General features: G+C 73.7%; 53 protein-coding genes and 3 tRNA genes (1 of these 56 cut by a window edge). 17 read left to right on the forward strand and 39 right to left on the reverse strand.

The genetic code is table 11. The annotated features are described in order from the left end of the window. Positions 1 to 74: 74 nt before the first annotated feature. The gene (gene ndk, locus JT721_RS18940) at positions 75 to 482 is read right to left on the reverse strand and encodes a nucleoside-diphosphate kinase (RefSeq protein ID WP_205474933.1); all 408 of its coding nucleotides are present in this window, start codon (positions 480 to 482) and stop codon (positions 75 to 77) included. Between the two features lie 23 nt (positions 483 to 505). Next, positions 506 to 1183 carry a pyridoxamine 5'-phosphate oxidase family protein gene (locus JT721_RS18945; RefSeq protein ID WP_205474935.1) on the reverse strand — a complete coding sequence of 226 codons (678 nt, stop codon included), beginning with the start codon at positions 1181 to 1183 and terminating at the stop codon, positions 506 to 508. Positions 1184 to 1257: 74 nt separating this feature from the next. Here JT721_RS18945 and JT721_RS18950 point away from each other — a divergent pair, with 74 nt between their 5' ends. After that, the gene (locus JT721_RS18950) at positions 1258 to 2610 is read left to right on the forward strand and encodes a PLP-dependent aminotransferase family protein (RefSeq protein ID WP_307828145.1); all 1353 of its coding nucleotides are present in this window, start codon (positions 1258 to 1260) and stop codon (positions 2608 to 2610) included. A 7-nt stretch (positions 2611 to 2617) separates the two neighbouring features. On the opposite strand, the gene JT721_RS18955 is transcribed toward JT721_RS18950, so the two are convergent. Continuing rightward, positions 2618 to 2998 (reverse strand): DUF4233 domain-containing protein, encoded by a 381-nt coding sequence (locus JT721_RS18955; protein ID WP_240341093.1) that lies wholly within the window; start codon positions 2996 to 2998, stop codon positions 2618 to 2620. Further along, positions 2995 to 4392, reverse strand: coding sequence for a folylpolyglutamate synthase/dihydrofolate synthase family protein (locus JT721_RS18960; RefSeq protein WP_205474938.1), 1398 nt, complete (start codon positions 4390 to 4392; stop codon positions 2995 to 2997). Before JT721_RS18960 ends, JT721_RS18955 begins: the two co-directional genes overlap by 4 nt. 169 nt (positions 4393 to 4561) lie before the next feature. On the opposite strand from JT721_RS18960, the gene JT721_RS18965 reads away from it, so the two are divergent. Further along, a complete protein-coding gene (locus JT721_RS18965) occupies positions 4562 to 5653 on the forward strand; it encodes an NAD(P)-dependent alcohol dehydrogenase (RefSeq protein WP_205474940.1) in 1092 nt (363 codons plus the stop codon). Here JT721_RS18965 and JT721_RS18970 read toward each other — a convergent pair. From JT721_RS18970 to JT721_RS19000, 7 genes are read right to left on the reverse strand one after another with little or no spacing between them, the layout of a single operon-like run. After that, positions 5631 to 7640, reverse strand: coding sequence for a hypothetical protein (locus tag JT721_RS18970; RefSeq protein ID WP_205474942.1), 2010 nt, complete (start codon positions 7638 to 7640; stop codon positions 5631 to 5633). The genes JT721_RS18965 and JT721_RS18970 overlap by 23 nt on opposite strands. Before the next feature lie 2 nt (positions 7641 to 7642). Then, positions 7643 to 8587, reverse strand: a complete 945-nt coding sequence (locus tag JT721_RS18975) for a DUF1839 family protein (protein ID WP_205474951.1) — start codon at positions 8585 to 8587, stop codon at positions 7643 to 7645. Then, positions 8584 to 10353 (reverse strand): hypothetical protein, encoded by a 1770-nt coding sequence (locus JT721_RS18980; RefSeq protein WP_205474953.1) that lies wholly within the window; start codon positions 10351 to 10353, stop codon positions 8584 to 8586. The genes JT721_RS18975 and JT721_RS18980 overlap by 4 nt, the downstream gene beginning before the upstream one ends. Then, the gene (locus JT721_RS18985) at positions 10317 to 11261 is read right to left on the reverse strand and encodes an amino acid--[acyl-carrier-protein] ligase (RefSeq protein ID WP_205474956.1); all 945 of its coding nucleotides are present in this window, start codon (positions 11259 to 11261) and stop codon (positions 10317 to 10319) included. The genes JT721_RS18980 and JT721_RS18985 overlap by 37 nt, the downstream gene beginning before the upstream one ends. After that, positions 11258 to 12442: an acyl-CoA dehydrogenase family protein gene (locus tag JT721_RS18990; protein WP_205474958.1), complete on the reverse strand. Its 1185-nt coding sequence runs from the start codon at positions 12440 to 12442 to the stop codon at positions 11258 to 11260. Before JT721_RS18990 ends, JT721_RS18985 begins: the two co-directional genes overlap by 4 nt. Continuing rightward, positions 12439 to 12708: an acyl carrier protein gene (locus JT721_RS18995; RefSeq protein WP_205474960.1), complete on the reverse strand. Its 270-nt coding sequence runs from the start codon at positions 12706 to 12708 to the stop codon at positions 12439 to 12441. The genes JT721_RS18990 and JT721_RS18995 overlap by 4 nt, the downstream gene beginning before the upstream one ends. Next, on the reverse strand, positions 12705 to 13148 hold the full coding sequence (locus tag JT721_RS19000; protein ID WP_205474962.1) for a 4'-phosphopantetheinyl transferase superfamily protein: 444 nt from the start codon (positions 13146 to 13148) through the stop codon (positions 12705 to 12707). The genes JT721_RS18995 and JT721_RS19000 overlap by 4 nt, the downstream gene beginning before the upstream one ends. Positions 13149 to 13280: 132 nt before the next feature. Here JT721_RS19000 and valS point away from each other — a divergent pair, with 132 nt between their 5' ends. Together valS and JT721_RS19010 are read left to right on the forward strand one after the other, a co-directional pair. Further along, complete coding sequence (valS, locus tag JT721_RS19005) at positions 13281 to 15896, forward strand: valine--tRNA ligase (RefSeq protein WP_205474964.1); 2616 nt, start codon at positions 13281 to 13283, stop codon at positions 15894 to 15896. Between the two features lie 150 nt (positions 15897 to 16046). Next, entirely contained in the window at positions 16047 to 16220 is a 174-nt protein-coding gene (locus JT721_RS19010; protein ID WP_205474966.1) for a hypothetical protein, read from the forward strand. 399 nt (positions 16221 to 16619) lie between these two features. On the opposite strand, the gene clpX is transcribed toward JT721_RS19010, so the two are convergent. The 4 genes from clpX to JT721_RS19030 form a co-directional block, all read right to left on the reverse strand. Continuing rightward, entirely contained in the window at positions 16620 to 17903 is a 1284-nt protein-coding gene (gene clpX, locus JT721_RS19015; RefSeq protein WP_205474969.1) for an ATP-dependent Clp protease ATP-binding subunit ClpX, read from the reverse strand. 112 nt (positions 17904 to 18015) lie between these two features. Next, positions 18016 to 18627: an ATP-dependent Clp protease proteolytic subunit gene (locus JT721_RS19020; protein ID WP_205475042.1), complete on the reverse strand. Its 612-nt coding sequence runs from the start codon at positions 18625 to 18627 to the stop codon at positions 18016 to 18018. Positions 18628 to 18684: 57 nt separating this feature from the next. Next, positions 18685 to 19335, reverse strand: a complete 651-nt coding sequence (locus tag JT721_RS19025; protein WP_374220896.1) for an ATP-dependent Clp protease proteolytic subunit — start codon at positions 19333 to 19335, stop codon at positions 18685 to 18687. Positions 19336 to 19542: 207 nt separating this feature from the next. Next, complete coding sequence (locus JT721_RS19030; protein WP_205474971.1) at positions 19543 to 20718, reverse strand: alpha/beta hydrolase; 1176 nt, start codon at positions 20716 to 20718, stop codon at positions 19543 to 19545. Positions 20719 to 20840: 122 nt separating this feature from the next. Between JT721_RS19030 and JT721_RS19035 the strand changes: the two genes are divergently transcribed. Then, entirely contained in the window at positions 20841 to 22040 is a 1200-nt protein-coding gene (locus JT721_RS19035; RefSeq protein ID WP_205474973.1) for a glycosyltransferase, read from the forward strand. A gap of 31 nt (positions 22041 to 22071) precedes the next feature. Here JT721_RS19035 and tig read toward each other — a convergent pair whose 3' ends face one another. The 9 genes from tig to JT721_RS19080 all read right to left on the reverse strand — a co-directional run bounded on the left by tig (position 22072) and on the right by JT721_RS19080 (position 28509). After that, positions 22072 to 23481: a trigger factor gene (tig, locus tag JT721_RS19040; RefSeq protein ID WP_205474976.1), complete on the reverse strand. Its 1410-nt coding sequence runs from the start codon at positions 23479 to 23481 to the stop codon at positions 22072 to 22074. Positions 23482 to 23620: 139 nt separating this feature from the next. Beyond that, a tRNA-Pro gene (locus JT721_RS19045) sits at positions 23621 to 23693 on the reverse strand. A 36-nt stretch (positions 23694 to 23729) separates the two neighbouring features. After that, positions 23730 to 23800: transfer RNA gene (locus JT721_RS19050), tRNA-Gly, on the reverse strand. A gap of 82 nt (positions 23801 to 23882) precedes the next feature. Beyond that, the gene (locus tag JT721_RS19055; RefSeq protein WP_205474978.1) at positions 23883 to 25016 is read right to left on the reverse strand and encodes a PP2C family protein-serine/threonine phosphatase; all 1134 of its coding nucleotides are present in this window, start codon (positions 25014 to 25016) and stop codon (positions 23883 to 23885) included. A gap of 34 nt (positions 25017 to 25050) precedes the next feature. After that, entirely contained in the window at positions 25051 to 25899 is an 849-nt protein-coding gene (locus JT721_RS19060; protein WP_205474981.1) for an Fpg/Nei family DNA glycosylase, read from the reverse strand. Continuing rightward, positions 25892 to 26401, reverse strand: coding sequence for a ribose-5-phosphate isomerase (locus tag JT721_RS19065; RefSeq protein WP_205474983.1), 510 nt, complete (start codon positions 26399 to 26401; stop codon positions 25892 to 25894). The genes JT721_RS19060 and JT721_RS19065 overlap by 8 nt, the downstream gene beginning before the upstream one ends. Before the next feature lie 13 nt (positions 26402 to 26414). Then, positions 26415 to 27305 (reverse strand): alpha/beta hydrolase, encoded by an 891-nt coding sequence (locus JT721_RS19070; protein ID WP_205474985.1) that lies wholly within the window; start codon positions 27303 to 27305, stop codon positions 26415 to 26417. After that, positions 27305 to 27874, reverse strand: a complete 570-nt coding sequence (locus JT721_RS19075; protein ID WP_240341094.1) for a hypothetical protein — start codon at positions 27872 to 27874, stop codon at positions 27305 to 27307. The genes JT721_RS19070 and JT721_RS19075 overlap by 1 nt, the downstream gene beginning before the upstream one ends. Positions 27875 to 27897: 23 nt before the next feature. Beyond that, complete coding sequence (locus tag JT721_RS19080; RefSeq protein ID WP_205474988.1) at positions 27898 to 28509, reverse strand: LysE family translocator; 612 nt, start codon at positions 28507 to 28509, stop codon at positions 27898 to 27900. Positions 28510 to 28580: 71 nt separating this feature from the next. Between JT721_RS19080 and JT721_RS19085 the strand changes: the two genes are divergently transcribed. Both JT721_RS19085 and JT721_RS19090 read left to right on the forward strand, forming a co-directional pair. Further along, the gene (locus JT721_RS19085) at positions 28581 to 28859 is read left to right on the forward strand and encodes a putative quinol monooxygenase (RefSeq protein WP_205474991.1); all 279 of its coding nucleotides are present in this window, start codon (positions 28581 to 28583) and stop codon (positions 28857 to 28859) included. Between the two features lie 67 nt (positions 28860 to 28926). Continuing rightward, on the forward strand, positions 28927 to 31050 hold the full coding sequence (locus JT721_RS19090; protein WP_205474993.1) for a collagen binding domain-containing protein: 2124 nt from the start codon (positions 28927 to 28929) through the stop codon (positions 31048 to 31050). 28 nt (positions 31051 to 31078) lie between these two features. Here JT721_RS19090 and metG read toward each other — a convergent pair whose 3' ends face one another. The 3 genes from metG to JT721_RS19105 form a co-directional block, all read right to left on the reverse strand. Further along, positions 31079 to 32872 carry a methionine--tRNA ligase gene (gene metG, locus JT721_RS19095; protein WP_205474996.1) on the reverse strand — a complete coding sequence of 598 codons (1794 nt, stop codon included), beginning with the start codon at positions 32870 to 32872 and terminating at the stop codon, positions 31079 to 31081. 176 nt (positions 32873 to 33048) lie between these two features. Next, entirely contained in the window at positions 33049 to 34206 is a 1158-nt protein-coding gene (locus JT721_RS19100) for a peptidoglycan recognition protein (RefSeq protein WP_205474999.1), read from the reverse strand. Between the two features lie 41 nt (positions 34207 to 34247). Then, on the reverse strand, positions 34248 to 34850 hold the full coding sequence (locus tag JT721_RS19105) for a DsbA family protein (RefSeq protein ID WP_205475002.1): 603 nt from the start codon (positions 34848 to 34850) through the stop codon (positions 34248 to 34250). A gap of 146 nt (positions 34851 to 34996) precedes the next feature. Between JT721_RS19105 and pepN the strand changes: the two genes are divergently transcribed. Continuing rightward, positions 34997 to 37543 (forward strand): aminopeptidase N, encoded by a 2547-nt coding sequence (pepN, locus tag JT721_RS19110; RefSeq protein ID WP_205475003.1) that lies wholly within the window; start codon positions 34997 to 34999, stop codon positions 37541 to 37543. A gap of 17 nt (positions 37544 to 37560) precedes the next feature. On the opposite strand, the gene JT721_RS19115 is transcribed toward pepN, so the two are convergent. Beyond that, a complete protein-coding gene (locus JT721_RS19115; RefSeq protein WP_205475005.1) occupies positions 37561 to 37950 on the reverse strand; it encodes a DUF5130 family protein in 390 nt (129 codons plus the stop codon). After that, a complete protein-coding gene (locus JT721_RS19120) occupies positions 37937 to 38293 on the reverse strand; it encodes a hypothetical protein (RefSeq protein WP_205475006.1) in 357 nt (118 codons plus the stop codon). The genes JT721_RS19115 and JT721_RS19120 overlap by 14 nt, the downstream gene beginning before the upstream one ends. 43 nt (positions 38294 to 38336) lie before the next feature. On the opposite strand from JT721_RS19120, the gene JT721_RS19125 reads away from it, so the two are divergent. After that, positions 38337 to 39344 (forward strand): mechanosensitive ion channel family protein, encoded by a 1008-nt coding sequence (locus tag JT721_RS19125; protein ID WP_205475008.1) that lies wholly within the window; start codon positions 38337 to 38339, stop codon positions 39342 to 39344. A gap of 78 nt (positions 39345 to 39422) precedes the next feature. Here the strand turns inward: JT721_RS19125 and JT721_RS19130 are convergent, their stop codons facing one another. Then, on the reverse strand, positions 39423 to 39848 hold the full coding sequence (locus JT721_RS19130) for an OsmC family peroxiredoxin (protein ID WP_205475010.1): 426 nt from the start codon (positions 39846 to 39848) through the stop codon (positions 39423 to 39425). Between the two features lie 121 nt (positions 39849 to 39969). On the opposite strand from JT721_RS19130, the gene JT721_RS19135 reads away from it, so the two are divergent. Further along, on the forward strand, positions 39970 to 40344 hold the full coding sequence (locus JT721_RS19135; protein ID WP_307828148.1) for a globin: 375 nt from the start codon (positions 39970 to 39972) through the stop codon (positions 40342 to 40344). A 4-nt stretch (positions 40345 to 40348) separates the two neighbouring features. Here JT721_RS19135 and JT721_RS19140 read toward each other — a convergent pair whose 3' ends face one another. Further along, entirely contained in the window at positions 40349 to 41215 is an 867-nt protein-coding gene (locus JT721_RS19140; RefSeq protein WP_205475014.1) for a thioesterase family protein, read from the reverse strand. Between the two features lie 89 nt (positions 41216 to 41304). Here JT721_RS19140 and JT721_RS19145 point away from each other — a divergent pair, with 89 nt between their 5' ends. Continuing rightward, positions 41305 to 42519: an acetyl-CoA C-acetyltransferase gene (locus JT721_RS19145; protein WP_205475015.1), complete on the forward strand. Its 1215-nt coding sequence runs from the start codon at positions 41305 to 41307 to the stop codon at positions 42517 to 42519. A gap of 3 nt (positions 42520 to 42522) precedes the next feature. Here the strand turns inward: JT721_RS19145 and JT721_RS19150 are convergent, their stop codons facing one another. Further along, positions 42523 to 43626, reverse strand: coding sequence for a DNA glycosylase AlkZ-like family protein (locus JT721_RS19150; protein WP_205475017.1), 1104 nt, complete (start codon positions 43624 to 43626; stop codon positions 42523 to 42525). A 48-nt stretch (positions 43627 to 43674) separates the two neighbouring features. Here JT721_RS19150 and JT721_RS19155 point away from each other — a divergent pair, with 48 nt between their 5' ends. After that, a complete protein-coding gene (locus JT721_RS19155) occupies positions 43675 to 44172 on the forward strand; it encodes a MarR family winged helix-turn-helix transcriptional regulator (RefSeq protein WP_205475019.1) in 498 nt (165 codons plus the stop codon). A 24-nt stretch (positions 44173 to 44196) separates the two neighbouring features. Here the strand turns inward: JT721_RS19155 and ettA are convergent, their stop codons facing one another. Beyond that, entirely contained in the window at positions 44197 to 45879 is a 1683-nt protein-coding gene (gene ettA, locus JT721_RS19160) for an energy-dependent translational throttle protein EttA (RefSeq protein WP_205475021.1), read from the reverse strand. 106 nt (positions 45880 to 45985) lie between these two features. Here ettA and JT721_RS19165 point away from each other — a divergent pair, with 106 nt between their 5' ends. Further along, positions 45986 to 46549, forward strand: coding sequence for a SigE family RNA polymerase sigma factor (locus JT721_RS19165; protein ID WP_307828149.1), 564 nt, complete (start codon positions 45986 to 45988; stop codon positions 46547 to 46549). Beyond that, positions 46546 to 47559, forward strand: coding sequence for a hypothetical protein (locus tag JT721_RS19170; RefSeq protein ID WP_205475025.1), 1014 nt, complete (start codon positions 46546 to 46548; stop codon positions 47557 to 47559). Before JT721_RS19165 ends, JT721_RS19170 begins: the two co-directional genes overlap by 4 nt. Before the next feature lie 8 nt (positions 47560 to 47567). On the opposite strand, the gene JT721_RS19175 is transcribed toward JT721_RS19170, so the two are convergent. From JT721_RS19175 to JT721_RS19190, 4 genes are all read right to left on the reverse strand, one after another. Next, positions 47568 to 48002 carry a single-stranded DNA-binding protein gene (locus JT721_RS19175; protein ID WP_205475026.1) on the reverse strand — a complete coding sequence of 145 codons (435 nt, stop codon included), beginning with the start codon at positions 48000 to 48002 and terminating at the stop codon, positions 47568 to 47570. Between the two features lie 251 nt (positions 48003 to 48253). Continuing rightward, the gene (locus JT721_RS19180) at positions 48254 to 49903 is read right to left on the reverse strand and encodes a GTPase (protein WP_205475028.1); all 1650 of its coding nucleotides are present in this window, start codon (positions 49901 to 49903) and stop codon (positions 48254 to 48256) included. 54 nt (positions 49904 to 49957) lie between these two features. Beyond that, entirely contained in the window at positions 49958 to 51721 is a 1764-nt protein-coding gene (locus JT721_RS19185) for a dynamin family protein (protein WP_240341096.1), read from the reverse strand. Continuing rightward, positions 51718 to 52875: a PrsW family intramembrane metalloprotease gene (locus JT721_RS19190; RefSeq protein WP_205475030.1), complete on the reverse strand. Its 1158-nt coding sequence runs from the start codon at positions 52873 to 52875 to the stop codon at positions 51718 to 51720. Before JT721_RS19190 ends, JT721_RS19185 begins: the two co-directional genes overlap by 4 nt. A gap of 94 nt (positions 52876 to 52969) precedes the next feature. Here JT721_RS19190 and JT721_RS19195 point away from each other — a divergent pair, with 94 nt between their 5' ends. Continuing rightward, on the forward strand, positions 52970 to 54409 hold the full coding sequence (locus JT721_RS19195; RefSeq protein ID WP_307828150.1) for an aminopeptidase P family protein: 1440 nt from the start codon (positions 52970 to 52972) through the stop codon (positions 54407 to 54409). A 142-nt stretch (positions 54410 to 54551) separates the two neighbouring features. Here JT721_RS19195 and JT721_RS19200 read toward each other — a convergent pair whose 3' ends face one another. Both JT721_RS19200 and JT721_RS21130 read right to left on the reverse strand, forming a co-directional pair. Then, positions 54552 to 55547: an alpha/beta fold hydrolase gene (locus JT721_RS19200; RefSeq protein ID WP_307828151.1), complete on the reverse strand. Its 996-nt coding sequence runs from the start codon at positions 55545 to 55547 to the stop codon at positions 54552 to 54554. A gap of 63 nt (positions 55548 to 55610) precedes the next feature. Beyond that, positions 55611 to 56021, reverse strand: coding sequence for a hypothetical protein (locus tag JT721_RS21130; RefSeq protein ID WP_240341097.1), 411 nt, complete (start codon positions 56019 to 56021; stop codon positions 55611 to 55613). Positions 56022 to 56110: 89 nt separating this feature from the next. On the opposite strand from JT721_RS21130, the gene JT721_RS19205 reads away from it, so the two are divergent. Both JT721_RS19205 and JT721_RS19210 read left to right on the forward strand, forming a co-directional pair. Beyond that, positions 56111 to 56184 (forward strand) — tRNA-Arg (locus JT721_RS19205). 315 nt (positions 56185 to 56499) lie between these two features. Beyond that, on the forward strand, positions 56500 to 56536 hold the beginning of the coding sequence (locus tag JT721_RS19210; protein WP_240341098.1) for a ZIP family metal transporter. Its footprint extends 722 nt past the window's final position; only the first 37 of its 759 coding nucleotides appear in the window; its start codon is at positions 56500 to 56502; its stop codon lies beyond the right edge, outside the window.

Below are 56536 nucleotides of genomic sequence, written 5' to 3' on the forward strand. Positions count from 1 at the left end.
CCCCCCCCCCCCCCCTCCCGCCGCGTCGGCGCGACTCTCCATCCGCCCAACCCCCACGACTCGGCGTAGCTGGGTCAGAGGCCGGGGAACCAGAGGGCGATCTCGCGGGCGGCGGACTCCTCGGAGTCGGAGCCGTGCACGAGGTTCTCGCGGTTGGAGAGGGAGAGGTCGCCGCGGATGGTGCCGGGGGCGGCCTTGCGGCCGTCGGTGGCGCCGTTGAGGGCGCGGACCACCTCGATCGCCTCGTCGCCCTCGAGCACCAGCGCGACCATGGGGCCGCTGGTGACGAACGCTCGCAGCGGCGGGTAGAAGTCGCGGTCGACGTGCTCGGCGTAGTGCTGGTCGGCCAGCGCCGCGTCGACCGCCCGCTGCTTGAGCGCGACGATCGTCAGGCCCTTGGCCTCGTAGCGGGAGAGCACCTCCCCCACCAGGCCGCGGCGGACCGCGTCGGGCTTGATCAGGACCAGGGTGCGCTGGGTCATGGCCCGCACCCTATCGAGCGCCCTCAGGCCAGCTGCGCGGCCCGGCGCCTGACGTCCTCGGGCACCCGGTCGTGGGAGTCGGCGCCGCTGACCGGCGGCAGCGCCACCCGGCGCACCGGGATGGTGCCTCCCCACACGCCGGCCTCGATGTCCTCGGGGTCGTCGACCGGGTCGCCGTCGCGCTGCTTCATCGAGGCCTCGACCAGCGGCACGGCCAGCACGGCGGTGGCCGCCAGCTCCTTGCGGGTGCTGGGCCGCAGCGTCGCCGACCGGCCGGGCACCATGTGGTCGACGATGAGGTCGAGGGCGTGCACCCGCTCGGCCTCGTCGGTCACCAGCCGCGCGGGTCCGATCACCACGGCGGAGCGGTAGTTCATCGAGTGGTGGAACGACGACCGCCCGGCCACCAGGCCGTCGAGCTCGGTGATGCTCACGCAGACGGTGGCCCCCGGGGCCCGGCGCAGCCAGCCGGCCGCCACCGAGCCGTGCACGTAGAGGCTGCCGCCCTCGTCGGGGCCGTCGAGGTCGACGGCGTACGCCGTGGGCAGCACCAACGGGTGGTCGCCCACCGTGATGCCGAGGTGGGCGACCAGCCCGTCGGCCAGCAGGGCGTGCAGCCGCTCGCGGTCGTCGACGCCGCGGTGGCGGCCGCGGTTGAGGGTGGTGCGCGGGGTGGGCGACAGCGGCGCAGCGGTGGTCATGGCACTAGTCTGGTCGTCAAGTGGCCTGTGATTGAGGGCCAATCCGCGGCTAGATGGACAGGACACTTCCGGTGGTGCTCGACCAGGCCCTCGCCCTGACGCTCGACCGGCGCGACCCGCGACCGCTCGGCACCCAGCTCGCCGACCACGTCCGCGCCCGGGTGACCGCCGGCGGGCTCCAGGTCGGCGAGCGGCTGCCGAGCAGCCGGGCCCTGGCCGCCGAGCTCGGGGTGGCCCGGTCCGTGACCGAGCAGGCCTACGCCCAGCTCGTCGCCGAGGGGTGGCTGGAGGGTCGGCACGGGTCGGGCACCTTCGTCGCCGCCGCCGCGGTCAGCGCCACCCGCGGCCGGCGGCCCGGCCGGCGTCCGGCCGGGGGGCCACCCCTGTTCCGGTTCGACGCCGGCTCGCCCTGGATCGACCCGCGCCACGACGCCCTGTGGCGCCGGGCCTGGCGCGAGGTCTCCGCCGCCCGGCCGCCCCGCAGCTACACCGACCCCCGCGGCCTGCCCGAGCTCCGCGAGGAGCTCGCCGCCCGGCTGGGCCGCTCGCGGGGCCTCGACGTCTCGGCCGACGACGTGCTGGTCACCGCCGGCACCACCGACGGGCTGCGCCACGTGCTCGGGGCGCTGCCGCCGGGTCCGGTGGGGCTCGAGGACCCCGGCTACCGCGCGGCCGCCGGCACCGTGCGCGCCGCCGGCCGCACCGTCGTCGACCTCCCGGCGCTGCAGCCGGTCACCGACCTGGCCGGCCTGGCGGCGGCGTACGTCACCCCGGCCCACCAGCACCCGCTCGGCCCGACGATGCCCGGCGCGGCCCGGCAGTCGCTGCTGGCCGCCGCGACCGCGGCGGGGGCGCTGGTGGTCGAGGACGACTACGACTCCGAGTTCCGCTACGACGTCGCGCCGGTGCCGGCGCTGGCCAGCCTCGACCGCGACCGGGTCGCCTACCTCGGCACGGCCAGCAAGACCGTCGACCCGACGATGCGGCTGGGCTGGCTGGTGGCGCCGCCCGCCCTGCAGGCCCGCATCGACGAGGCGCGGTGGCTCACCCACGACGCCGCGGCCTGGCCGGTGCAGCGTGCCTTCGTGGTGCTGCTGCGCGACGGCTACGTCGACCGCGTGGTGCGCTCGGCCCGGCGGGTCTACGCCGAGCGGGCGGGCCTGGTGGCCGACGCCCTCGGCCCGTGGGGGCGGGTGCACGGCCCGGTGGCGGGCATGTACGCGACCCTGGAGATGTCGCCCGAGGACACCGCGACCGCCTCCACCGCCGCCCGCCGGGCCGGGTTCGAGGTGCCGCTGCTGGCCGACTACTGCCGCAGCGTCGTGCGCCACGGGCTGATCCTCGGCTTCGGCGGCTGCACGGACGACCAGCTCGACCGGGTGCTCACCGCGATGGTGGGCGCGCTGGAGGGGTCGGGTCGCGGCTAGGTCGCGGCTAGGCCGGCGGGGTCTGCTGTGCGTCGAACGCGGCGTACGCCGCGGCCCGCTCGCGCTCGATCCGGCGCCCCAGGAAGTAGGCGGTGCCCCACAGCAGCGCGAAGATCGCGCCGAGCACGAACATCAGGCCGATCACGAACCCCAGGCCCACCGCTGCGACCTGCACGGCCCAGCCCGCGGCGTAGGCCCACTCGCGGCGCAGCATCCCGGCGAGCAGCAGGCAGACCAGGGCCAACCCCAGGCCGGTGCCGAGCGCCACCCCGGTCCGTACGTCGGCGACCGCGATCATCACCGGTGTCGTCAGTCCGAGCGTGATCGCCTCGAGCGAGAGCACGGCGGCGCACATCCCGCGCCGCGGCGACCGTTCGCGCTCGCTCATCGCGGTCCGCCCGCGCCGGGCCCGCCCCGGCCCGCGCGCTCGCGCGGCCTGAGCATGGCCCGGGCCTCGCCAGCGGTGACGACCGACCCGGTGACGAGCACGGCGCCGGCGCCGATCGAGGAGCCGAGCCCCTCCCCCGCCTCGGCGAGCGCGGCCGCCTGGTCGATGGCGTCGGCGAGCCGCGGCGCGACCGTGACCCGGTCGGTGCCGAAGACCTCGGTGGCGACCTCGGCCAGCCGCGCCGCCGGCATCGCGCGGTCGGTGGCGGCCTGGGTGCACACGACGTGGGCGAGGTGGGGCTCGAGGGCCTGCAGCAGTCCCTCGGCATCCTTGTCGCCCATCAGGCCGACCACGCCGATGAGCGGGTCGAAGGTGAAGGAGTCCTCGAGCGCGGCCGCGGTGGCCTGGGCGCCGGCGGGGTTGTGGGCGGCGTCGAGCACGATCGTCGGGCTGCGCCGGATGATCTCGAGCCGGGCCGGCGAGGTCACCTCGGCGAACGCCGCGGCGACGGCCTCGGCGTCGAGCGGCTGGTCGCCGACGAACGACTCGACCGCGGCGAGCGCGACGGCGGCGTTCTGGGCCTGGTGGGCGCCGTAGAGCGGCAGGAACACGTCGTCGTAGCGCGCCCGGAGTCCCTGCAGCGAGAGCACCTGCCCGCCGACGGCCGGCACCCGCGAGACCACCCCGAAGTCGACGCCCTCGCGGACCACGCTCGCGCCGACCTCGGCCGCGTGGCCGAGCACCACCTCCGCGACGTCGGGCTCCTGGAGGGCGACGACGGCGACCGAGCCGGGCTTGATAATCCCGGACTTCTCCACCGCGATGGCGGCCGGGCTGTCGCCGAGGTAGCGGGCGTGGTCGACCGCGACCGGCAGCACCACGGCGACGTCGGCGTCGGCGACGTTGGTGGCGTCCCACGACCCGCCCATGCCGACCTCGACCACCGCCACGTCGACCGGCGCCTCGGCGAACTTGGCGTAGGCCATGCCGACCACGGTCTCGAAGAACGACAGCGGGTGCGCCTCGGACTCGTCGACGAGGTGGGTGTAGGCGGCGACCTCGTTGAAGGCGCGCACGAACTCCTCGTCGTCCAGCGGTTCGCCGTCGACCGAGATCCGCTCCGACATCCGCTCGACGTGGGGGCTGGTGAAGCGGCCGGTGCGCAGGCCCAGGCCGCGCAGCAGCGCGTCGACCATCCGGGACGTCGAGGTCTTGCCGTTGGTGCCCGTGAGGTGGATGACCCGGAACGCCCGCTGCGGGTCGCCGAGCAGCTCGGTGAAGGCCCGGATCCGGTCGAGCGACGGCTCCAGCCTGGTCTCGGGCCACCGCGACAGCAAGGCGTCCTCGACCTCCTCGAAGGTCTCGGCCGGTCGGGCGTCGGGGGTCTCGGTCATCGCCCCCCGAGTCTAGGGCCGGCCCCTGCCGGCCGACCCGCCAGCCGCCCGACCCCGCGGTAGTCCGTGACGTTCGGGCCCCGATCGGGCCCCGGGAGGGGCCGAAACGTCACGGACTATCGACCCCGAGGTGGAACACGTTCTAGTCTCCGGCCATGGAGCGGAACCCGTGAGGACCACCGTCGCCGTCGTCAACGAGCCGGACGGGCCGTTCACCTTCGAGGAGGTCGAGCTCGACGGGCCGCGGGCCGACGAGGTGCTGGTGCGGATCGTGGCCACCGGCGTCTGCCACACCGACATCACCATGCGCGGCTTCCTGCCGGCGGAGATGTTCCCCAACGTGTTCGGGCACGAGGGGGCCGGCGTGGTCGAGGCGGTCGGACCCGACGTGGACGGCGTCGCGGTGGGCGACCACGTGGTGCTGAGCTTCCGGTCGTGCCGCACCTGCTCGCGGTGCACCGCGGGGCTGGTCGGCTACTGCGAGTCGACGCTGCTGCTCAACTACATGGGCATGCGGATGGACGGCTCGACCACCATGTCGAGAGCGTCCGGCCCGGTCTTCGGCTCCTTCTTCGGCCAGTCCAGCTTCGCCCGCCACGCGATCGCCTACGCCGACAACTGCGTGGTGGTCGACCCCTCGCTCGACCTCACCCTGCTCGCGCCCTACGGCTGCGGGTTCCAGACCGGCGCCGGCACCGTGCTCAACGTGCTCCGCCCCACCGCCGCCGACTCGCTCGCCGTCTTCGGCTGTGGCGCCGTCGGCCTCGCCGCGATCGCCGCGGCCTCCGCCAGCGGCACCGGCACGGTCGTCGCCGTCGACGTGCTGCCCGAGCGCCTGGCGCTCGCCGAGGCGTACGGCGCGGTGGCGGTCGACGGACGCGAGGCCGACACCGTCGTCGAGCGGGTCAAGGAGCTCACCGGCGGCGGCGCGACGTACGCGATCGACGCGACCGCGATCCCCGCGGTGGTCAAGCAGGCCCAGCAGGCGCTCGCCGTGCGCGGCACCCTGGTCGCGCTCGGGCTCGGCGCGGAGGAGTACCAGCTCGACGCCATCGACCTGCTCCAGAACGGCAAGACCGTCACCTCGTCGATCGAGGGCGACTCCGACCCGCAGGAGATGGTGCCGCGGCTGCTGGCGATGCGCGAGCGCGGCGAGTTCGACCTCGACGGCCTGGTGACGACCTACCCGTTCACCGAGCTGGAGCGGGCGATCGCCGACGCCGCGGCCGGCCGGGTGCTCAAGCCCGTGCTGGTGTGGTGACCCGCCAGGTCGCCTCGCGCACCGTGCCGTCGGCGCCGGTCAGGGTGGCCCGCACCGCGGCGTGCTGGGGCGACCCGAACCGGTAGGCGTAGGCCGAGTCGGCCCACCGGCCCAGCATCGTGTCGACGGTGCGCCGCAGGTGCCCGTGCGGAGGTACGACGACCGCCTCGCTCGCCGAGTCGGCGGCGCTGCCGTCGGCGCGCAGCAGCTCGACGGCCAGGGTGGCGACCACCGCCTCCGGGCGGTCGTTGGCGACGTGGACGTCGACGCCGTTGAGGCCCTCGTCGACCAGCCAGACCGCGGTCGGCTGCAGCACCGGCGCCAGGGCCAGCGCGGCCGGCTTGGGTCGGCCGGTGTGGTCGAGCAGGCCCCAGCCCGCCCCCGGCTCGAGGTCGCGCAGCCACAGCACGATGCCGCCGGCGCACGGCGACGCCGGCCGCCGCCACTCGCCCAGCACGTCGGCCATGACCTCGCCGGTCACCCGCTGCCGCTGCTCGAGCGTGGCGTCCGGCCCGTAGCGCCGGCGGGCGTAGTGCTCGCGGACGTCGGCGAAGTCCCAGTCGGCGCCGGAGTCGCGCGGCACGCCCACGTCCTCGCCGCCCGGCGGCAGCGGGTCGGGCAGCGAGGCGAAGGCCAGGCACTCCGCGGCGAACCGGACGCCGGAGTGCCGCGCGTCGGGCAGGTCGCGCCGGTAGGCGCCGACGCCGAAGTACTGCGCCACCCCGGTGTCGACCCGCACCGGCAGGTCTCCCCCGCTCGGCGAGGAGTCGACCCAGACCGCGTCGAGGCCGCTCGCGGCCACCACCGGCCGGGTCAGCGCCGCCAGCTCCGCGGCGGCGCCGGTGTCGGGGCGGACGCCGAACAGCGCCGCCTGCTGCTCGTGCTCGGCCGAGCCGCACACCACCGCGGTCGAGGGGTGCCCGACCAGGCGCCCGCACTGGTCGGCGGCCTCGGCGCGCACCGTCGCGGCGAACCCCTCGTCGGCCAGCGGGTAGTCGAAGGTCGTGAACATCAGGTCCTGCCAGACCAGCAGCCCCAACTCGTCGCAGCGGGCGTGGAAGGCATCGCTCTCGTAGGCCGAGATCCCGCTCACCCGCACCAGGTTGAGCCCGAGCGCGACCGCCTCGTCGAGCGCCGCGAGGTCGCCGGGGGTCCACACCGCTCCGCGCACGAAGACCGGCACGTCGTTGACCACCAGCGCCAGCGCCGACGGCGCGGCGTTCGCCAGGGTCCGGAAGCCGACCCGGCGCTCGGCCGCGGCCCGGTCGCCGGGCAGGCTCAGCGGCCGGCCGCCGTGCAGCACGCGGACGGCGTAGGTGTGCGGCTCGCCGTGGGTGTGCGGCCACCAGCGCCGCACGTCCGGCAGCTCCAGCCGAGCCCGGCCGTCCACGACCGGCGCCGACACCGGCGCCGACCCCGATGCCGACCCTGGTGCCGACCCGGGCGTCGGCCCTGGGCTGACCTCGACTACCAGCTCCGGCACGTTCGCCTCGACCTCGACGTCGAGCACGCCGGTGCTGCCGCGCAGCGACGGCACCAGCCGCAGCGAGGTCACCCGCGGGCCGGTGGCGAGCACGACCGGGAGGTGCGGCCCCACCCGGGGCGGGCGGGGCGCGAAGCCGGGCGCCCGGCCGAGCACCGACGTGCGCACCCAGCGCAGCCGGGGCTCGTCGGTGAGCATCGTGCGCCACCGGGCCCGCGGCCGGCGCGGCTGCTCGCCGAGGAGGTCGGTGAGCGGGTGCACCCGGACGACGACCTCGTTGCTGCCCGGTCGCAGCGCGCCGGAGACGTCGACGACGTGGCGCTCGAACATCGACCGACCGGTCAGCACGACGCCGCCGTTGACCAGCACGTCGTAGGAGGTGGCGACGCCGTGCACCTCGAGCGCCGCGCCGGCCGGGTCGTCGACGTCGACCCGCGCGACCTGCTCGTGGCCGGCGTCGTCGGCGCCCGTGGTGGGGCCGTCGAAGGCCAGGACCCGGCGCACGGTCAGCCGGCCAGGGCGTCGAGGTGGTCGATCGCCGCCTGCCAGCGCTCGGCCATCGGTCCCACGACCCCGGCCACGTCGAAGGCGCGGCGCCGGGCCAGTCGGAACAGCAGCATCTTGGTGCCGCCCACCACGTCGTCGAGCGCCGCCGCCGCGGGCTCGCCGTCGCCCCCGGCGAGCCAGCGCACGTGGCTGGCCAGCAGCTCGAACGACGCGCCCGCCATCCGGGCGTTGGCGAAGGCGTAGGCGTGGTAGTCGGCGAGGTCGCCCTCGAGCAGGCCGGGCAGGTCGGCCTCGAGCCGGGCGCGGAACGCCTCGAACGGGTTGCCCCGGGACCGGCGGCCGAGGTGCTCGCGCAGCAGCGCCAGCGCCTCCGCGCGGGCGGCCTCCCCCACCAGCGGCGCACCGGCGTCGAAGCGCACCAGGTCGACGTACGGCGGCATCGCGGCGCTGGTCGCGGCCGCGAAGACGCCGTCGAAGTCCTCGCCGGAGAGCTCGTGGTAGCCGGCGTTGTGGAAGTAGCGGAACACCTTGGCGTCGAGATCGATGGCCTCCGCGACCACCGAGGTCTTGACGTGCTCGGTGCGGTAGCTGGTCGCGGCGGTGTCGGGCAGCCACCACGAGTCGAGCTCGGGCAGCAGGGTCTGCCCGGCGGCGAGCCGCTCCGCGACCTGGTGGGGAAGCGAGCGGTACGGCTGCATCTCGTGGGTCTCGATGCCGTACAGGCGACGCAGGTCGTCGGCCGGGGGCTTGAAGAACGTCCACTGGTCGAGCTCGTAGTCGACCTCGACCGCCCCGGCGAACATCGCCTCGGGCTCCCAGCCGGACGCCGCGACCAGCTCGATCATGCAGTCGGCGTAGCAGTTGGTCTCGGTGTAGGTGCGCTCGTCGTCGTGGAGCGGGTGCGGCCGGTACGTCGCGGGGTCGAGCCCCAGCAGGCTGATCACGGCGTCCCCCCGGGGCGCGACGGCGGGGCCACCCGGTCGAGGAAGTCGGTGGCGCGCTCGAGGGCGGCCCGCTGGCCGGCGGCGGTGAGCAGGGAGTGGTCGAAGACGTCGTCGACCTCGAGGTCGAAGCGCGGGTCGCGGCGCAGCCGGGCCAGTGCCGGCCGCCACGCCAGCACCTCCAGGAAGTGCCGCGCGTCCTCGCGGCAGGCCAGCAGCCGGACGGCGGTGCCGCGGCGGCGGACCAGCCGGTGCAGCACGCGGTAGGGCGCGTGCCACACCGCGAGCTGGCGGTAGATGCGCCACAGCCCACCGGCCAGCACCCGGTGCCGCTCGGCCAGCCGGGCGAGCGGCCGGTGCGGCACGATCGCCGCCCGACGCCGCGAGGTGTGCAGCGCGGTGCCCTTCGCCGCGCCGTAGAGCGTGAGCCGGGGGTTGATCGCGAGCACCCCGGCCACGGGGTCGTGGAGGGCGGACTCGAAGGCGCTGTAGGCGCCCGAGCACAGGCCCACGAAGACCACCGGCGCACCGCCGGCGGAGAGCTCGGCGACCAGGTCGGAGGTGTCGTCGAGCCACTGGGGCGCGAACGGCTCGTCCTCGGTCTGCCCGGGGTGGGCCGGACTGTCGCCGATGCCGCTCAGGTCGACCCGGAGCGTACGGCGGCCCCCGCCGGCCCAGGCGCGGGCCCACTCGACCCACTGCCGCCCGGGCCCGAGGTAGTGCTCGGCGGCCACGTTGAGCAGCACGACCCACGGCTCGTCGTCGGCGACGTCGCCGACCGGCTCGGTGACCATGCCGACCAGGCCGACCCGGCCGATCCGGACCAGCCGCTCGCGCACCGGCGCCGACCCAGGCCCGCCGGAGCCGACCAGGGCCGGCCGGGGCCCGTCGGGCACCTTGACCGGCACGGGTGGCTGGTCGGCGACCCCAGCGGCGAGCCAGTCGGCCACCCGGGCCAGCGCGCGCTCCGGCACCAGGCAGTCGCTGGGCGGCAGGTCGAGCAGCCGGTCCTGGTCGAGGGCGACGTCGGTGGCGAGCCGGCCGCCCTCGTGCTCGAGGCGGGTCAGCACCGCCTCGGGCCGGGGCCGGTCGTCGCGGCTGAGCAGCAGCACCCGGTCGGCGAGCGGCCGCTCGGGCAGCCTGGCGAAGTCGACGGGTCGCAGGCCGCGCGAGGTCCCGGCGTCGTACTGGAAGCCGGGGGTGTGGATGCGGCCGTCGTCGGGGACGGCGAGGTGGTCGCCGAAGGAGTGCAGCGCCTGGCCCTCGCGCAGAAAGGTGCGCCCGCTCAGGCATGGGTCCCACAGCACCAGCGACCCGAACGCCGTGCCGGCGCCCTCCCAGTGCGCCGCCCGGTGGGCGGCCAGGGTCGCGCCGAGCCGCATGCCGACCGCGGCGACGGTGGGGACGCCGAGGTCGAGCAGGTGGTCTCGGGCGGCGTCGATGCTGCCCAGCCAGGCCGGCACCCGGTCGGGTTCGTCGCCGCGGCCGGCGGAGTCGCCGGTGCCGTCGTAGTCGAGGCGCAGCGCCACCAGCCCCAGCCCGGCGAGGGTCTCGGCGAGCCGCCGGTAGGTGCGGTGGACCGCCCGGCCCTCCTCCCCCATCGGCGGGCAGAGCACCACGCCGCCGCGCGCCTGCCCACCGGCGGGCACCGAGACCCAGCCCGCGAGCGGACGCGCCGCGGGGCCGAACCACACCTGGGTGTGGACGGCCCCGTCGACGTCGGAGGCGGCGTTCAGCACGACAGCGTCGACCGCACCTCGTCGGGCCACGCGGAGACGGCGAGACCGTGGGTGGCGAACAGCCCGAGGGTGATCCGCTCCAGGCCGTAGCCGAAGCAGGAGCTGTGGGCGACGCCGCCGTCGGGCGTGGTCAGCCCGAAGGGCAGGCCGAAGTGGTCCTCGTGGTAGTTGGCCGAGGAGATCGCGGTGGGCCTGGCGTCGGTGACGTCGAGCACCACCTCGTACTTGAGCTCCGCGGTGAGCTGGTTGGCGGCCAGCATCCGGCCGACCCGGCCGAAGAACGGGTCGTTGGCGGCCTCGACCCGCACCGGCAGGCCGAGCGCGGCCAACGAGTCGCGGCCCCGCCGCAGCCAGGCGTCGCGGTGGGCGACGGCCTGGTCGGGGGTGCCGACCAGCACGAACTCGTACATCCGGAACGACTGCATCCGCGCCGGGTCGAGGCTGGGCTCGTGGCGGAAGGCGAAGCCGCAGCACTCGGTGAGCAGGCCGGCGGCGGGCACGTCGGTGGGGAGGGTGCCGTAGAGGCTGTGGCAGATCGAGGAGCTGAGCACCACCTCGGCGGGGGTCAGGTGGGTGGTCCAGTCGCCGCCGTCCTCGAGCTCGGCGAGCAGCGCCCGGTGCTCCTTGTCGCCGCCGCTGAACACGTCGAGCGAGCCCACCAGGTCGGGGAAGGAGCGGAGGTAGTCGGTGCGCAGGAAGTCCTCGCGCGCCATCACCGGCGGGAACCAGCGGCGCGGGGCGGTGGCGTCCTCGCGCTGGTCGGCGGCGTAGCGCTCGACGGCCTGGAGCACCCCCTCGAACTCGCCGGAGCGGTGGTAGACGCCGTCGGTGCGGGTCGCGACCAGCAGCCCGGCGTCGAGCAGCGCCGCGCGCAGCTCCTCCGGGGAGCCGTACGGCGCCGGGTGGCGCTCGGTCTGCACCTCGATCGTGCCGGTCACCGGGCCTCCCGCTGCACCAGGGCGAGCTGGGCGGTGTTGCCGGCGATCCGGTCGTTGTTGACCATCACCGCCGCGCCGTGCGCGTCGCGCAGCAGCCGGCCCAGGCTGAACTCGGAGTCCTCGCGGTAGCCCTGGATGCCGCAGATCAGCATCGCCTGGTTGACGACGTCGACGACCAGGGTGGAGGCCGAGACCTTGAGCGCGTTGATCGCGACCATGAAGTCGATGGCCGAGGTCTCCTCGGGGTCGTCGGCGATCTCGAGGTAGCGGCTCAACACCGCCTCGACCGACGAGGCGAACTGCTGGCGGGTGATCATCAGCGCCGCCAGCCGCGGCGCGCCGGGCGGGGTGGCCGTGAGGTCCTTGCGGGCCGCCTTCTGCACGAACCGCTGGGCGCGCCACGACGCCTCCTCGGCCAGGCCGAGCCACAGCGACGACCACAGCAGGTGGGAGGTCGGCAGCATGGTCGCCGAGGAGATGTCGCCGAACGGCGTGGCGCAGACCAGGTCGGCCGGGCCGGTGGCCTCGAGGGTGAACCCGAGCGAGCAGGTGCCGCGGAAGCCGAGGGTGTCCCAGCCCGAGAGCGGGGTGAGCGTGACGCCGTGCTGCTCGCAGACGACCAGCACCTGGTCGCTGGCGGGGCTGTCCGCCGCCCGACGCGCGGTGGCGACGAACGCGTCGGCGTACTGGCCGTAGGAGATCACCGGCGCCTGCTTGGTGAGCCGGAAGACCTCGCCGTCGGGGCCCGGGACGCGCTCGACGTGGCAGGACGAGGTGCGGGTGTTGCCGCCGATGCCGATCTCGGTGGTGGCCGAGGCGAGCAGCAGCTGCTCGGCCGCTACCCGCCGGACGAACTCCGTGAGCGCCGGGGTCGAGCCGTGCCGCACCAGCGAGGCCACCTGGATGTGGTGCATCGCGAGCACCATCGCCGAGCTCGCGCAGGAGCGGGCCACCTCGCGCACGACGGCCGCGGCCTGCCGCAGGTCGTGGCCCAGGCCGCCGAGCTCGGCGGGCACCAGCGCGCCGAGCAGGCCCTCGGCGCGGAACGCGTCGATGGTCTCCTTGGGGAACCGGGCCCGGTCGTCGACGTCGGCGGCGTGGACGGCGGCGGTCTCGACGCCGATCCGGCGGCCGAGCGCGACGACGTCGGCCAGCGCGGCGCGCGCCGCGACGTCGCTCATGCGCTGGCCTGCTCGCCCACGCCCAGCTCGGCGAGGGCGGCGGCGATCGCCGCCACGGAGGCGAAGGTGCTCTTCTTGAGCATCTGCTGGGGGAACTCGATGTCCCACTCGTCCTCGCACGCCAGCATCACCGTCACCGACGCGTGGCTGGTCATCCCCGCGGCGTAGAGGTCGTCGGTGTCCGACAGCGCGGAGACGTCGGTGCCGAGCCGCGCGTGCTCCGCCAGGATGGTGCGGATCGTCGCGGTCACGGTGCTGCTGCTCATGGTTCCTCGGTTTCGCTGGACGGGCGGGTGGGCTGGCTGACGGCGACGGCGGTCGCCATCGCCAGGTCGGTGGTGTGGCTCAGGCTGATGTCGACCGGGCCGAGCCCGGCGCGGCGGGCGGCCTCGGCGGCGGCGCCGCTCAGCACGACACCCGGGCGGCCGTGCGGGCCGCGGACCACCTCGACGCTGCGCGGGTCGACGGCGTCGGGGCGGCCGACCAGCTTGAGGACCGCCTCCTTGGCGGCCCAGCGGGCGGCCAGGGACGCCGCCCCGCCGGTGCGCCAGGCGTCCTGCTCGGCGGGGGTGTAGACCCGGTCGAGGTAGCGGCTCCCGAAGCGGCGTACGGCGTCGGCGACCTCCGCGACCGGCTGGAGGTCGCAGCCGGTGCGGACCGTGACGGGACCGGTCCGGGGAGGTGTGCTGGGCGCAGCGCTGTGCACGGCCACCGCCTCCTTGTCGGGTCGTCTCGGCCCCCACGGACCCCGGTCTGGACACCCACGAGGCTAGCCACGGGTGGAGGCCCTCGGTGGGCTTTTCACCAAGCCCAACGAGCCCGCCTAGGATTCGTCACCATGACCCAGGACACCCAGCCCCCGGCCCCGGAACCGACCCGCCCCGCCGGTGCGGTCGCCGTACCGGACAAGCCTGCGCTGGAGGGTCTGGAGGAGACCTGGGCCGCGCGCTGGAAGGCGGAGGGCACCTACGCCTTCGACCGGACCCAGCCGCGCGAGAACGTCTACTCCATCGACACCCCGCCGCCCACGGTCAGCGGCAGCCTCCACGTCGGCCACGTGTTCTCCTACACCCACACCGACCTGATCGCGCGCTACCAGCGGATGCAGGGCAAGTCGGTGTTCTACCCCATGGGCTGGGACGACAACGGCCTGCCGACCGAGCGCCGGGTGCAGAACTACTTCGGCGTCCGCTGCGACCCCTCGCTCCCCTACGACCCCGACTTCACCCCACCGGAGAAGCCGGACCCCAAGCGGCAGCTGCCGATCAGCCGGCCCAACTTCATCGAGCTGTGCGAGCGGCTGGTCGAGGAGGACGAGAAGGCGTTCGAGGCGCTCTGGCGCCACCTCGGCCTCTCCGTCGACTGGAGCCAGACCTACACGACCGTCGGGCCCGCGGCGCAGACCGCCTCGCAGCGCGCCTTCCTGCGCAACTTCGCCCGCGGCGAGGCCTACCTGCAGGAGGCGCCGACCCTCTGGGACGTCACCTTCCAGACCGCCGTGGCCCAGGCCGAGCTCGAGGCGAGGGAGTACGCCGGCGCCTACCACCGGGTCTCCTTCCACCGGCCCGACGGCGAGCCGGTGGTCATCGAGACCACCCGGCCCGAGCTGATCCCCTCGGTGGTGGCACTGATCGCCCACCCCGACGACGAGCGCTACGCAGGCCTGTTCGGCACCTCGGTCACCTCGCCGGTCTTCGGCGTCGAGGTGCCGGTGGTGCCCCACCCAGCCGCCGAGATCGACAAGGGCTCCGGCCTGGTCATGTGCTGCACCTTCGGCGACCTCACCGACGTCACCTGGTGGCGCGAGCTGCAGCTGCCGGTGCGCACGGTGGTCGGACGTGACGGACGGCTGCTGCGCGAGACCCCGGAGTGGCTGGCCGCCCCGGACGCTGCGGCGTCGTACGAGCGGCTCGCGGGCAAGACGATCTTCTCCGCCCGCGAGGAGATGGTCACGATGCTGCGCGAGACCGGCGACCTGCTGGGTGACCCCACCCCGACCACCCGGATGGCGAACTTCTTCGAGAAGGGCGACAAGCCGCTCGAGATCGTCGCCACCCGCCAGTGGTACATCCGCAACGGCGGCCGCGACACCGACCTGCGGGCCGAGCTGGTCGAGCGCGGCGCCGAGGTGGAGTGGGTGCCCGCCCACATGCGGCACCGCTACGACAACTGGGTCAACGGCCTCAACGGCGACTGGCTGATCTCGCGCCAGCGGTTCTTCGGGATCCCGTTCCCGGTCTGGTACCCGCTCGACGACGAGGGCGAGCCCGACTACGCCCACCCGCTGGTCGCGCGCGAGGACGAGCTGCCGGTCGACCCGTCGACCCAGGCGCCGCAGGGCTACGACGAGGACCAGCGCGGCAAGCCGGGCGGGTTTCTCGGCGACCCCGATGTCATGGACACCTGGGCGACCTCCTCGCTCACCCCCCAGATCGTGTGCGGCTGGGAGCGCGACCCCGACCTGTTCGAGCGCACCTTCCCGATGGACCTGCGCCCGCAGGCCCACGAGATCATCCGCACCTGGCTCTTCGCCACCGTCGTGCGGGCCCACCACGAGAACGGCGTGGTGCCGTGGTCGCACGCCGCGATCTCCGGCTTCGTGGTCGACCCCGACCGCAAGAAGATGTCGAAGTCCAAGGGCAACGTCGTCGTCCCCGACGAGATCCTGCGCAAGTTCGGCACCGACGCGGTGCGCTGGCGCGCCGCGATGGCCCGGCCGGGCATGGACTCGCCGTTCGACGAGACCCAGATGAAGGTCGGGCGCCGGCTGGCGATGAAGGTGCTCAACGCCTCCAAGTTCGTGCTCGGCGGGGTGGGCGCGACCGCCACCTCGGCCGATGCCGTCACCGAGCCCGTCGACGTCGCCCTGCTGGCCCGCCTCGCCGGCGTGATCGAGCGGGCCACCGAGGCGTTCGAGGCCTACGACTACACCACCGCGCTGGAGGTGTCGGAGAAGTTCTTCTGGGAGTTCTGCGACGACTACCTCGAGCTGGTCAAGGAGCGCGCCTACGACGAGACCGGCGGCGCGGCCACCGGGTCGGCCCGCACCGCGCTCGCGCTGGCCCTCCACGTGCAGCTGCGCCTGCTCGCGCCGTTCCTCCCCTACGTGACGGAGGAGGTCTGGTCGTGGTGGCAGGAGGGCTCGATCCACCGCTCCACGTGGCCGACGGTCGACGAGCTCGGCGCCGCCGCCGGCGGTGATGCCGACACCCTCGACGCCGTCGCCGCCGCCCTGATCGGCATCCGTGGCGCCAAGTCGCAGGCCAAGGTCTCGATGCGCGCCGAGCTGGCCCGGGTCGAGGTCTCCGGCCCCGCCGCGCTGGTCGAGGCCGCCGAGCGCGCCGCCACCGACCTGCGCCGCACCGGCCGGATCACCGGCGACCTGGTCTTCACCCCCACCGACGCCTCCGAGATCTCCGTCGTCGCCGAGCTGGCGCCGGTCGCCGAGGGCTGAGCGGGGCTGGCCGGGGGTGGTGGTTTCCCCGGTGAACCGGGGAAACCCGCACTGGTCGGCCAGAACTTCGGCCGAGAAGTCGAGGTTCTGGCCGAGAGGTCAAGGAAGTCGTCCGGTATCGCTCACGCCGGCGCGGGCAACCGGCGGGCCATGAGGAGCTCGTCGACCCCGCTGGCGCTGGTGCTGTTCGTGGCCGCGGTCGCGCTCGTGGTGCTCGCCCTGGTGCGCGACGGGGTCAACACCTGGCTGGCGCTGGCCGGCCTGGCCTGTGCCTTCGGGGGCGCGCTCGTCGGCTCGCGGGGCCGCAGGACGCCGCGGCACTGACGTCCTGGGTGCCGGTCGGTCGGACGGCCGCGGACGCACCCGTAGCCGCACCAACCGCGCAAAGGCGCCGTTCGGACAGCCGGGACCCATCGCATCGCCGCACCAACCACGCAAAGGCGCCGTTCGGGCGCCCCGGACCACCGGTCAGCTCGCACCTACCACGCAAAGGCGCAGTTCGGGCAACCCGGACCACCGTGGAGCCGCACCAACCGCGCAAAGGCGCCGTCTGGGCGGCCCGGGTCCCCCACCAGCCCGCATCAACAGCGCAAAGGCGCGGTTCGGGCCCACTGCGGCCCGAGCCCGGTCTCGACGCACGCCGTCGCGACTTCGTCCCTCGGTCGCGGGCGCTTGCTCGACCACAGACGATCTGCTTGCTCCTCGTTCCTCGGAGCAACCAGGTCAGGCCGACTTCTTCTTCTTCGTCTCGGCCTCGCGGGGCACCAGGGTCGGGGCGACGTCGCCGTCGACGACCTCGCGGCTGATGACGACCTTCGCGATGTCGCCGCGCGACGGCACGTCGTACATCACGTGGAGGAGGACCTCCTCGATGATCGCGCGGAGGCCGCGGGCACCGGTCTTGCGCTCCATCGCCTTGTCGGCGATGGCGGCGATGGCGTCGTCGGTGAACTCCAGCTCGACGCCGTCGAGCTCGAAGAGCTTCTGGTACTGCTTGATCAGAGCGTTGCGGGGCTCGGTGAGGATCTGGACCAGGGCCTCCTGGTCGAGCTTCGTCACACTCGCGATCAGCGGGAGGCGGCCGATGAACTCGGGGATCAGGCCGAACTTGGTGAGGTCCTCGGGCCGCACCAGCTGGAGCAGGTCGTCGGCGTCGCGCTCGGCGTTGCCGCGCACCTCCGCGGTGAAGCCCAGGGTCTTCTTGCCGACCCGCTGCTCGATGATGTTCTCGAGCCCGGCGAAGGCGCCGCCGACGACGAACAGGATGTTCGTGGTGTCGATCTGGATGAACTCCTGGTGCGGGTGCTTGCGCCCGCCCTGCGGCGGCACCGAGGCGGTGGTGCCCTCGATGATCTTCAGCAGCGCCTGCTGCACACCCTCGCCGGAGACGTCACGGGTGATCGACGGGTTCTCGGCCTTGCGGGCCACCTTGTCGATCTCGTCGATGTAGATGATGCCGGTCTCGGCCTTCTTGACGTCGTAGTCGGCGGCCTGGATCAGCTTGAGCAGGATGTTCTCGACGTCCTCACCGACGTAGCCGGCCTCGGTGAGGGCGGTGGCGTCGGCGATGGCGAACGGCACGTTGAGCATCCGCGCGAGGGTCTGGGCGAGGTAGGTCTTGCCGCACCCGGTGGGTCCGATCACCAGGATGTTGGACTTGGCGACCTCGACGACCTCTTCCTTGGAGTGCTTGCCCGCCACCGGCTGGAGGCCGGCCTGCACCCGCTTGTAGTGGTTGTAGACCGCGACCGCGAGGGACTTCTTCGCCTGCTCCTGCCCGATGACGTAGGAGTTGAGGAACTCGAAGATCTCCTTGGGCTTGGGCAGCTCCTCGAGGCTGACCTCGCTGCCCTCGCTGAGCTCCTCCTCGATGATCTCGTTGCAGAGGTCGATGCACTCGTCGCAGATGTAGACGCCGGGGCCGGCGATGAGCTTCTTGACCTGCTTCTGCGACTTCCCGCAGAAGGAACACTTCAGCAGGTCGCCTCCGTCACCGATGCGTGCCACGGTGGTCAGCCTCCTCGTTGCGGACGAAACTCCGACGACGGTACCCCGTGCCGGGCCGGTTCAGCTGCTCGGACACGGGCCCGCCCCGACAAGTTCGCACGTCGGTGATGGGTCAGGACGCCGAGAGCGCGGGCGTCTTGAGCGACTCGAGGATCGCGTCGATGAGGCCGTACTCGACGGCACCCTGCGCGGTGAGGATCTTGTCGCGCTCGATGTCGCGGCTGACGTCGTCGATGGAGCGACCGCTGTGGTCGCTGATCATCTTCTCGAGCAGCTCGCGCATCCGCAGGATCTCGTTGGCCTGGATCTCGATGTCGGAGGTCTGGCCGAAGGTGCCCTCGGTGTAGGGCTGGTGGATCAGGATCCGGCTGTTGGGCAGCGCCAGCCGCTTGCCGGCGGTGCCGGCGGCGAGCAGGATCGCGGCGGCCGAGGCGGCTTGGCCGATGCACACGGTCTGCACGTCGGGCTTGATGAACTTCATCGTGTCGTAGATGGCCGTCAGCGCCGTGAACGAGCCGCCCGGGCTGTTGATGTAGATGCTGATGTCCTGGTCGGGGTTCATCGACTGCAGGCAGAGCAGCTGGGCGATGACCGCGTTGGCGACGTCGTCGGAGATCGGCGTGCCGAGGTAGATGATGCGGTCCTCGAACAGCTTGGCGTAGGGGTCGATGCGGCGGAAGCCGTAGGACGTCCGCTCCTCCCACTGGGGGATGTAGTAGTTCATCGACGGGCTGAGGTCGGGGGTCTGGTCGGGGGTCTGGTCGGGGGTGTGGTTCATGGGTCAGTCCTTCTGGTGGGCCGGCCGGCCGTCGTCGGCGGCTTCGCGGGCGCTCTTGATGACCTGGTCGACGAGGCCGTACTCGAGCGCCTCCTGGGCGGTGAACCAGCGGTCGCGGTCGGCGTCGGCGGTCACCTGGTCGACCGACTGACCGGTGTGCTCGCTGATCAGCTCGAGCAGCACCTTCTTGATGTGCAGCGACTGCTGGGCCTGGATCTTGATGTCGGAGGCCGAGCCGCCCATGCCGGACGACGGCTGGTGCATCATGATCCGCGCGTGCGGCAGGGCGTAGCGCTTGCCGCGGGTGCCGGCGCAGAGCAGGAACTGGCCCATCGACGCGGCCAGGCCCATGCCCACGGTCGCCACGTCGTTGGGGATGTAGTTCATGGTGTCGTAGATCGCCATGCCGGCGTCGACGGAGCCACCGGGGCTGTTGATGTGGAGGAAGATGTCCGCCTCGGGGTCCTCGGCCGAGAGCAGGAGCAGCTGGGCGCAGATCGCGTTGGCGTTCTGGTCGCGGACCTCGGAGCCGAGGAACACGATGCGCTCGCGCAGCAGCCGCTGGTAGATGTGGTCGTCGAGGACGTTGAGCCCGGCCGCACCCATCCGGTGCTCGTGCGGCCCGAGCGAGTCGTGGCTGGAGTTGTGGTTCACGTGCTCGACCCTAGCCGTCCCGACCCCCACAACCACGGCTCATCCACCGTTGTTCGCGGACAGCGGATTTCACCGGTACGGCGGGGCGTCGGTCCCGCGGTGGCCGGGTAGTCCCGGACGTTTCCGGGGTCGACACGCCGGGCGGGCCCCGGAAACGTCAGGGACTATCCCGGCGGGGCGCCTCGAGAACGGCGGGCACGGGCGGCGTCAGGCGAGCCACTCGGCGAGGGCGTCGTGGACCCGGGGGTGGTTGAGCAGGCCGAAGTGGTCGGTGCGGCCCACGTGGAGCAGGGTGGCGTCGGGGAACAGGGTGCGGCCCCGACGGTCGCGACCCACCGCGGAGCGGGGTCGGACGAGCAGGTCGCCGACGACGTGGCCCACGGGGTGGCGGGCGGAGCGGGTCAGGGTGGCCGCGACGAGGCGGTAGCGGGCGCCCGGGAGCGGGGGCACGTCCTCGGCGAGCCCGGCGACGAGGTCGTGCACGCCGCGCGAGCGCCAGTCGAGCACCCGCCCGAACGCCGCGGTCTCCGGCAGCCACGACAGCCCCCGGCTGCCGTGCCCGATCCCCCACGCGATCGGCGCGCCCAGGTGGGGGCTGCCGAGGGTCACGACGTCGCTGACCAGGCCGGTCCAGGGCCGCTCGGCCGGCGTGGCGACGGCCGACGCCGCGCGCACCACCAGACCCCCCAGCGAGTGGCCCACCAGCGCGACCCGGGCCACCGGCACGGGCCAGGCGTCGACGAGCCGCTGCACCAGGGCCGAGAGCGCGGCGCCGTTCTCGCGCAGCGGCAGACCGGTGTTGGCGCGCAGCAGCAGCGGGGTCCAGCCCCGCCCCGCCAGCGCCTCGGCGTACGTCGTGCCGGTGCGGTCGCGGTGCAGGCTCCAGTAGTCCTCGTTCTCGCACAGGCCGTGCAGGAACAGCACGATCCGCTCCCCTGCCGCCGGGAACGCCGCCGCGAGGGCCTCGGCCTCGAGGTCGACGTCACGGCCGTCGAGGCGCACCGCCATGGGGATCGCCAGCTGCGGCCGCTCCGCCAGCAACCGGTCGCCGATCAGCCCGTTGACCGCCGAGGACACGAACCGCCCGCGCGGCCCGTCCTCGAGCCGCGGGCCGGCGCCGGTGGCCGCCGCCCGGTCGAGGCCGGTCGAGGCGGCGCGCAGCCCGGCGCCGAGGCCGGCGTAGACCGCGGTGGCGATGCTGCGGTGGGCGACCTCGGGGAGCGTGGACGTGCCCCCGGTCGCGCGGCGCACCAGCCCGTGCACCCGGTCGGCGACCGCGAGGTGGGTGTCGCGCGCGCTGCGCACGACCAGCTCCTCGGAGACCTCCGCCAGCAGCGACAGGGCGTCGAGGTACGTCGGGCCGGGGGCCGCGGTCGTGCGCATGGCGCGCAGCCTACGCCGTCAGTGAACGACTGTGCACTCAACCCGCCTCACGGCCCCTACCGATCGGCGGCTAGCCTGCGAGCGGCGACCCACCACCCCCACCCGACGACAGGGGCCGACCCGTGCTGATCGACCGCTTCCGCGGCCACGACCCGGAGCTCGCCGTGCCGGACGCCGTCGCGGAGCTGGCCGCGCTCGACCTGCCGGCCGACCCGACGCCGCTGCTGCTGCCGGTGGTGCCGGTGCTGCGCGCCAATCCCTTCCAGCAGCTGCTCTACTCCGGCCTCGCGGCACGCAACATCCGTCCGCTGGCGGCGTTCACCCTGCAACGGGTGCTGGAGCTGCGCGCCGCACTCCCCCCCGACGCGCCGCGGATGCTCGTGCACCTGCACTGGCTGAGCAACGTGATGTCGGCTGCCGAGGGCCCCGGGCAGGCGGCCCGCCGATCAGAGCGGTTCCTCTCCCGGCTCGCCGAGCTCCGGGAGCAGGGGGCAGCGGTGCTCTGGACCGTGCACAACGTGCTCCCCCACGACGCCCGCTTCCCCGAGCTCGAGACCGAGCTGCACCGCCGCGTCGCCGAGCAGGTCGACCTGGTGCACGTGATGAGCCCCCGCACCCGCGAGCTCATGGCGCCGCTGGCCGAGCTGCCCGCCGAGCACACCTTCCGGGTGCCGCACCCCAGCTACGTGGGCGTCTACCCCCAGTACGTCTCCCGCGCCCAGGCCCGCGCCGAGCTGGGCCTGCCCGAGGACGCGGTGGTCTTCCTCCAGCTGGGCCGGGTGGCGCCGTACAAGGGCACCTCCGAGCTGGTCGCGGCCGCCGGGACCCTCGCCGCGGAGCGATCCGGCCGGGTCCACCTGGTCATCGCCGGCGACCCGGTGCCGGGCGAGGCCACCGACGCCGTGCGTGCCGCCGCGGCCGACCACCCCAGCCTGCACGGCTTCCTGGGCCGGGTGCCCGACCCGCAGCTGCAGGTGTTCCTGGCCGCCGCCGACGTGATGGCGCTGCCCTACCGCGCCTCCCTCAACTCCGGCGCGCTGCACCTCGCGCTGGGCGCCGGCCTGCCCGTCGTGCTGCCCCGCTCCAGCGGCGAGGCGGCCGGGGCCGATCCCGCGTGGGCGGAGGTCTACGACGACGCCGACCCCGCCGGGCTGCTGGGCGCGCTGCGGAGCGCGGCCGACCGGCTGGTGGGGCCGGCGCCCGCGGCGGCCGCCCGGGCCGCGGTCGCCGACGTCGCGCCTCCACTGGTCGCGGCGGCGTTCGCCGACGTGCTGCGGCACTGGGCCGACACCGGCACGGTGCCGGCCGACCGGCGCGCCTGACCCTCAGGCCGGGCGCCCCGCGGCCCTGCGGTCAGTCCTCGTCGGGGCCGTCGGCGGCGTCGGCGCCAGCGTCGGCGTCATCCGCAGCGAGCACCTCGTCCTCGGGCTCACCGATGCTGCCGTCGGGGCGCAGGTTCTTGAGCTCGACCACGTTGCCGGAGGCGTCCTTGACCACGGCCGACTCCACGATCGTGGCCAGCGCCTTGCCGCGCAGGATCTCCTGCACCAGCTCGGGGATGTGGTTGTGCTCGAACATGTGGTTGGCGAACTCCTGCGGGTCCTGACCCGACTGCTGGGCCCGCCGGACCAGGTGCTGGGAGAGCTCGTTCTGGTCGACGCCGAGCTCGGCCTTCTTGGCGACCGCGTCGAGGATGAACTGGGCGGCGACGGCGTCGCGGACCCGCCGCTCGAGGTCGGCCTCGAACTCCTCGATGGTCTGGCCCTCGTCCTCGAGGTACTTCTCCATCGTGATGCCGGCGTAGGCGAGCTGCTGCTCGACGTTCTGGCGCCGGGCGTTGAGCTCGTCGGTGACGACGCCCTCGGGCAGCGGGATCTCGACCTTCTCCAGCAGCACCTCGAGGACGGCGTCGCGCGCCGCGGCGGCCTGCTCGAGGCGCTTGCCCCGGCCGAGGCGCTCGCGGACGTCGGCGGTGAGCTCCTCGATGGTGTCGAACTCCGAGGCCAGCTGGGCGAACTCGTCGTCGGCGTCGGGCAGCTCCTGCTCCTGGACCTGGCTGATGCTGACGGTGACGTCGACGGGCTGGCCGACCAGGTCGCCGCCCACCAGCTCGGACTGGAAGGTCTTCTCGTCGCCGGCGGCCATGCCGACCAGGGCCTCGTCGAGGCCCTCGATCATGCCGCCGCGGCCGACCTTGTAGCTCATGCCGGTGACCTCGGCGCCGTCGACGACCTCGCCGTCCTGGAGGGCCTTGAGGTCGAGGACCACGAAGTCGCCGTCGGCGGCGGGGCGCTCGACGTCGGACAGGGTCGCGAACCGCTCGCGCAGCGCGGCCAGCTGCTCCTCGACGTCGGCGTCGGTGACCTCGACGTCGTCGACCTGGGCCTCGAGGCCGTCGTAGGACGGCAGCTCGAACTCGGGCTTCACGTCGACCTCGACGGTGAACTCCAGCGGGCCGTCACCCTCGATCTCGCGAGTCACCTCGAGCTCGGGCTGCGAGAGCGGCTCGAGGTCGTTCTCGCGGAGCACCTCGGAGTAGGCGCGGGTCAGGATGGTGTCCATCGCCTGGCCGATGACGGCCTCGCGGCCGACCTGGCGGTCGATGACCGCCGGCGGCACCTTGCCGCGGCGGAAGCCGGGGACGTTGATCTGCTCCGCGATCTGCTTGTACGCCGCGTCGAGGCTCGGCTTGAGCTCCTCGAAGGGCACCTCGACGGTCAGCTTGGCCCGGGTCGGGCTCAAGGTCTCGACGGCGCTCTTCACAGGGGGATCTCCTTCATCTCGTCCCGACGCGGTGCCGGGCAGTTCTGGGCAGTTCTGGGCAGTTCTGGGCAGTGCTGGGTGCTGTGCTGGGTGCTGTGCTGGGTGGTGTGCTGGACGGTCCTGGACCGTGAGTCGTGCGTCGGGGCGACAGGACTCGAACCTGCGATCTCCTGCTCCCAAAGCAGGCGCGCTAGCCACTACGCTACGCCCCGCCAAGAGGCCTCCCGGGGGTCCGGACGGCTCCTGAGAGCGGATGACGGGAATCGAACCCGCGTAGCCAGTTTGGAAGACTGGGGCTCTACCATTGAGCTACATCCGCGCACCCCGCATCGGTCCCCCGCGGGGGCGCGAAAATGGGCGTGTTCATGGTGCCACACGCAGGGCTGCCCGCCCCAAACGGGTCAGGTGCGGCTGATGACCAGCACGGCCCGGTCGTCCTCCTGCGAGCCCAGCGCGTCGACCAGGGCGGCGGCCGCCCCCCGGCTGAAGGTGCCGCGGAGCACCTGCTCGGCCTCGCCGAGCATCCGGTCGATGCCGAGGTCGATGTCGCGCCGCGGCTCCTCGACCATGCCGTCGGTGTAGAGGAAGACCGCGTCGCCGCGGCCCAGACGGCCGGTCACCGGCACGAACTCGGCGTCCTCGAGCAGGCCGAGGATCGGTCCCTCGGACCGCAGCACCGTCCAGCGGCCGGAGCCGGCGGTGCGCAGCGCGGCGGGCGGGTGCCCGGCGGTGCGGATCTCGTAGCCGCCGGTGCCGAGGTCGACCGAGATGTGGATGGCGGTCGCGAAGCCCTCGGCCCAGCCCTGCTGGAGGAGGTAGTCGTTGGCGGCCGGCAGGAAGTCGCGCGGCGGCAGCGCGCCCAGCAGGCCGCCGAAGGCGCCGGACAGCAGCAGCGCCCGGGTGCCGGCCTGCTCGCCCTTGCCGCTGACGTCGACCAGGGCGATCTCCAGCCGGTCGTGCGCGGGCCTGGTGGCGACCACGAAGTCGCCGGCGAACGCCGTGCCGCCGGCCGAGCGGAGCGCGGACTCGACGTGCCACCCGTCGGGGAGGGCGGGGATGCCGCCCTGCTTGAGGATCCGGTCGCGGAGGTCGACGAACATCGACTCGCCGGTCGCGCCCGCCACGCCGAGCCGGGCCCGCCGCCAGGAGAAGACGACGACGATCGCCATCATCAGCAGCTGGATGCCGGCCGCCCCCCAGGACCGAGTGGTGATGTCGCCGAGGTCGCCCTTCTGAGCCACCAGCGTCAGCCCCAGCATCACCAGGAGGTAGCCGACGAACCACGGCAGCTGGCGCGGCGAGAGCAGCAGGCTGGCCAGCAGCAGCGGCACCATCAGGCTGGTGAACGGCATGACGTCGGGCGCGAGGAAGACCAGCAGCACGATCACCAGGACGACCAGGCACAGCAGCGCGAAGAGCTGGTGAGCGACCGTCCAGCCGCGTCGCGACAGGGTGCGCGCGACCCGACGACGCGGCGGCGTGCGCCGCGCGGTGCGAGGACCCGACCGGGGGCGCCGGGCCGTCTGGACGGTCATCGTGCTCCGGACGTCGTGGGGGGCGGTTGCTCCCTCACTGTAGGGCCCGCGAGCGGAAGGTGCGCTGGCAATGGCCGCACCAGAACAGGTTCCTGCCCTCCAGCACGTCGGTGCGCACCTTGGTGCCGCAGACCAGGCAGGGCTGGCCGGTGCGTCGGTAGACGTAGACCTCGCCGCCGTGGTCGTCGCGGCGCGGCTCGCGCCCCATCGCCTCCGGGGTGTGCTCGGGTCGCACGGTGTCGATCCGACCGGTGCGCACGCCCTCGTGCATCAGCTCCACCAGGTCGTCCCACATCGCCTGCCACTGGCCGACGCGCAGCGTGCTGCCCGGCCGCAACGGGTGCATCCGGTGCCGGAAGAGCAGCTCGGCGCGGTAGACGTTGCCGACGCCCGCGAGCACCTTCTGGTCCATGAGCAGGGCCCCCACCGGCTTGCGGCTGCGGCGGATCCGCTCCCAGGCGTCGCGCCAGTCGGCGTCGTCGCGCAGCGGGTCGGGGCCCGAGCGGGCCACGAGGGCGTCGCGCTGCTCGACGGTCATCAGCTCGCACGCGATCGCGCCGCGCAGGTCGGCGAAGGCCCAGCCGTCCTCGCGCTCGGCGGCCAGGCGCAGCCGCACCTGGCCGACCGGAGGCGGCAGGTCGTCGTAGCCGGTGTGGACGTCGAAGGTGCCGATCAGCCCGAGGTGGACGTGGACGAACCGCTCGCCGGCGAGCTCGACGAACAGGTTCTTGCCCCATGCCTCGGCGCCCTCGAGCACCGCTCCGTCGAGCAGCGCCGCCGACTCGGCGAACCGGCCCTGCGGGCTGCCGACGCGCACCGGGCGACCGGCGAAGGCGTCCGCGAGGTCGATGGCCAGCCGGTGGAGGGTGTGCCCCTCAGGCATCGGGTCCGCGCCCGGCGGCCGACGCCGGCAGGGGCGGCAGCTCCCGGGTCTGCTCGTAGTCACCCATCATCGCGATCCGCCGCACGTGCCGCTCGTCGCCGCTGAACGGCTCGGCCAGGAAGACCTCGACGAACCGGGTCATGTCGTCGAGCGAGTGCATCCGGCCGCCGACCGAGACCACCTGCGCGTCGTTGTGCTGACGGGCCAGCCGGGCGGTCTCCTCCGACCAGACCAGCGCGCAGCGGATGCCGGCGACCTTGTTGGCCGCCATCTGCTCCCCGTTGCCCGAACCGCCCACGACGACACCGAGGCTGTCGAGGCCCTCGGCCCGGTCGCGCGCCACCCCCTCGGCCGCCCGGAGGCAGAACACGGGGTAGTCGTCGAGGGCGTCGTGGACGAACGGGCCGTGGTCGACCGGCTCGTAGCCGTGGTCGGCGAGCCAGGCCACCAAGTGGTCCTTGAGGTCGAGTCCGGCGTGGTCGGAGCCGAGGTGCACGCGCATGGGCGGCATCCTCTCAACCGCCGTGGACGGCGAGGAAGCCGGCCACCTGCCGCAGCGCGACCTCGGCGGCCGGGAACTCCGAGGGGTGCCGCCAGAAGCCGTGCAGCTGTCCCTGGTAGCGGGCCGAGACCACCTCGACGCCCTCCTCGGCGAGCCGTCGGGCCAGCTCCTCGGCCTCGTCGACCAGCGGGTCGTGCTCGGCGGTGACCACCAGGGTCGGGGGCAGGGTGCCGAGTCGGGTGGAGCGCAGCGGCGCCAGGTCGGGGTGGACCAGGTCGTCGGGGCCGCCGGCGTACTGCTCCCAGTACCACGCGGCCTCGCGCGGGTCGAAGCCGTTGCCGGTGGCGGCGTACGACGGGAAGCCGCCCTCCGGGTCGAGGAACGGGTAGATGAGCACCGCCGCGGCGAAGCGGCCCGGGTGGCGCAGCGCCGCCACCAGGGCGAGGTTCGCGCCCGCGCTGTCGCCGTGGACGTACGCCGGGCCGGCGAGCCCGTGCTCGTCGGCGGCCCGGTCGAGCCACCCGACGACGGTGGAGAGGTCGTCGGGGGCCGCCGGGAACGGGTGCTCGGGCGGGCGTCGGTAGTCGACGCTCACGACGGCCAGGCCGGTGCGGTTCGCGAGCCGGCGGCAGGCGGGGTCGTGTACCTCGACGTCGTGGAACACGAAGCCGCCGCCGTGGGCGTGCACCATGACACCGGGCCGGGCACCCGCGGGGCGGTAGAGCCGCACCGGCACGCCGTCGGCGTCGAGGTCGACGACCTCGGCGACGTCCTCGCGGGGCTCGCCGAGCGCCGCCTCGCGGGCGGTCGCCCGGGCGGCCGCGACGTCGTAGCCCTCGGTCCAGACCGGCACGTCGTCGGCCGACTGCTCCAGCGCGCGGCGCGACTCGGGGAAGAGCGCCATCAGCGGGCCATCAGCGCGTCGAGGCCCACGGCGATCGCGGCGGCGACCCGGAAGTCGACCCGCTCGTCGGGCACGTGGACGGTGTAGCGGTCGCGCACCGAGCCCTGCCGCTCGACGGCGAGCAGCGGCTGCCCGTCGGGCTGCACGAAGTCGAAGTGGATCGGCAGGAACGGGATGTCGAGGAAGCGCCGCACCAGCGCGACCAGCTGGCTCCGCTCCTGGCCGGTGCCGGTGTAGCCCGGGCCCTCGACGTGGAAGGTCGAGCGCAGCAGGCTGGCCCCGAAGTCCTTGCGGAAGAAGCCGAGCGGCTGCCGGGCCTCGTCGTAGATGTCGTAGCCGGCGTTGAGGTCGAGCTTGCGACGAGCCTTGAAGCTGAACACCGGCCGGGCCCTGGTCGCGTCGGTGTAGAACGTGACCTCCTCCTTGAACGCCATCCGCTTCTGCTCGGCGTGGCCCATCAGCTGGCCGGGCGTCCCGTCGGGGTTGACGGCGAAGAGCTGGTACTTGTTGGTGGTCATGGCGAACTTCTGCATGACGTAGAAGGTCGGCAGGTACATGGCGGCGGTCATGGACTCAGGCTAGTGAGGTCGCGTCAGCGCGACTCCACCGCCAGCCGGCCGCCGAGCAGCGCGAACGACGCCGCGAACCCCTTCCGGAGCCGGTCGACCAGCCGCGGCCGCGCCAGCACCCGGTCGCGGACGGCGGCCGCGCAGGCGCCGTAGGCCGCGAACACCACGAAGGTCATCGCCATGAACACCGCGCTGAGCAGCAGCATCCGCCACAGCGACCCGGGCTCCCCCGCCGGCACGAACTGGGGCAGGAACGCGAAGAAGAAGATCGTGAGCTTGGGGTTGAGCAGGTTGAGGGTGATCCCCGACCAGATGACCGCGCGCCGGCTGGCCGGCGAGGCGTCCTCGTCGACGGAGAGCGCGCCGGTGTCGCGCCAGGTCGACCACGCCATCCACAGCAGGTAGGCCACGCCGGCGTACTTGAGCGCCTGGAAGGCGACGCCGCTGGCGTGCAGCAGGGCGGCCAGGCCGGTCACGGCCGCGACCAGGTGGGGCACCGTGCCGAGGGTGCAGGCGAACGCCGCCAGCACCGCGGCCCGGGTGCCGCGGGTCAGCCCGGCCGCCAGCGTGAACAGCGCCCCGGTGCCGGGCGTCGCCACGATGACGAACGACGTGACGAGGAAGGCCAGGGTCATGCCACCGCAACCTACTCCCCGGGCAGCGATGAGTCGCGCGGGTTCGGGGGGTCGGCAGCGGCATGGTGATCGTGAGCGGACACGTCCTGGTCGAGCCCGGGGACCGGGCGGCGTACCTCGAGGGCTGCACCGACGTGGTGGAGCGGGCCCGTGCGACCCCGGGCTGCCTCGACTTCGCCCTCTCGCCCGACCTGCTCGACCCGGGCCGGGTCAACGTGCTGGAGCGCTGGTCGTCGCGCGAGGCGGTCGAGGAGTTCCGGGGGTCGGGGGTGTCGGCCGGGCAGGCGGCGGTGATCAGGTCGGCGGTCGTGACGGAGCACGAGGTCACCGCGGAGCGCCGGCTGTCCTGAGCGCCACGCGCGTCTCGCCGCGTCCGGTGCTGACCCGCACCCGCCCGATGGGTCATGCTTCGTTGCCATGACCACCCGCACGCCGGCGGTGCTGCTGGCCCTCGCCCTCGGCACCGCGACCCTGGCCGCCGTCGCCCCCGCCCCCGCCTCGGCCGGGACGGCCGCGACCACCCGGGCGATGCCCGCGCAGGCCCGGGGCGTCGTGCTCGACTCGACCTACTACAGCCGGCCGCCCGCGCTGCTGGGTGGCGCCGAGCGCGCCGAGCCGGAGGAGGGCGGCGGGCCGCGGCGGGCGGGCGCGCGGCCCGAGCCGCCGCCCACGCGCGGCGTCGTCACCGGACGGGTCGTGGGGCCGGCCGGCAAGCCGATCCGCAACGCCCTGGTGATGGGCATCCGCTACTCCGACCTCGGGGCGCCGATCGACCTGACCACCGAGAAGCGCGTCGTGGCCCGCACGGGCAAGAAGGGCACCTTCCGGCTCAAGCAGCTGCGGCGGCCGTACCTGGTGCGCATCTGCAAGGACCAGCAGCGCTCGCAGGAGTGCACCGACGACCTCGCGGTCAAGCACTTCACGCCGACCTGGGTGGGGCCCGACGGCGTCACCACCTCGTGGCTGCGCCACTCCCGGATGTTCGCGCCGAAGCGCAAGGGGCGCTCGCTCGGCACCGTGAAGGTGAAGTCGTCGGCGGTGCTCTCCGGCACCTTCACCGACGGCGCCAACCGCACCGTCCTGCTCACCCGCGGCAACGGGTCCGTCGCGGCGCGCACCACCACCGACGCCAGCGGTCGCTACCGGTTCGAAGTCGCCCCCGGGGGCTACCGGGTCGAGGCCGACCGCCACGAGGGGCTGCGCACCCGGCACACGGTGCCGGGCTACCGGTCCCCCGCGCTGCGGCTCAAGCCCGGCCGGATCACCTACCACTCGTTCCGCACCCGCCACGCCGGCGTCGTGCGCGGGGTCGTCCGCTCCAACGGCAGCCCGGTCGCCGGTGAGTTCATCGCGATCACCACGCCGGCCGGCGAGTTCGCGGCCGGCGTCGTGACCGACGGGCAGGGCCGCTACGCCGTCACCTCGCTGCGTCCCGGCCCCTACGTCGTGCGCACCTCGGCGGCGTACTCCTCCCACGTCCCGGCCGCCCGGTCGGTCCGGCCCGCGGCGGCCGGCGAGAAGGTCGTGGACCTCGACCTCGCCCAGGGGGCCGCGATCGAGTTCTCGGCCTCCGACCCCACCGGCCACGGCGTCATCGACGCGGAGCTGCGCAACGCCGCGGGGCGGGTGCAGAAGACCTACCTCGGCAACCCGGCCGACGAGCCCGGCGGCAAGGTCGTCCTCACCGGGCTGCCCGCCGGCTCCTACAAGCTCTACCTGCGCCGCGGCGTCGACGTGCTCGCCCAGCCCGAGCAGACCGAGTTCCCGTGGGCGGTCGAGGAGTTCACGATCAACAACGTGGTCAAGTCGCTCGGCGCGATCGCGCTCGACCAGCCGACCAAGAACGTCACCGGCCGACTGCCGCGCGGCGCCCAGGTGAAGATCACCGCCCACCCCGAGGACGTCTGGCTGCGCGCCGACTACGTCGCCGGCCCCTACGCCACCCCGATGGCGCTGAACTGGACCGAGCAGGGCAGCTCCGCCGGCACCTACACGGTGCGCGGCATGGTGCCCGGCCGCTACGGCGCCCTGGTCACCACCGCGTTCGTGCAGCCGCCCACGGGCCGCTCCCGCCTCGGCGGCAACTGGGCCACCCAGCGGGTCGAGGTGCAGGTCAACGGTCCCGCGCCGGTGCTCGGCTTCACGCCGGCGAAGGGGGCCACGGTCCGCGCCAAGCTGCGCTACGCCGCCTCGAAGCGACGCGTGATCGCGCCGATCGGGCTGCAGGTCGTCGACAGCGGCGACGACCAGTGGCAGCTCGACACCGTCTCGGGCCGGCAGCGGCAGGGCACGGCGACCAAGGTCGACCGCCTGCACCCCGGCCGCGCGCTGGTGCGGCTGTTCGACCTCGACCGGTTCTACCTCGACCACCCCGACGAGCTCACCAACGACGAGCTGGTCGCCTCGGCCCGGCTCGCCGAGCCCGGCACGCCGTACTGGCTGTCCACCAAGCCGCGCACGGTCCGCCTCCAGCGGGCCCGCACCAGCAACCTGGGCTGGATCGACGTGCGGCTGCGCGGAGTCCCGAAGAACCAGCGCTAGGCGGCGTCGGACGGGCTGTGCGGGCCGCTCAGTCGGTGAGCCGGTCGAGCTCCTCGTCGACGACCGCGACGTCGAGCTTGGTGAAGATCGGCGACGGCTTGGCGACCGGCCGGCCCACCTCGAGCGGGTGCCGGCGCCAGGCGGGCGCACCGGTGTAGTCGCCGGTGATCACGGGGTAGGCGCGGCCGTCGTCGAGGTCCTCGACCTCCTCCAGCCGCGGCATCGGCGCGACCTCTCCCTTGCCGCCCAGCGCCCGGTCGACCTCGTTGGCCGAGAACGGCAGGAACGGCGAGAGCACCAGGTTGAGGTCGGCGACGCACTGCGCCACGACGTGCAGGATCGTGCCCAGCCGCTCGCGCTGGTCGTCACCCTTGAGCTTCCAGGGCTCGGAGTCGGAGACGTACTTGTTGACCTCGGCGACCGCCCGCATCGCCTCGCCGACCGCCTGCTTCTGGCGGTGCCGGGCGATCAGGTCGCCGACGGTGGTGAACGCCGCCTCGGCCGCGGCCAGCACGGCCTCGTCCTCGGGCGTCAGCTCGCCGGCGGCCGGGATCTCGCCGAAGTTCTTGGCGATCAGGGTGGCGGTGCGGTTGACCAGGTTGCCCCAGCCTGCGACCAGCTCGTCGTTGGTGCGCCGCACGAACTCCGCCCAGGTGAAGTCGGCGTCCTGGTTCTCGGGGCCGGCGGCCGCGACGAAGTAGCGGAACGCGTCGGGCTGGTAGCGGCTGAGCAGGTCGCGGACGTAGATCACGACCTTCTTGGACGACGAGAACTTCCGCCCCTCCATGGTGAGGAACTCCGAGCTCACCACCTCGGTGGGCAGGTTGAGCTCGCCGTACTGGCGCGGCGTGCCACCCCGGCTGCCCCTGCCGGAGTAGGCCAGCAGCTCCGCCGGCCAGATCTGGCTGTGGAAGGTGATGTTGTCCTTGCCCATGAAGTAGTACGACAGCGCCTCGGGGTCGTTCCACCAGCGCCGCCAGGCCTCCGGGTCCCCGGAGCGCCGGGCCCACTCGATCGACGCCGAGAGGTAGCCGACCACGGCGTCGAACCAGACGTAGAGCTTCTTGGTGGGGTTGTCGCGCCAGCCGTCGAGCGGCACCGCGATGCCCCAGTCGATGTCGCGCGTCATCGCCCGCGGCCGGATCTCCTTGAGGATGTTCTGGCTGAACCGGATCACGTTGGGCCGCCACAGCCCGGTCGCCTCGCGCTCGTCGAGCCACTCGCCCAGCGCGTCGGCCAGCGCCGGCAGGTCGAGGAAGAAGTGCTGGGTCTCGATGAACTCGGGGGTCTCGCCGTTGATCCGCGACACCGGGTTCTTCAGGTCGGCGGGGTCGAGCTGCCTGCCGCAGTTGTCGCACTGGTCGCCGCGGGCGCCGTCGTAGCCGCAGATCGGGCAGGTGCCCTCGATGTAGCGGTCGGGCAGCGTGCGGCCGGTCGAGGGCGAGATCGCGCCGTACGTCGTCTGCTCGACGAAGTAGCCGTTGGCGTGGACGCCGAGGAACAGCTCCTGCACGACCGCGTGGTGGTTGGCCGTGGTGGTGCGGGTGTAGAGGTCGTAGGTGCAGCCCAGCGCGACCAGGTCCTCGGCGATCAGCCGGTGGTTGCGGTCGGCCAGCTCCTGCGGCGACAGCCCGGCCTCGTCGGCGGCGATCAGGATCGGGGTGCCGTGCTCGTCGGAGCCGGAGACCATCAGCACGTCGTGGCCCGCCATCCGCGAGTACCTGCTGAAGACGTCGGAGGGCACGCCGAACCCGGCGACGTGGCCGATGTGGCGCGGGCCGTTGGCGTACGGCCAGGCGACGGCGGACAGGACGGTGCTCATGGGGCCAGCCTAGGGTCCGGGCGGGCGACCCCGTGACGCGGCGCCGGGGGGGGGGGGGGGGGGGGCGGCGGTGGAACGACGGCCCCCCCCGCCGCGGCCGCCCCCCCCCCCCCCCCCGCCCCCCCCCGCCCCCCCCCCCCCCCCCCCCCCCCCCCCCCCCCCCCCCCACGCCTGGGTCAGCCGAAGTGGGCGACCCGGGCCCGGGCCCGCTTCCGGATCTCCGGAAGCTTCGCGTAGAGGTGCCGACCGGGGCAGGCGGTCTCGTTGGTGTCGCGGTGCCCGTCGACGACCGGGAGCGTGACCCGTCGGCCGGGCGCGAACCGGTCGCTGCCCTGAGAGGTCACGGTGATCCGCCCTGCGGGGTTGCGGCCGTGGCGGTCGAGCTTCCAGGCGGCGAGGTGGACCACCGCCTTCACGACCCGCTCCGGCGGGGCCTTGCGCTCGAAGTTGCCGATCACCGCGATGCCGGTGGAGGTGTGGTTGAAGCCGAGCGTGTGGGCGCCGCGCACCGGCCGGGCCCGGCCACCGGCCCGGCCGGTCCAGGTGCGGCCGTAGCGGTCGACCAGGAAGTTGTAGCCGAGGTCGGCCCAGCCCAGGCTCTGGGTGTGGTAGCGGTACATGCCGCGCAGCAGTGCCGGCACGTCGGCGCGGGAGTAGCCGTTGCCCGAGGCGGTGTGGTGGACGTGCACCTGCTTGATGGTGCGGTTGTAGCGCATCCGCCGGTCCCGCCAGGACTCGTCGGCGCCCCAGTCGCGCCGGCGCAGGATCCTCGGCGCCGGCGCCCCCGCCGCGCGGGCGGACGTCGTACGCCGGTGCGCGCTCCCGGCAGCCGGGGCGGCGTCGCGCGGCGTCGTGCCCGGGTCGATCAGCACCAGCCGGAGCCCGGCGGGCGCGCGGCCGTCGACCCGCACCTGCACGCCGGTCGAGCGGCCCACCCACGCCGCCTCGGTCGCGCCCACGTCGCTGGTCACGGCGTCGGCCTCGGTGCCGGCGTCCGGCCCGTCGTGGAGCACCGGCAGCTCGCGCCAGGCCCGCCAGCCGGAGCTGCCCCGGGTGCGCACCGCGACCCGGGCCTCGACCTCCCGGTCGGTCCAGGTGGCCCCCAGCATGGAGAACGGGCTGGTGGTCAGCGCCCCGGTGCGGCCCGCCGCGTCGAGGCGCGGGGCCAGGGCGACGTCGAGGTCGCGCACCGGGCCGTCACCCACGGCCCGCAGTCGCAGGGGCCCGGCGAGCGACCGCTCGGCCGCGGGTACGGGCGTGGCCGTCAGCAGGCCCGCCAGCACCACCGCTGCGGTCACGAGCAGGGCCGGACGACGCGCTCCGAGAGTCCCCATGCCCCAAGATCATGCGTCACAGGAGTCACAGGGTAAAGGCGTCAGCTGAAGTCGAGCGGCTGGTTGCGGCTGCGCTTGAGCTCGAAGAAGTAGGGGTAGCTGGCGAGCGCCACCGCGCCGTCCCAGATCCGCCCGGCCTCCTCGCCGCGCGGGATCGAGCTCAGCACCGGGCCGAAGAACGCGGCGCCCTCGATGGCGATCGTGGGGGTGCCGACCTCGTCGCCGACCTGGTCCATCCCGAGGTGGTGGGACTTCCTGATCGCGTCGTCGTACCCCTCGTCGTCCATCGCGTCGGCCAGCTCGACGGGCAGCCCGACCGCGACCAGGGCGTCCTCGATGACAGCGCGGTCGCGCCCGAGCTGCTGGTCGTGGATGCGGGTGCCGAGCGCGGTGTACAGCTCGGCCAGCTTCTCCTGGCCGTGCTGCTCGTCGACGGCCTGGGCCACGCGCACCGGCCCCCAACCGCCCTCGAGCATCGCCCGGTACTCGTCGGGGATGTCCTTGTCCTCGTTCAGGTACGACAGGCTCATGATCCGCCAGGTCACCGTGACGTCGCGCACCTTCTCGACCTCGAGGATCCACCGCGAGGTGATCCAGGCGAACGGGCACATCGGGTCGAACCAGAACTCGGCGGAAGTCGTCATGGTGGGCACAACCAGCCAGTACCCGAATTGTTCCCGCGAGCCGTCCTGACGCCGACGGCGCGCCCGGGCCCGGCGCCCCACCGGTCTGTCACCCACGCGTCGCCCCACCTGTGGCGACGCGTCCGAGTGGTGGAATGATGCGCCGCATGCCTGGCACCAACCTGACTCGGGACGAAGCGGCCGCGCGCGCCGCGCTGCTGGAGGTCACCTCCTACGAGGTCGAGCTCGACCTCACCACCGGGGACACGACGTTCGGCTCGACGACGACGATCGCGTTCACCTGCAGCGAGCCGGGCGCCGAGACCTTCGCCGACCTGGTCGGCGCCACCGTGCACGAGATCACCCTCAACGGCACCGCCGTCGACCCGGCCACGGCGTACGCCGACAGCCGGATCCGGCTCACCGGCCTGGCGGCCGAGAACACCCTCGTGGTGCGCGCCGACTGCACCTACTCGCGCACCGGCGAGGGCCTGCACCGGTTCGTCGACCCCGCCGACGACCGGGTCTACCTCTACTCCCAGTTCGAGGTGCCCGACGCCCGCCGGGTGTTCACCACCTTCGAGCAGCCCGACCTCAAGTCGGTCTTCACCTTCGTGGTCACCGCGCCCGAGCACTGGAAGGTCGTCTCCAACTCCCCCAGCCCCGAGCCCACCCCCGCCGGCGACGGCAGCGCGGTCTGGCGCTTCGAGCCCACCAAGCCGCTCTCGACGTACGTCACCGCGATCGTGGCGGGCGAGTACCACCAGGAGCAGCACGCCTACGAGGGCAGGCACGGCACCATCCCGCTGGGCCTCTACTGCCGCCAGTCGCTGGTGGAGCACCTCGACACCGAGGAGCTGCTGACCGTCACCCGGCAGGGCTTCGAGTTCTTCGAGGACGCCTTCGGCTACCCCTACCCCTTCGGCAAGTACGACCAGCTGTTCGTGCCGGAGTACAACATGGGCGCGATGGAGAACGCGGGGTGCGTGACCCTGCGCGACGAGTACCTGCCGCGCAGCCGCCAGGACCGTGCGTTCTACGAGTTCCGGGTGGAGGTGATCCTCCACGAGATGGCGCACATGTGGTTCGGCGACCTGGTGACCATGAAGTGGTGGGACGACCTGTGGCTCAACGAGTCGTTCGCCGAGTGGGCCTGCTACCACGCCGCCGTCGAGGCCACCGAGTTCACCGAGTCCTGGACCGGGTTCACCAACGCCCGCAAGAACTGGGCCTACCGCCAGGACCAGCTGCCGAGCACCCACCCGATCGCGGCCGACAACGTCGACCTGCACGCGGTGGAGGTCAACTTCGACGGCATCACCTACGCCAAGGGCGCCTCGGTGCTCAAGCAGCTCGTGGCGTGGGTCCGGCTGGAGAACTTCCTCGAGGGCCTCACCGGCTACTTCCACGACTTCGAGTACGCCAACAGCGAGTTCGCCGACCTGCTGACCGCGCTGGAGAAGTCCAGCGGCCGCGAGCTCGACTCCTGGGCCCAGGAGTGGCTGCAGACCACCGGCGTCAACACCCTGGCGCCGCGGTTCGAGCTCGACGCCGAGGGCCGGTACGCGTCGTTCGTGGTCGAGCAGGGCGCCCACCCCGACCACCCGACGCTGCGCCGGCACCGGATCGGCGTCGGCCTCTACGACCGCGTCGAGGGGCGCCTGGTGCGCCGCCAGTCGCTCGAGCTCGACGTCGAGGGCGCGACCACCGAGGTCCCCGAGCTCGTCGGCGTCACCCAGCCCGACCTGCTGCTGCTCAACGAGGGCGACCTCGCCTACGCCAAGATCCGCCTCGACCCGCGGTCGCTCGAGACCGTCGTCGAGGGCATCGCCACCATCGACGACTCGCTGGCGCGGGCCCTGTGCTGGGGCGCCGCGTGGGACATGACACGCGACGCGGAGATGACCGCCCACCAGTTCGTCGCGCTGGTGCTCTCGGGCCTCGGCTCCGAGACCGACGCGTTCGGGGTCAGCCGGCTGCCGGCGTACGCCGCCCAGGCCGTGCACCAGTACTCCGCGCCCGAGCGGCGCGCCGCGCTGCGGACCACCTGGGAGCAGGGCGTCCGCGCACTGCTCCACGACGCCGCCCCCGGCAGCGACCACCAGCTCAGCTTCGCGCGCGCCTTCGCCGCCGCCGCCCACAGCGATGCCGCCCTCGACGAGCTCGAGGCGCTGCTCGACGGCAGCCTGGTGCTCGACGGCCTGGCGGTCGACGCCGACCTGCGCTGGACCCTGGTGGGCTCGCTGGCCCGCAACGGCCGCGCCGACGCCGCCCGGATCGCCGACGAGCTGAGCCGCGACAACACCATCTCCGGCCAGGAGCACGCCGCCTCGGCGCTCGCGCTGCGGCCGCTCGCCGAGGCCAAGGCCCAGGCCTGGCAGGACGCCGTCGTGCGCGACGACGTGCCCAACGAGACCCAGCGCAGCATCGTGACGTCGTTCCAGGTGCCCGGCCAGGACGACGTGCTGGAGCCCTACGTCGAGCGCTACCTCGAGGTCGCCGACACGCTGTGGGAGGAGAAGGGCACCCAGCGCGCGTCGACGGTGCTGGAGTACATGTTCCCCAAGCAGCTCGCCAGCGAGGCCCTGCTCGCCCGGGTCGACGCCTGGCTGGAGTCGTCGCCGGCCAACCCGGCCGCGAAGCGCTACGTGCGCGAGGGTCGCGACGACGTGGCCCGCGCGCTGCGCGCGCAGGCCAGGGACGCCCGGGGCTGAGGCGCGACCGTCGGCGCTCAGTCGGCGGCGTGCAGGGTCTCCGGCGCGCGCGCCTGCTCGGCGAGCATCGTGATGCCGCGCTTGAGGCCGCCGGCCAGGTCGCCCTCGGCGAACTGTCCCTGCATGGCGGCGACCGCCTGCTCGACCTGCTGGTCCCGCAGGGTGCGGCGCACCCAGCCACCGGTGACGACCTCCACGAGGCGGGCGGTGGGGTCGACCATGATCAGGATGCTGCGAGCCGGGGCGACGAGGGAGTTGTGCAGGCTGGTCGCGAAGGCGCGCGGGTCGCCGCCCTGCGCGGCGCCGACGAAGACCGAGAACTCCACGCGGGAGGAGCGCTCGGCCTTGCGGATCGTCGCGTCGAGGTCGTAGCGCTCCTCGCTCGTGAACGGGTCACCAGCGGCCACTGGCGCCACCGGCTTCCGAGTCGGCGCCGTCGGGGCCGGCGAGCTCGGCGGTGCCCTTGCGGGGGCCGCCCAGCCACTGGTTCTCGACCGCCGGGGCACCCGGCGTGAGCCGCTCCCCGCGGGCGAGCGAGGGCACGTAGACCGCCAGCGCGATCAGCAGGAACAGGCCGAGCGGGATCGCCCCGAGCAGCAGCAGCGCGTGCACCATGTTCACGTCGTCGGGCTCGCTCCAGCCGACGGGGACGTCGGCCACCGCCGGCGTCGCGGAGGCGAGGCCGAGCGCGGCGGCGGCGAGGAGGACGACGAGCAGGCGGCGCGCGAGGCTCTGGGGCGAGGTGGTCACGCCCACAGGATATCGGCACCGACGCCTGTACATACTGGGGGCCATGCCTGTGCTCCGGACGACACCCTGTGACGACGGCGAGCAGATCTGTCACCGGGTCTGGGATCTCACCGGCAACGACCGGCTCGCCGAGGTGGCCGACGTGGTGGTCGGCAAGCCGCTGGCCATCCTCGGGCTGGTCCTGGGCGGCCTGCTGGTGCGGTGGCTGCTGCACCGCCTGGTCGACCGCCTGGTCGCCCGCGCCGAGGAGGGCGTGCTGCCCGAGCGGGTCGGCCGGCTCTCGCGCCGCACCGCCCGTCTCCAGGCCTCGCAGGACGCCCGCGACCTGGCGACCACGACCCGCCGGGTGCAGCGCGCCAAGACCATGGGCGACCTGCTCAAGAGCGTGATCACCGGGGTGGTGGTCGCGATCGTCGGCACGATGGTGCTCAGCGAGCTGGGCGTCAACATCGCCCCGATCATCGCCAGCGCCGGCATCATCGGCATCGCGCTCGGCTTCGGCGCGCAGTCGCTGGTCAAGGACTTCCTGTCCGGGATCTTCATGATCTTCGAGGACCAGTACGGCGTGGGGGACGTCGTCGACGTCGGCGAGGCCAGCGGCACCGTGGAGGCGGTCAGCCTGCGGGTGACCCGGTTGCGCGACCTCAACGGCACGGTCTGGTACGTGCCCAACGGCGAGATCCTGCGGGTCGGCAACATGAGCCAGAACTGGTCGCGCGCCGTCGTCGACGTGGGGGTCGGCTACGGCGAGGACCTGGCCCGGGTGAAGCGGGTGCTGGCCGAGGTCGCCCACGACCTGTGGCACGACGACGACTTCCGCGAGCTCGTGATCGAGGAGCCCGAGGTGACCGGCGTGGAGATGCTGGCCCCCGACTCGATCACGCTGCGGGTGATGGTCAAGACCGCGCCCATGGAGCAGTGGGGCGTCGCCCGCGAGCTGCGGCAGCGGATCAAGGCCCGCTTCGACCACGAGGGCATCGAGATCCCGCTGCCCCAGCGCGTGGTCTGGCACCGCGACCCCGACCCGAGGACGGCCGACCCGGCCGAGTGAGACCCCCTCCCCGACCCACGCAGCAGGGCCCGGACCTCGCGGTCCGGGCCCTGCTGCGTGGGTGGCGTCGCGCCGGCCTCAGGCCAGCGCGGCGTCCAGCGTGATCGTGGTGCCGGCCAGTGCCTGCGAGACCGGGCAGCCCGCCTTGGCGGCCTCGGCCGCGGCGACGAAGGCGTCCTCGTCGATGCCCTCGACGACCCCGCGGACGGTGAGCTTGATGCCGGTGATGCCGGTGCCCGGGGTCAGCTCGACCTCGGCGGTGGTGGTCAGCGAGGTAGCCGGGGTGTCGGCCTTGGCGAGCCCGTTGGAGAGCGCCATGGAGAAGCAGGACGAGTGGGCGGCGGCGATCAGCTCCTCGGGGCTGGTCTTGCCGTTGGCCTCCTCGGCGCGGGAGGGCCAGGAGACGTCGTAGGTGCCGATGCCCGACGACTCCAGGGTCACCTTGCCGGAGCCCTCGAAGAGCGTGCCTTCCCAGACGGTCGTGGCCTGACGAACGGTTGCCATGCGCGGATCACTCCTTGTGAGGTTGGTCGTGAGGTCGGTGGTGAGGTCGGTGTCGACACCGATGTCGCGAGTCTTGCACGCCCGGCGCGGCCCGGTTCGGTGGCGCAGGGACAATGGACGGGTGAGCACCTTCTACGACGAGATCGGCGGCGCCGACACGATCACCCGGATCGTGGCGAGGTTCTACGAGGGCGTCGCCACCGACGAGGTGCTGCGGCCGATGTACCCCGAGGAGGACCTCGGTCCGGCCGAGGAGCGGTTCCGGCTCTTCCTGATCCAGTACTGGGGCGGCCCGACCACCTACTCCGACAGCCGAGGGCACCCGCGGCTGCGGATGCGGCACGCGCCGTACGCCGTGGGGCTGGAGGCCAAGGAGCACTGGCTGATGCACTTCCGGGCCGCGCTCGACGAGGTCGGCCTGCCGCCCGAGCAGGACGCGAAGTTCTGGGACTACGTCACCCACGCCGCGCAGTTCATGGTCAACACCTTCGAGTGAGCGCTCAGCCGGCCGCGGCCCGCAGCGCGTCGAGGTAGACCGGGTCGGGGTGGGTCGCGCGGCCGGTGGCGGGGTCGACGCAGACCACGACCACCCGCGACCGGGCCACCGCACGCTCCCCGTCGGAGATCTCGGCCTCGATGGTGTAGGACCGCTCCCCCACCCGCGAGACCCACGACCACACGTCGTAGGGCTCGGGACGCAGGAACATCGGCCGCACGTACTCGAGGTCGGCCTGCGCGACGACGATCGAGAACGACCGGGGCGGGGGCAGCTCGTGCCACAGCCGGCTGTGCAGCCGGAGCCGCGCCTCCTGGAAGTACTCGAGGAACTTCACGTTGTTGACGTGGCGGTAGGGGTCGAGGTCGGACCAGCGCACCTGGACGGGGTAGTGACCGGCCTCGGTGCGCGGCCCCTCGCCCAGCCTCGGGAGCGGCGCGGCCGGCTCCTCGGGCTCGTCGAGCCAGGGCCGCAGCGCGGCGTCCTCCTCGGGCGAGATGCGGCGCAGCTTGTTGGTGGCGAGGTCGAAGGCCGCGTGCTCGGTGGTCGCGCTGGCGTGCACCCGCCGGCCGTCGGGGCCCTCGGTGAACACCTCGTAGTCGAGGGCGAACGACGCCGCACCCAGCCGGGTCAGCCACAGCTCCACGGCCACGCCGGCCTCCCGGTGCTCCAGCGGCTCGCGGTAGACCAGCCGGCTCTTGCTCACCACCATCGCGGGACGCTCGGTGGGCTCGCGCCGCCCGGCGACGTGCGCCTCGCGGAAGAACGCGACCCGGGCCTCCTGGAGGTAGTCGGCGTAGACGACGTTGTTGACGTGCTTCTGGACGTCCATGTCGGCCCACCGGGTGGGGCACTCGTAGCGGAAGCGCACGCGCCGATGGTGTCAGATACGCCACACGCCACGGGGTCCGGTCGGCAGTAGTGTGGCGGAGCGCACCGCACACCGAGATCGGAGAGCACATGCCCGAGGCAGTCATCGTTTCCGCGGCCCGGACCCCCATCGGCCGGGCCAACAAGGGATCACTGAAGGACTTCCGCCCCGACGACCTCGCCGGGCTCGCGATCACGGCGGCCCTGGAGAAGATCCCGGCCCTGGACCCGACCACGATCGACGACCACTACCTCGGCTGCGGCCTGCCGGGCGGGGAGTCGGGCAACAACATGGCTCGCATCGTCAACGTCGCGCTCGGGCTCGACGACGTCCCCGGCGCCACCATCACGCGCTACTGCTCCTCGTCGGTGCAGACCACCCGGATGGCCTTCCACGCCATCAAGGCCGGAGAGGGCGACGTGTTCATCTCCGCCGGCGTCGAGACGGTGTCGCGGTTCGCCAAGGGCACCAGCGACCACTGGCCCGACACCCGCAACCCGATCTTCGACGACGCGGTGGCGCGCACCGAGGAGACCGCCAAGGGCGGCGTCGACTGGCACGACCCGCGCGACGACGGGCAGCTGCCCGACGTCTACATCGCGATGGGCCAGACGGCCGAGAACGTCGCCCGGCTGCGCGGCCTCGACCGCAAGGAGCTCGACGAGTTCGGCGTCCGCTCCCAGAACCTCGCCGAGAAGGCGATCGCCGACGGTTTCTGGGCCCGCGAGATCACCCCGGTCACCACGCCCGACGGCACCGTGGTCTCCGCCGACGACGGCCCCCGCGCCGGGGTGACCTACGACGGCATCAAGGACCTCCAGCCGGTGTTCCGCCCCGACGGCGTCGTCACGGCCGGCAACTGCTGCGCGCTCAACGACGGCGCGGCCGCGGTGATCGTCATGTCCGACACCAAGGCCGCCGAGCTGGGCCTGACCCCGCTGGCCCGGATCGTGTCGACGGGCGTCTCCGGCCTCTCCCCCGAGATCATGGGCCTGGGCCCGGTCGAGGCGACCAAGCGCGCGCTGGCCAACGCCGGCATGAGCATCGGCGACATCGACCTGGTGGAGATCAACGAGGCGTTCGCGGCGCAGGTCGTGCCGTCGTACCAGGAGCTCGGCATCGACATCGACCGGCTCAACGTCAACGGCGGCGCGATCGCCGTGGGCCACCCGTTCGGCATGACCGGTGCCCGCCTGCAGAACACGATGCTCAACTCGCTGGACTGGCACGACAAGTCCACCGGCCTGATCACCATGTGCGTGGGTGGCGGCCAGGGCATGGCGCTCATCCTCGAGCGGGTCTGAGCCTCACTCCTCGACGAACCCCGAGAACGCCTGGCCGCGCCACGCGGCCAGGCGTTCCGCCTGCTCGGCCAGGCCGGCGGGCGGCTCCGCCCGCGACCACCCGCGGTAGGCGACGCCCAGCCGGCCGCCCTTCGAGCGGGGCCGCCACGACCCGACCAGCTCGCCGTCGGCGAGCACCGCTCCGGGGCGACCCAGGGTGCGCCACAGATCCTTGCGGGCCGCGTCGTCGGGCACCAGCAGGTCGCGGTCGCGGGCCTGGAGGAAGAGGTCGAACGGCCCGAGCAGCAGCACCCCCTCGTGGGCCGGAGGGTCGGCCAGCCCATCGACGTCGTCGGCCAGCACCTGCCGCACCTCCCCCTCGGTCTCTCCGTCGACCGCGACGTCGACCACGTCGTCGGGCCAGCGGGCCCGGACCTCCTTGACCGGGGCGTCGACGAAGTCCGCCACCAGCTTGGGGGTGGTGGGCCCGAGCAGGTGGAGGGCGGCGCGCACCGGGTCGAGGCGGTCGGCGAAGCGAGCTGCGGGGCCGCGCCAGCCCGGGATCCGGCGGAGCACCGGTGGCGACGTGCGGGGCTCGAGCTCGAGGCCGGCGCGCAGCGCGGCGAGCCGGAACGGCTGCTCGTAGGCGTGCACGGCGTCGCAGGCGCGGCAGTGGCGCAGATAGGGCTCCTCGAGGCGCCGGGTCAGCTCGGCGGAGAGCTCCCCCTTGGTGACCGGCTGGGCGGCGAGCTCGCGCATCACCTCGGCGAGGTGATCGAGGGCGTCGAGCACGCCGATGCCGGCCGCCTTGAGCGGTCGCGCCGCGTCGAAGATCCGCTTGGCGGCGTCGGCGTCGCTCCACGGCGACGTGGCGGCGGCCACCTGCGCGACCTCGGCGCGGCGGTAGAGGTGGGGCGCGCCGCGCAGCGTCCAGGCCAGCACCAGGTCGTCGGCGGGCACCTGCGCCCCGCGGAGCTCCAGCGCCCACCCGGCACCGTCGGGCCCGGTGTCCTGGACGCCGAGGTCGAGCACCGCGGCGTCGGTGTGGGCGCCGGTGCGCGCGAGCTCGTGGACGTGGATCCGGTGGCGCACCACGTCGCCCCGGCTGGTGGCTGCTCGTCCGGTCACGGGCCCATCGTCCCCGAAAGCACCGACACCTCGTCCTATGATCGGCGGGTGCCCTCGGAGAACACGCGCTGGCTGGACGCCGAGCAGCAGCGCTCGTGGCGGGCGCTGGTGCTGGGCTCGACGCTGCTCTTCGACCGCCTCGACGACGACCTGCGGCGCGAGTACGACCTCTCGCTCGTCGAGTACGAGATCCTGGTGCGCCTCTCCGAGCGCGACGGGCGGATGCGGATGGCCCAGCTGGCCGACGCCCTCGCCCACAGCCGCAGCCGGGTGACCCACACCATCACCCGGATGGAGAAGGCCGGGCTGGTCACCCGCACCAGCTCGCCCGACGACGGCCGCGGCATCGTCGCGGCGATGACCGACCGGGGCTACGCGCTGCTCCAGAACGTCGCGCCCACCCACGTCGAGGGCGTGCGCGAGTACCTCGTCGACCTCGCCGACGAGGCCGACTTCGCCGCGCTCGGGCGGGTGATGAACGCCGTCGCCGACCGCCTGATCGCCGCGCACCCCGAGATGGAGCTGCGCGACGATCGCGGGGACTGACCCCGCCCGGGCAGGTCGACGGCGTCAGTCGCGGGTGAGCCGCCGGTGGGTGACCCGGTGGGGACGAGCCGCCTCGACGCCGAGCCGCTCGACCTTGTTCTCCTCGTAGGAGGCGAAGTTCCCCTCGAACCAGAACCACTGGGCCGGGTTCTCGTCGGTGCCCTCCCACGCCAGGATGTGGGTGGCGATCCGGTCGAGGAACCACCGGTCGTGGGAGGTGACGACGGCGCAGCCCGGGAAGTCGAGGAGGGCGTCCTCCAGCGACGACAGGGTCTCGACGTCGAGGTCGTTGGTGGGCTCGTCGAGCAGCAGCAGGTTGCCGCCCATCTTGAGCGTGAGCGCCAGGTTGAGGCGGTTGCGCTCACCGCCCGACAGGACGCCGGCCTTCTTCTGCTGGTCGGGACCCTTGAAGCCGAACGACGCGACGTAGGCGCGCGAGTTCATCTCGAAGTTCGCGACCTTGATGAAGTCGAGGCCGTCGGAGACGACCTCCCACACGTTCTTGTTGGGGTCGATGCCGCCGCGGCTCTGGTCGACGTAGGAGAGCTTGACGGTCTGGCCCACGGTCAGCGAGCCGGCGTCGGGCTGCTCGGTGCCGGTGATCATCCGGAACAGCGTGGTCTTGCCGACGCCGTTGGGGCCGATGACGCCGACGATGCCGGCGCGCGGCAGCGAGAACGACAGGTCGTCGATGAGCGTGCGGCCCTCGAAGCCCTTGGTCAGCCCCTCGGCGGCGAGCACGACGTCACCGAGCCGCGGACCGGCGGGGATGTTGATCTCGGAGGTGTCGATCTTGCGGGCGCGGTCGGCCTCGGCCGCCATCTCCTCGTAGCGCGCCAGCCGGGACTTGCTCTTGGTCTGGCGGGCCTTGGCGTTGGAGCGGACCCACTCCAGCTCCTTCTCGAGCATCTTGGCGCGCTTGGCGTCCTTCTGCCCCTCGATCTTGAGCCGTTCCTTCTTGGTCTCGAGGTAGGTGGAGTAGTTGCCCTCGTAGGGGTGGGTCTTGCCGCGGTCGAGCTCGAGGATCCACTCGGCGACGTTGTCGAGGAAGTACCGGTCGTGGGTGATCGCCAGGACGGCGCCGGGGTAGGACTTGAGGTGACCCTCGAGCCACTGCACCGACTCGGCGTCGAGGTGGTTGGTGGGCTCGTCGAGCAGCAGCAGGTCGGGCTGCTGGAGCAGCAGCTTGCACAGCGCCACGCGGCGGCGTTCGCCACCGGAGAGCGTGTCGACGATCGCGTCCGGCGGCGGGCAGCGCAGCGCGTCCATGGCCTGGTCGAGGCGGCTGTCGAGGTCCCACACGTTGGCGGCATCGAGCTCGCTCTGCAGGTCGCCGGCCTCGGTCGCGACCTTGTCCTGGTCGGCGTCGGGGTCGCCCATCATCATGTACAGCTCGTCGAGCCGGGCCATCTTGGCCTTGGTCTCGGCGACGGCCTCCTCGACGTTCTCGAGGACCGTCTTGCCCTCCGTCAGCGGCGGCTCCTGCTGCAGCATCCCGACGGTCGCCTCGGGGTCGCGGATGGCGTCGCCGTTGTTGGCGTGCTCGAGCCCGGCCATGATCTTGAGCAGGGTCGACTTGCCCGTGCCGTTGGGTCCGACGACGCCGATCTTGGCGCCGTGGAGGAACGAGAGGGTGACGTTGTCGAGGACGACCTTGTCACCGTGGGCCTTGCGCACGTTGCGCAGCGTGAACACGTATTCCGCCATGCCCCGAGCCTAGTTGCGACAATGCCGTGAGACCTGATCGGGGGGTGGCCGCGTCATGAGAGGTGATGGTCGCCGACGGGGCGACCGCGACCCGACGGAGAACTCAGTGACCGACCCGCCCGACCGACCGAGCCGTCGTGGCTCTGACGCAGCGTCCTCGGAGGCAGAGTTCTCGGAGTTCGTGGTCGCGCGCTCACCCCAGCTGTACCGCAGCGCCTACCTCCTCGCCGGCACCAGGCACGGTGCCGAGGACCTCGTCCAGACCGCCCTCGCCCGGGCCTACGCCGCCTGGTGGCGGGTGCGGGCGGCCGACGACCCCGTGGCCTACGTGCACGGGGTGCTGCTCAAGGGCTTCCTGTCCGAGCGCCGGCGGCGCAGCAGCACCGAGCTGCCGGTGGCGACGACCCCCGACACCCAGCACCCCGACGCCGCGCACCACGACCCCGACCCCGCCGACCGCGCCGCACTCCTCGCCGCCCTCGCCGAGCTCGCCCCGGTGGACCGGGCCGTGGTGGTGCTCCGCTTCTGGGAGGACCGCAGCGTCGCCCAGACCGCCCGCGACCTCGACCTCACCGAGGCCGCCGTCAAGAACCGCAGCCTGCGGGCCCTGCGCACCCTGCGCGGCCTGCTCGCCGAACCCAGCCACCCCCGGAACGGGAGCCCACGATGACCGACCCGATGCTCGCCGACGACGACCGCGACCTGCGCCTCCTGATGGAGGCCTCGCTGCGCGACGTCCACGTCCCCACCGACCGCCTCGAGCGGGTCGCCCGGCTGCGCGGCCGCACCCTGCGCCGCCGACGCCGGGTCGGCTCGGCCCTGGGTGGCCTCGCGGCCGCGGCCGCGGTCGTCGCCGTGGTCGGGTCGGGACAGGGCGGCACCGCGTCGGTCGACGGCGGCGTCGCCACCGAGCCGTCGGCCGCCGCCCCCTCCCCCGGCCGCGGCGCGGGGACGGAGCAGCCGCCGGGGATCTGGGACATGCCGGTGCGCGAGATGGAGCGTCGGGCGCAGCCGCTGCTGCCGCCGGGGGTCACCCTGTCCGAGGTGCAGCGGCGCAACCTCGACCACGCCCCCGGGGAGAGCGACCGGGTGGTCGGCGTGCTGCGCGGCGTGCTCACCCGCGAAGGCCGACCCGGCCGGGGCGCCCTCGAGGTGATGCTGGTGCCGACCCCCACCCGGACGGCCGCCGCCCCCGACGCGGGACCCTCGAGCATTCCCACGCCCGGCACGGCCACGCCGTCCCGCGCTGCGGGTGGCGAGCCCGATGGAGAGCCCGGTGGAGAGCCCGGTGGAGAGCCCGGTGGAGAGCCCGGTCGGGTGCGTGGCGCCGACGACGGCGTTCCGTACGTCGCCGGTTTGATCGGCTGCCCCCCGGGCAACCTCGACCCCGCCGCAGGCGCCACGGTGGTCGACTGCACCGAGCTGAGCGACGAGGCCGGCACCCACGTGGGGCGGGTGCTCACGACCCGGACGGGGTCGATCACCCAGGTCGAGTCCTACGTGCTCACCGACGACGGCGCCGGGCTGGTCTACGTGGCCACCGCCAGCACGACCGACGCCAAGTGGTCGGCGTCCTCGACGCCGTCGGCCGACCGTGCGCTGCTCGACGCGGCGGAGGTGGCAGCGCTGGCGCGATCGGCCAGCTGGGCGAGCTGGACCCCAGCGACCGAGCAGGACTGAGCGGCGCTTCAGGCCGCCGTCACCTCCTCCCGGGCGTCGGCCGAGGTCTCGGACGTCACCGACGGCGCGGGGCTCTCGACGGGGCGCGCGGTCTTGGTGAACCGCGACACCCCGCGGTTGAGGTCGTGGCCGACCGACCACGCCTCGACCTCGAGCACCGAGACCTCGACGCCGGCCTTGTCGACGAAGGTGCGGGCGCTCATCTTGCCGTGCACGACGACCGGATCGCCGCGGCGCAGCGAGTCGGCGCAGTGCTCGGCGAGCTGGCGCCAAGCGTTGACCCGGTACCACTGGGTGTCGGCATCGCCCCACGACTCGGTGCGGCGGCTGTAGCGCCGCGGGGTGCAGCCGACCCGGAAGCTGGCGACCGTCGTCTCGCCCACGCTCCGGACGTCGACGTCGCTGCCCAGCCAGCCCTGGAGGGTCACGAGCGTCTCGTTCATGTCAGGTCTCCTCTCGTCGCGCACGGGTCCGTGCAGGACGAGCCTGCGCCGCCGGGCCGACAGCACCCGGCCGCGGCCGACGCGGCTGTGGAGCACCCGCTCCGGGCGTGCGGGTGTGGACGCGAGGTGGCCCGGCGCGGTCGGGTCGGCGTCGGGTCGGCGTCGGGCCGGCGTCGGGTCGGCGTCCGGCCGGCGTCGGGGCGGCGTCCGGCCGGCGTCAGGTCGGCATCAGGGCGGACGGAGCCGCGGCGCTACTTCGCCGCCGCGACGAGGGCGTTGCGGACCGCGCGGTAGGCCGCCAGCTCGGCCTCCACCGGGGCCACGACCAGCTCCTGGGAGACCTCGTGGACGGCGGCCCGCAGCCGCCGGTCGGCCGACGCCGCCCGCCGGCGGGCGCTCAGGCCCACCAGCACCCGGCAGAGCAGCGCCAGCAGGATGCCGAGCACCACCCCGCCGACCAGCATCAGGACGGGCAGGTCGATGCCGGCCACGTCGGGCACCACCGGGTCGCCGAGCGAGCCCGAGAGCGCCAGGGCGACGGTCCAGCCGCCGCCGGCGAGTGCGGCCAGGATCAGCGCCCACTGCAGCACGCGCACGACGCCGGCCCAGGCCGGGATGCGGGCGACCCCGAGGTCGGTGTCGCCGAGGGCGCGGTCGAGGCGGTCGCCGAGGTCGTCGAGGCGCGAGGTCGAGGCCCGCCGCACGGCATCGGCCCACGGCGCGGACATTCCCTCCGACACGTCGTCGGCCAGTGCCCGCACCTCGGTGTCGACGCGGGCGCGCTGGACGGCGGTGGCCTCGGGCACCGAGGTGCGCGCCCGCGAGGCCAGCACCCGCCCGTCGTCGCCGAGGTCGAGGTGGAGCCGCTTGAGGGGGTCGGGGCGCAGCCGGCCCAACCACGAGACCAGCGGCCACCCGGTGGCCCGACCGGCCCGCTGGCGGGTGGAGCGCTCGACCGCGGCGACCACGGTCGGCACGCCGGCCGACTCCGCGAGGGCATCGTCCATCGCCGCCACCCGCGCGGTCGACAGCGACCGGGGCTTGCCGGTGCCGGAGACCTCGCCGAGCCGGGCGGCGACGTCGCGCAGGTCGGCGTCGAGCCGCTGGCGGGTGGCTTTCTTCTCCGCGACCCGGCGGGCGATCTCGGCCTTGAGCGCCGCGATACCGTCGCCCTGCCGGGCGCTCACCGCGACGACCGGGACGCGGGTGAGCCCGTCCTGGTCGAGCAGCCGGCGCACGTCGTCGAGCATCGACTGGCGGCGGTCCTCGGGCACGGTGTCGATGTGGTTGAGCACGACCAGCATCACGCCCTCGTGGCTCTTCAGCGGCGCGAGGTAGCGGTCGTGGATCGCGGCGTCGGCGTACTTCTGCGGGTCGAGCACCCAGACCAGCAGGTCGGCGAGACTGACCAGCCGGTCGACCTCGAGGTGGTGGGCGACCTCGGTGGAGTCGTGGTCGGGCAGGTCGAGCAGCACGACGCCGTCGAGCTCGTTGCCCTCGCGGCGGGTGTCGAGCATCGAGTCGCGGGTGGTCTGGTGGCGCGGCGGGATGCCCAGCCAGTCGAGCAGCTCAGCCGCCCCCTCGCTGCCCCACACGCAGGCGGTCGCCCACGACGTGGTCGGCCGGCGTACGCCGACCGCGGAGAGCTCGAGCCCGGTGAGCGCGTTGAACGTCGACGACTTGCCCGACCCGGTCGCGCCGGCGATGGCGACCACGGTGTGGTCGGCGGAGAGGCGCAGCCGGCCGGCGGCCCGGGCGACGGCCTCCTCGGCGTCGTCGAGCACGGCGTCGTCGAGGCGGCCCCGGGCCGCACGCGTCGCGGCCTCGAGCGCCTGGATCCGCACGCCGAGGTCCGAGCTCCGGGTCACCAGCTTCCTGGCGCCCTCGAGCAGCGACGTCATGTGTTCTTTTCTCCCTGCAGGGTCAGTCGTCGGTGACTGGGTTGCGTGGACAGCCTAGTGGCCGGCCACGTCCCGGGTGGGCGAGTTGACCGCATACCTCGCGTTCTCCACCAGCCGCGACGCCTGGCGCAGTCCCTCGGCCGCGCCGGGGTCGAGGGCGAGGTCGTCGACGAGGCGGGTATAGCGCACCCGCTCCTCCTCCAGCAGCACCGTCACGCGCGCCGAGAGGGCCGAGCGGGCCCGCTCTGCGAGGCTGCGCACGGCCTGGTCTCCGAAGACCGCCTCGAGCAGCTTCTGGCCGAGCACCGCCGAGCCGCCGGCGATGCCGACCTCGGCACCGGTGAGGCCGGCGGAGTAGGAGAAGACCACGACCATCAGCGCGACGCCGAGGCCGTTGACGCCGAAGGCGAGGAACCGGGCGGTCGAGCGCTTGTCGGCGCCCTGCACCCGCACCATCTCCAGCACGTCGCGCTGCCAGTCGCGCACCGAGCGCTCGGCGCGGCGGCGCAGGTCGCGCGAGGCCCGGCCCAGGTCGTCGCCCCCGGCGGCCAGCAGGGCCCGACCGGCGCCGGTCTCCTGCCAGGCCGTGCGGGCGCGCTCGGCGGCGGCCTCGGCGTGCTCGAGGATCAGCATCTCCAGGCCCGACTCGACCGCGACGCTGACCCGCTCGACCTGCTGGGGCTTGCCCTTGACCGCCCCGACCAGCCGGTCTCGGATCCGGCCGACCCGCGACTCCAGGCCGCGCAGCAGCTCGCCGGTGCCGACGAACTCCTGCCAGCGGGCCAGCACCTCGCCCCGCAGCAGGGTGCCGTCGGCGGTGGCGTCGATGATGGCGGAGACGGCCTCGTCGTAGACGCGGGTGGCCTCCGTGGCGAGACGCTCGGCGGCGGCGACCTGCTCGTCGGCGGCGTCGGCCACCGGGTAGGTGCGCCGGGTGATCGTGCGGATCGCGCCGTCCAGGGTCTGGGTCACGACCGCCTGCCGGGCGACGGCGTCGGCCGCGAGCGACTCCAGCCAGCCGCGGATCTCGGCGACGTGGTCGGCCGGGAGCAGCCCGTCGTCGGAGACGTGCCCCTCGTGCACCACGAACAGTGGCGAGTCCTTGAGGCCCCGGCTGGCGAGCATCCGGGCGAGGTGGCTGGCGACGGTGTGGACGGCGTCGTCGGCGGTGCGGTCGAGCACGATGGCCACCGCGGCGGAGCGGTCGGCGGCCTGGCGCAGGAAGTCCCACGGCACCTGGTCGGCGTAGCGGGCCGCGGAGGTGACGAAGAGCCAGAGGTCGGCGGCGGCGAGGAGCTGGGCGGCGAGGGTGCGGTTGCGCTCCTCGACCGAGTCGACGTCGGGGGCGTCGAGGATCGCCAGGCCCTGCGGCACAGACTCGGCCGGCACCAGCTGGAGGGCGCCGGGGTCGTCGGTGGCGTGCGACACCCGCACCAGGTCCGGGAGCAGCCGGTCCTGGCCGAACCAGTGGCCGTCGTCGGGGTGGTGGACCAGCACCGGCGAGCGGGTGGTCGGCCGGAGCAGCCCGGGCTGGGTCACCCGGTGGCCCACCAGCGAGTTGACCAGCGTGGACTTGCCGGCGCCCGTGGAGCCGCCCACCACGGCCAGGAGCGGCGCGTCGAGGGTCATCACCCGCGGGATGGCGTAGTCCTCGAGCTGGTCGACCATCTCCTGCCGGGCGGTGCGGCTCGCCTCGACCTCGGGCACCTCGAGCGGAAGCGCCACCTCGCGCAGCGCCTGGCGCAGGCGCACCAGCGAGGTGAGCATCTGGGTGTCGCCGTACGGCGTGGAGGCCGCGGCGGGCTCGTCGGCGCTCATCGGGTGGGCACGACCTGTCCCGGGAACGCGATCGAGGGACGGACCGCGCCGATCCGGGCGACGTAGGACTGGCCGCGGGCCGCGAAGTCGGCCGGCGGGGTGCCGCGCAGGTAGCGGTGGTGGAGGAACCCGAGCTCGATCGCGGCCTGCTGGTAGTCGCGCATCGCCTGCTCGGCGGCCGCGCCCCCGGTGGCGCGGGCGTGCTTGCGGGCCGCCCGCCGGGCCCGCAGGTCGACCACCCAGCCGATGTCGGTGCCGGGGATCAGTCCCCGCGCGGCGGCGTCGCCCAGCGCGGCGGTGAGCATGGTGCGCTCGCGGTTGCGCGCCCAGATGCCGAGCGCGAAGAAACCCACCAGCGCGGGCAGCATCAGCACGGCGTAGACGGCGGCGAAGCTGCCGAGGCCGAACAGCGTGGAGCCGTTCCAGAGGGCGTGGGTCATGACGGCGAGGAGGTACCCCACGAGGGGAGCCACCAGCCGCTTGCCGCGCGACGAGGACATCACGGCGATGCCGACGCCGAGGCCGGTGAACGCCGTGAAGAGGGGGTGGGCGAACGGGCTGAACAGGCAGCGGACGACGAAGGTGGCGGTCAGCGCGGTGGTGCCGCCCGGGCCGGTTCCGTCGGTGCCGTTGTAGGCGGCGGCGAGGTAGAGGATGTTCTCGGTGAAGGCGAAGCCGATGCCCACCATGCCGGCGTAGACCAGGCCGTCGAGGATGCCGTCGAGCTCGGCCCGGCGCCACCACAGGAGCAGCAGCAGGAACAGGCCCTTGGTGGCCTCCTCGCTGACCGGGGCGACGACGGCCAGGCTGGCCTCCTCCGACACGCCGGCGAACACGCCGCCGATGCCCTGCACGACGACGGCGGAGAAGGTGGCGACGAACGCGCCCCAGAGCAGGCCCATCAGCAGCAGCCGCCGCGGCTCGGGCTCGTAGCGGTCGAGCCACAGGTAGCAGAGCACCAGCGGCACCACCGGCACCGCCGCCAGCACGGTGGCCACCAGCAGCGTGCCGGGGGCTCCCGAGAACGCCAGGATGGCCAGCATCGGCAGGGCGGTGAGCGCCACCAGCACGCAGACCAGGATGGTGAACACGCGGCTGTCGCGGGGGCGCGGCACAGCGGTCGCGGGGGCCGGGACCGGCGCTGCTCCTGACATGGTCAGCAGGGTATCGGTGGCGGCCCCGAGAGCCGCGACGGCGGGTGGGGGCCGGGGCTCGCGGGGCGTCCGCGGACCGACGTACAGTCGAGGCGTGACCGAGCAGACCCCCACCCCGGCCTCGTCGAACCCCACGACCCGCGAGCCTCGCACCGAGTCGCACGACCCGACGGTGCCGGAGGCGTGGTCGGCGTTCATGCGCCAGGGCTGGGGCGACCGCGAGCTCGACCTCCCGCCCCACCCGGTCAGCCCCCACGCCGCGGCCCGCCGCCGACGGCTGGCCGAGCTGTTCCCCGGCGAGCGGCTGGTGCTGCCGGCCGGCGGCTACAAGGTGCGGGCCTACGACACCGACTACCCCTTCCGCCCCGACACCGCCCACACCTACTTCTCGGGCAACCAGACCAGCGACGCCGTGCTCGTCATCGAGGACGGCGAGGCGGTGCTCTACGCCCGGCCGCGCTCGTCGCGCGAGACCGACGAGTTCTTCCGCGACCGCCAGTACGGCGAGCTGTGGGCCGGTCGGCGTCCCTCGGCCCACGAGCTCTCCTCGTCGCTCGGCCTGACCGTCCGCCACGTCGACGAGCTGCCGTCGGCGTTGGCGCGCTCGGGCAAGACCCGGGTGCTGCGCGGCGTGTCCGACACCGTCGACGGGCTGGTCGCCGGCGACACCTCGCTCGACGGCGACTTCGCGCGCGTCGTCTCCGAGATGCGGCTGGTGAAGGACGACTGGGAGCTCGCCCAGCTCCAGGAGGCCTGCGACATCACCGCGCTGGGCTTCGAGGACTCGGTGCGCGAGTGGGCGCAGGTGCGCACCCACGGCGAGCGCTGGATCGAGGGCACCTTCTTCCGCCGCGCCCGCGCGATGGGCAACGACATCGGCTACAGCTCGATCGTCGGCAGCGGCAAGCACGCCACCACGCTGCACTGGATCGACAACGACGGCCCGGTGCGGCCCGGCGAGCTGATCCTGCTCGACATGGGCGTGGAGAACCACAACCTCTACACCGCCGACGTCACCCGCACCCTCCCGGTCGACGGCACCTTCACGAGCCTCCAGCGCGACCTCTACGACCTGGTGCACTCCGCCCAGCAGGCGGGCCTCGACGCCGTCCGCCCCGGCGTGCCGTTCACCGCGACCCACGAAGCAGCCATGCACGTGCTCGCCCACGGCCTCGACGCCATGGGCCTGCTGCCGGTGCCGGCCGCGGAGGCGCTCGACCCCGAGAGCAAGGTCTACTCCCGCTGGACCCTGCACGGCACGAGCCACATGCTCGGCATGGACGTCCACGACTGCGGCCAGGCCTCCCCCGAGGCCTACAACAAGGGCACCCTCGCCGAGGGCATGGTCCTCACCGTCGAGCCCGGCCTCTACTTCCAGGAGGACGACCTGCTCGTCCCGGAGGAGCTCCGTGGCATCGGCATCCGGATCGAGGACGACGTCGTCGTCACCGCCGACGGGCACCGCAACCTCTCGGCCTCGCTGCCCCGCGCGTCGTCCGACGTCGAGGCGTGGATGGCCGAGCACCTCGGCTGAGGCGTCGCTGGTCCAGGGCGACGGCCGGCTGGCTGCGGGGCGGCGGTGAGCAGGCCTCCGTTCACGCACCCAGGACGGCGGCTCACTCACCGCCACCCCGCTCCAGCCCCCGCGCCCAGTCGCCCGCGCCGCCGTACGACGCTCAGCCGGCGCAGCCACCCACGCCGTTGAGGTCGCCGTCGCGCAGCACCGGAGCGGAGGAGTCGGCGCCGGAGCGGAAGGCGTAGGCGGAGCAGTAGTAGAAGCTGAGGTTGCTGTCACGGTCGAGCGTCACCGGCGCCCACACCCCGCGACCACGCGGCTCGAGGTAGCGCAGCGTCTCCCCCAGCAGCTGCGAGTCGTCGCCGGTGTGCTTGAGGTAGCGGTCGAGCCACGCCTGCACGTAGACGCTGGTCATCGCCTGGCCCCAGCGGCTCGCGGGCAGCACGTAGGGGATGTCGGTGTACTCCAGGTGCGTCGACGCCCGCGGCACCACCAGCATCGCGTCGACGCCGGCGTCCGCCCAGTCGTCGAAGCCGGTCGCTCGCTCGCGGGTCGGCACCGGCTCGCCGGGCAGCGGCACCAGCGACGAGCCGCCCGACAGCGCGGCCGGCGCGACGGTGAAGCCGTACTCCGACTGCACCGCCAGCGCCGGCACCACCGGACGGGTCGGCCCGCCGTTGATCGGCAGGCTGTCGTCGGACGGGCCCTGGAGCTTGTCGAGCGCCACCACGGCGGCGACCCGCTCGTCGGTGCCCTGCACCGACGAGACCGCCGCGGCGCCCATCGAGTGACCGACGATCGCGATCCGGCTGGTGCGCCCGGGCGTCGCCGGCGTGGGGTCGGGCGTGCGGTCGAGCAGGTCGAGGTAGGGGTTGGCCCCGGACACGAAGAAGTCGAGGGAGTCCTCGGCGCCGGTGGTGAAGTTCGCCAGCTGCTGGAACGGCACCCCGGGGCACCGGAGCTGGTTGCCGTCGACCGGCGCCGCCATGAAGTTGCAGTACGGCGCCGCGGTGCCCTTGAGGTGGGGGAAGGTCTCGCTGGTGCCCTGCCCCTGCACGTCGTAGGTCATCACGACGTAGCCGCGCTCGGCGAGGTCCTGCGCCAGCCACACGTACATGCCCTCCGAGCCCTGCACCGAGCCCGGCGTGATCACCACCCCCGGGAACGGCCCGGTCAGCGGCGCCCCGGTGTAGGGATCGTGCGCGCCCGGCAGCGGCGCTTAGACGGTGCCGCGCAGCAGCGCGCCGTAGCGGTTGAGGAACGACACCGTGGTCGAGCGACCGCGGGTGCCGTTCCAGCCGGCCCGCAGCGGGTTGCCGACGTTCCACCCCGGCACCAGCTGCCCGGCGGTCAGCACCAGCCGGGTCGGGTTGGCGGCCTGCGCCAGCAGCTGGGTGGCGCTGAGCAGCGTGGCCTCCTTGACCAGCGCCGGCAGGTACGCCGGGTTGGCGAGCTGGCCGCCCGGCCCCGTGATCCGGGCGTAGGCGTCGCCGATGTTGCGCAGGTCGCGCAGCAGGTACGGCACGCTGCCGGGTGGCGGCTGCTCCACCGCCTGCACCGACGGGGTCGAGATCAGGACGGTCGTGGCGGCCAGCGCCGCGCCGAGCCGGAGGAGTGACGGTCGTCGCATGCGGGCTCAACGAGCGATGCCCGCCCTGGGCACGCCGCACCACCCGCGGCGTCGGCCGACGGCCGCCGGTGCGACACAATGGCCGTCCTGCCTCCGTAGCTCAGCTGGACAGAGCAGCGGCCTTCTAATCCGCCGGTCACAGGTTCGAATCCTGTCGGGGGCGCTGGCCTTGACCTGCCGCGCGTAGGGCAAGGATGGGGCGACCTCCTCCAGCGGGTCGCTTCTCAAGGAGGGGCCCACCTCGAGACCGAGTGCTCGGTTGTCGGTGGGCGCCACTATCCAGGCTGGTCGACGCCCCTGGGAGCACCACGGTGCCGGTCAGCATCGCCGGGGCGAGCGTCACCAGCAGCCGCCCTTCGTGGTCCGGCACGGGGTCTCGCACGGAGGTCTCGACCCTTGGCTGCTCCACGAGCTCGTCGGCAACCAGCGCTCCGAGCCGCCTGGGCATGGCCCGTGGGACGCGGGGTAGCGAATGAGCATGGTCGAGGTGCCTGTCTGGCTGCAAGCCGGTGGTT

The organism is Nocardioides sp. SYSU D00038, assembly GCF_016924665.1.
Taxonomy (GTDB): domain Bacteria; phylum Actinomycetota; class Actinomycetes; order Propionibacteriales; family Nocardioidaceae; genus Nocardioides.

Coding starts and splice junctions, on each gene's coding strand:
- metG (WP_205474996.1), bottom strand. CDS start 32,872: ATGAGCACCGTCCTGTCCGCCGTCGCCTGGCCGTACGCCAACGGCCCG.
- JT721_RS19030 (WP_205474971.1), bottom strand. CDS start 20,718: ATGCGCACGACCGCGGCCCCCGGCCCGACGTACCTCGACGCCCTGTCG.
- JT721_RS19185 (WP_240341096.1), bottom strand. CDS start 51,721: ATGAGCGCCGACGAGCCCGCCGCGGCCTCCACGCCGTACGGCGACACC.
- ettA (WP_205475021.1), bottom strand. CDS start 45,879: ATGGCGGAATACGTGTTCACGCTGCGCAACGTGCGCAAGGCCCACGGT.
- JT721_RS19145 (WP_205475015.1), top strand. CDS start 41,305: ATGCCCGAGGCAGTCATCGTTTCCGCGGCCCGGACCCCCATCGGCCGG.
- JT721_RS19055 (WP_205474978.1), bottom strand. CDS start 25,016: ATGACCGTCCAGACGGCCCGGCGCCCCCGGTCGGGTCCTCGCACCGCG.
- JT721_RS21130 (WP_240341097.1), bottom strand. CDS start 56,021: ATGCGACGACCGTCACTCCTCCGGCTCGGCGCGGCGCTGGCCGCCACG.
- JT721_RS19020 (WP_205475042.1), bottom strand. CDS start 18,627: ATGAACTACTACATCCCCCAGTGGGAGGAGCGGACGTCCTACGGCTTC.
- JT721_RS19065 (WP_205474983.1), bottom strand. CDS start 26,401: ATGCGCGTGCACCTCGGCTCCGACCACGCCGGACTCGACCTCAAGGAC.
- JT721_RS19175 (WP_205475026.1), bottom strand. CDS start 48,002: ATGAACGAGACGCTCGTGACCCTCCAGGGCTGGCTGGGCAGCGACGTC.
- ndk (WP_205474933.1), bottom strand. CDS start 482: ATGACCCAGCGCACCCTGGTCCTGATCAAGCCCGACGCGGTCCGCCGC.
- JT721_RS19125 (WP_205475008.1), top strand. CDS start 38,337: ATGCCTGTGCTCCGGACGACACCCTGTGACGACGGCGAGCAGATCTGT.
- JT721_RS19130 (WP_205475010.1), bottom strand. CDS start 39,848: ATGGCAACCGTTCGTCAGGCCACGACCGTCTGGGAAGGCACGCTCTTC.
- JT721_RS19080 (WP_205474988.1), bottom strand. CDS start 28,509: ATGACCCTGGCCTTCCTCGTCACGTCGTTCGTCATCGTGGCGACGCCC.
- pepN (WP_205475003.1), top strand. CDS start 34,997: ATGCCTGGCACCAACCTGACTCGGGACGAAGCGGCCGCGCGCGCCGCG.
- JT721_RS18995 (WP_205474960.1), bottom strand. CDS start 12,708: ATGAGCAGCAGCACCGTGACCGCGACGATCCGCACCATCCTGGCGGAG.
- JT721_RS19070 (WP_205474985.1), bottom strand. CDS start 27,305: ATGGCGCTCTTCCCCGAGTCGCGCCGCGCGCTGGAGCAGTCGGCCGAC.
- valS (WP_205474964.1), top strand. CDS start 13,281: ATGACCCAGGACACCCAGCCCCCGGCCCCGGAACCGACCCGCCCCGCC.
- JT721_RS19090 (WP_205474993.1), top strand. CDS start 28,927: ATGACCACCCGCACGCCGGCGGTGCTGCTGGCCCTCGCCCTCGGCACC.
- JT721_RS18960 (WP_205474938.1), bottom strand. CDS start 4,392: ATGACCGAGACCCCCGACGCCCGACCGGCCGAGACCTTCGAGGAGGTC.
- JT721_RS19100 (WP_205474999.1), bottom strand. CDS start 34,206: ATGGGGACTCTCGGAGCGCGTCGTCCGGCCCTGCTCGTGACCGCAGCG.
- JT721_RS18945 (WP_205474935.1), bottom strand. CDS start 1,183: ATGACCACCGCTGCGCCGCTGTCGCCCACCCCGCGCACCACCCTCAAC.
- JT721_RS19190 (WP_205475030.1), bottom strand. CDS start 52,875: ATGTCAGGAGCAGCGCCGGTCCCGGCCCCCGCGACCGCTGTGCCGCGC.
- JT721_RS18955 (WP_240341093.1), bottom strand. CDS start 2,998: ATGAGCGAGCGCGAACGGTCGCCGCGGCGCGGGATGTGCGCCGCCGTG.
- JT721_RS19105 (WP_205475002.1), bottom strand. CDS start 34,850: ATGACGACTTCCGCCGAGTTCTGGTTCGACCCGATGTGCCCGTTCGCC.
- JT721_RS19010 (WP_205474966.1), top strand. CDS start 16,047: ATGAGGAGCTCGTCGACCCCGCTGGCGCTGGTGCTGTTCGTGGCCGCG.
- JT721_RS19170 (WP_205475025.1), top strand. CDS start 46,546: ATGACCGACCCGATGCTCGCCGACGACGACCGCGACCTGCGCCTCCTG.
- JT721_RS19075 (WP_240341094.1), bottom strand. CDS start 27,874: ATGACCGCCGCCATGTACCTGCCGACCTTCTACGTCATGCAGAAGTTC.
- JT721_RS18990 (WP_205474958.1), bottom strand. CDS start 12,442: ATGAGCGACGTCGCGGCGCGCGCCGCGCTGGCCGACGTCGTCGCGCTC.
- JT721_RS19180 (WP_205475028.1), bottom strand. CDS start 49,903: ATGACGTCGCTGCTCGAGGGCGCCAGGAAGCTGGTGACCCGGAGCTCG.
- JT721_RS19060 (WP_205474981.1), bottom strand. CDS start 25,899: ATGCCTGAGGGGCACACCCTCCACCGGCTGGCCATCGACCTCGCGGAC.